Origin of the sequence: Bacillus sp. lyk4-R2A-2 (assembly GCF_030209735.1) — a bacterium.
Taxonomy (GTDB): Bacteria; Bacillota; Bacilli; order Bacillales; family Bacillaceae; genus Bacillus; species Bacillus pumilus.
Window position 1 is genome coordinate 1 of record NZ_JARVRK010000002.1, and the last position, 55,920, is coordinate 55,920.

At 41.9% G+C, this 55,920-nt stretch carries 61 protein-coding genes, 14 tRNA genes, 1 riboswitch and 1 other annotated feature (1 of these 77 only partly in view); of the genes, 52 read left to right on the forward strand and 23 right to left on the reverse strand.

What is annotated here, in order from left to right; genetic code table 11:
- Positions 1-62: 62 nt before the first annotated feature.
- The 14 genes from QRN39_RS01665 (at position 63) to QRN39_RS01730 (ending at position 1,351) form a co-directional block, all read left to right on the forward strand.
- A tRNA-Pro gene (locus tag QRN39_RS01665) sits at positions 63-139 on the forward strand.
- Between the two features lie 8 nt (positions 140-147).
- Positions 148-220, forward strand: a tRNA-Ala gene (locus QRN39_RS01670).
- A gap of 24 nt (positions 221-244) precedes the next feature.
- Positions 245-318: transfer RNA gene (locus QRN39_RS01675), tRNA-Met, on the forward strand.
- Positions 319-322: 4 nt separating this feature from the next.
- A tRNA-Ile gene (locus tag QRN39_RS01680) sits at positions 323-399 on the forward strand.
- Positions 400-406: 7 nt separating this feature from the next.
- Positions 407-499, forward strand: a tRNA-Ser gene (locus tag QRN39_RS01685).
- 23 nt (positions 500-522) lie between these two features.
- Positions 523-599, forward strand: a tRNA-Met gene (locus QRN39_RS01690).
- A 48-nt stretch (positions 600-647) separates the two neighbouring features.
- A tRNA-Asp gene (locus tag QRN39_RS01695) sits at positions 648-724 on the forward strand.
- Between the two features lie 18 nt (positions 725-742).
- A tRNA-Phe gene (locus QRN39_RS01700) sits at positions 743-815 on the forward strand.
- A 27-nt stretch (positions 816-842) separates the two neighbouring features.
- Positions 843-918, forward strand: a tRNA-His gene (locus QRN39_RS01705).
- Positions 919-929: 11 nt separating this feature from the next.
- Positions 930-1,003, forward strand: a tRNA-Gly gene (locus QRN39_RS01710).
- 17 nt (positions 1,004-1,020) lie between these two features.
- A tRNA-Ile gene (locus tag QRN39_RS01715) sits at positions 1,021-1,097 on the forward strand.
- Between the two features lie 6 nt (positions 1,098-1,103).
- A tRNA-Asn gene (locus QRN39_RS01720) sits at positions 1,104-1,178 on the forward strand.
- 3 nt (positions 1,179-1,181) lie between these two features.
- Positions 1,182-1,272, forward strand: a tRNA-Ser gene (locus QRN39_RS01725).
- A 7-nt stretch (positions 1,273-1,279) separates the two neighbouring features.
- A tRNA-Glu gene (locus QRN39_RS01730) sits at positions 1,280-1,351 on the forward strand.
- A gap of 79 nt (positions 1,352-1,430) precedes the next feature.
- Here the strand turns inward: QRN39_RS01730 and QRN39_RS01735 are convergent.
- The 3 genes from QRN39_RS01735 to QRN39_RS01745 all read right to left on the reverse strand — a co-directional run bounded on the left by QRN39_RS01735 (position 1,431) and on the right by QRN39_RS01745 (position 3,784).
- Entirely contained in the window at positions 1,431-1,907 is a 477-nt protein-coding gene (locus QRN39_RS01735) for a TspO/MBR family protein (protein WP_034620862.1), read from the reverse strand.
- An 86-nt stretch (positions 1,908-1,993) separates the two neighbouring features.
- The gene (locus QRN39_RS01740) at positions 1,994-2,728 is read right to left on the reverse strand and encodes a TraR/DksA C4-type zinc finger protein (protein WP_003217716.1); all 735 of its coding nucleotides are present in this window, start codon (positions 2,726-2,728) and stop codon (positions 1,994-1,996) included.
- A 117-nt stretch (positions 2,729-2,845) separates the two neighbouring features.
- On the reverse strand, positions 2,846-3,784 hold the full coding sequence (locus QRN39_RS01745; RefSeq protein WP_003217744.1) for a 1,4-dihydroxy-2-naphthoate polyprenyltransferase: 939 nt from the start codon (positions 3,782-3,784) through the stop codon (positions 2,846-2,848).
- 382 nt (positions 3,785-4,166) lie between these two features.
- On the opposite strand from QRN39_RS01745, the gene QRN39_RS01750 reads away from it, so the two are divergent.
- The 6 genes from QRN39_RS01750 (at position 4,167) to menC (ending at position 11,605) form a co-directional block, all read left to right on the forward strand.
- On the forward strand, positions 4,167-5,585 hold the full coding sequence (locus QRN39_RS01750; RefSeq protein ID WP_044142126.1) for an isochorismate synthase: 1,419 nt from the start codon (positions 4,167-4,169) through the stop codon (positions 5,583-5,585).
- Entirely contained in the window at positions 5,578-7,320 is a 1,743-nt protein-coding gene (menD, locus tag QRN39_RS01755; RefSeq protein ID WP_284905982.1) for a 2-succinyl-5-enolpyruvyl-6-hydroxy-3-cyclohexene-1-carboxylic-acid synthase, read from the forward strand. The genes QRN39_RS01750 and menD overlap by 8 nt, the downstream gene beginning before the upstream one ends.
- Positions 7,305-8,129, forward strand: a complete 825-nt coding sequence (gene menH / locus QRN39_RS01760; protein WP_212046438.1) for a 2-succinyl-6-hydroxy-2,4-cyclohexadiene-1-carboxylate synthase — start codon at positions 7,305-7,307, stop codon at positions 8,127-8,129. Before menD ends, menH begins: the two co-directional genes overlap by 16 nt.
- 14 nt (positions 8,130-8,143) lie before the next feature.
- The gene (menB, locus tag QRN39_RS01765; protein ID WP_284905984.1) at positions 8,144-8,962 is read left to right on the forward strand and encodes a 1,4-dihydroxy-2-naphthoyl-CoA synthase; all 819 of its coding nucleotides are present in this window, start codon (positions 8,144-8,146) and stop codon (positions 8,960-8,962) included.
- 71 nt (positions 8,963-9,033) lie between these two features.
- On the forward strand, positions 9,034-10,494 hold the full coding sequence (locus tag QRN39_RS01770; protein ID WP_284905986.1) for an o-succinylbenzoate--CoA ligase: 1,461 nt from the start codon (positions 9,034-9,036) through the stop codon (positions 10,492-10,494).
- A complete protein-coding gene (menC, locus tag QRN39_RS01775) occupies positions 10,481-11,605 on the forward strand; it encodes an o-succinylbenzoate synthase (protein WP_050943486.1) in 1,125 nt (374 codons plus the stop codon). The genes QRN39_RS01770 and menC overlap by 14 nt, the downstream gene beginning before the upstream one ends.
- Positions 11,606-11,711: 106 nt before the next feature.
- Here the strand turns inward: menC and QRN39_RS01780 are convergent, their stop codons facing one another.
- The 4 genes from QRN39_RS01780 to QRN39_RS01795 all read right to left on the reverse strand — a co-directional run bounded on the left by QRN39_RS01780 (position 11,712) and on the right by QRN39_RS01795 (position 14,555).
- Positions 11,712-11,903, reverse strand: coding sequence for a hypothetical protein (locus QRN39_RS01780; RefSeq protein WP_050943488.1), 192 nt, complete (start codon positions 11,901-11,903; stop codon positions 11,712-11,714).
- Positions 11,904-11,928: 25 nt separating this feature from the next.
- Positions 11,929-12,087 (reverse strand): DUF1540 domain-containing protein, encoded by a 159-nt coding sequence (locus tag QRN39_RS01785; RefSeq protein WP_008360682.1) that lies wholly within the window; start codon positions 12,085-12,087, stop codon positions 11,929-11,931.
- Positions 12,088-12,155: 68 nt separating this feature from the next.
- Positions 12,156-13,202 carry a cytochrome d ubiquinol oxidase subunit II gene (locus QRN39_RS01790; protein WP_284906120.1) on the reverse strand — a complete coding sequence of 349 codons (1,047 nt, stop codon included), beginning with the start codon at positions 13,200-13,202 and terminating at the stop codon, positions 12,156-12,158.
- Positions 13,203-13,223: 21 nt separating this feature from the next.
- Positions 13,224-14,555 (reverse strand): cytochrome ubiquinol oxidase subunit I, encoded by a 1,332-nt coding sequence (locus QRN39_RS01795; RefSeq protein ID WP_003217550.1) that lies wholly within the window; start codon positions 14,553-14,555, stop codon positions 13,224-13,226.
- A gap of 176 nt (positions 14,556-14,731) precedes the next feature.
- Here QRN39_RS01795 and QRN39_RS01800 point away from each other — a divergent pair, with 176 nt between their 5' ends.
- Positions 14,732-14,974, forward strand: a complete 243-nt coding sequence (locus QRN39_RS01800; protein ID WP_003217579.1) for a type B 50S ribosomal protein L31 — start codon at positions 14,732-14,734, stop codon at positions 14,972-14,974.
- A gap of 76 nt (positions 14,975-15,050) precedes the next feature.
- On the opposite strand, the gene QRN39_RS01805 is transcribed toward QRN39_RS01800, so the two are convergent.
- Positions 15,051-16,040 carry a metal ABC transporter solute-binding protein, Zn/Mn family gene (locus QRN39_RS01805; protein WP_003217657.1) on the reverse strand — a complete coding sequence of 330 codons (990 nt, stop codon included), beginning with the start codon at positions 16,038-16,040 and terminating at the stop codon, positions 15,051-15,053.
- Positions 16,041-16,254: 214 nt separating this feature from the next.
- Between QRN39_RS01805 and QRN39_RS01810 the strand changes: the two genes are divergently transcribed.
- A complete protein-coding gene (locus QRN39_RS01810; protein WP_050943492.1) occupies positions 16,255-16,821 on the forward strand; it encodes a beta-class carbonic anhydrase in 567 nt (188 codons plus the stop codon).
- Position 16,822: 1 nt separating this feature from the next.
- Here the strand turns inward: QRN39_RS01810 and yidD are convergent, their stop codons facing one another.
- Entirely contained in the window at positions 16,823-17,047 is a 225-nt protein-coding gene (gene yidD / locus QRN39_RS01815) for a membrane protein insertion efficiency factor YidD (RefSeq protein ID WP_003217666.1), read from the reverse strand.
- A gap of 126 nt (positions 17,048-17,173) precedes the next feature.
- Between yidD and QRN39_RS01820 the strand changes: the two genes are divergently transcribed.
- Together QRN39_RS01820 and QRN39_RS01825 are read left to right on the forward strand one after the other, a co-directional pair.
- Positions 17,174-17,647, forward strand: a complete 474-nt coding sequence (locus QRN39_RS01820) for an S-ribosylhomocysteine lyase (RefSeq protein ID WP_003217624.1) — start codon at positions 17,174-17,176, stop codon at positions 17,645-17,647.
- Positions 17,648-17,761: 114 nt separating this feature from the next.
- Positions 17,762-18,196, forward strand: coding sequence for a FixH family protein (locus QRN39_RS01825; RefSeq protein ID WP_003217735.1), 435 nt, complete (start codon positions 17,762-17,764; stop codon positions 18,194-18,196).
- 8 nt (positions 18,197-18,204) lie between these two features.
- On the opposite strand, the gene ytzI is transcribed toward QRN39_RS01825, so the two are convergent.
- A complete protein-coding gene (ytzI, locus tag QRN39_RS01830; RefSeq protein ID WP_003217544.1) occupies positions 18,205-18,351 on the reverse strand; it encodes a YtzI protein in 147 nt (48 codons plus the stop codon).
- Positions 18,352-18,482: 131 nt separating this feature from the next.
- Here ytzI and QRN39_RS01835 point away from each other — a divergent pair, with 131 nt between their 5' ends.
- The 4 genes from QRN39_RS01835 (at position 18,483) to QRN39_RS01850 (ending at position 20,150) form a co-directional block, all read left to right on the forward strand.
- Positions 18,483-18,920 carry a Dps family protein gene (locus QRN39_RS01835; protein ID WP_003217576.1) on the forward strand — a complete coding sequence of 146 codons (438 nt, stop codon included), beginning with the start codon at positions 18,483-18,485 and terminating at the stop codon, positions 18,918-18,920.
- A gap of 125 nt (positions 18,921-19,045) precedes the next feature.
- Positions 19,046-19,237: a hypothetical protein gene (locus QRN39_RS01840; protein WP_003217712.1), complete on the forward strand. Its 192-nt coding sequence runs from the start codon at positions 19,046-19,048 to the stop codon at positions 19,235-19,237.
- Positions 19,238-19,393: 156 nt separating this feature from the next.
- Positions 19,394-19,798, forward strand: coding sequence for a phage holin family protein (locus QRN39_RS01845; protein ID WP_003217754.1), 405 nt, complete (start codon positions 19,394-19,396; stop codon positions 19,796-19,798).
- Positions 19,799-19,841: 43 nt separating this feature from the next.
- Positions 19,842-20,150: a hypothetical protein gene (locus QRN39_RS01850; protein ID WP_003217683.1), complete on the forward strand. Its 309-nt coding sequence runs from the start codon at positions 19,842-19,844 to the stop codon at positions 20,148-20,150.
- 29 nt (positions 20,151-20,179) lie between these two features.
- Here QRN39_RS01850 and QRN39_RS01855 read toward each other — a convergent pair whose 3' ends face one another.
- Together QRN39_RS01855 and QRN39_RS01860 are read right to left on the reverse strand one after the other, a co-directional pair.
- A complete protein-coding gene (locus QRN39_RS01855) occupies positions 20,180-20,971 on the reverse strand; it encodes an AIM24 family protein (protein ID WP_003217675.1) in 792 nt (263 codons plus the stop codon).
- A 22-nt stretch (positions 20,972-20,993) separates the two neighbouring features.
- Positions 20,994-21,647, reverse strand: a complete 654-nt coding sequence (locus QRN39_RS01860) for a TerD family protein (RefSeq protein ID WP_284906010.1) — start codon at positions 21,645-21,647, stop codon at positions 20,994-20,996.
- Between the two features lie 248 nt (positions 21,648-21,895).
- Between QRN39_RS01860 and ytkD the strand changes: the two genes are divergently transcribed.
- Positions 21,896-22,372 (forward strand): RNA deprotection pyrophosphohydrolase, encoded by a 477-nt coding sequence (ytkD, locus tag QRN39_RS01865; RefSeq protein ID WP_034665337.1) that lies wholly within the window; start codon positions 21,896-21,898, stop codon positions 22,370-22,372.
- A gap of 30 nt (positions 22,373-22,402) precedes the next feature.
- On the opposite strand, the gene QRN39_RS01870 is transcribed toward ytkD, so the two are convergent.
- From QRN39_RS01870 to QRN39_RS01880, 3 genes are read right to left on the reverse strand one after another with little or no spacing between them, the layout of a single operon-like run.
- Positions 22,403-23,149, reverse strand: a complete 747-nt coding sequence (locus QRN39_RS01870; protein ID WP_371475125.1) for an ABC transporter permease — start codon at positions 23,147-23,149, stop codon at positions 22,403-22,405.
- 34 nt (positions 23,150-23,183) lie between these two features.
- Positions 23,184-23,954: an ABC transporter ATP-binding protein gene (locus tag QRN39_RS01875; RefSeq protein ID WP_106035199.1), complete on the reverse strand. Its 771-nt coding sequence runs from the start codon at positions 23,952-23,954 to the stop codon at positions 23,184-23,186.
- 15 nt (positions 23,955-23,969) lie between these two features.
- Positions 23,970-24,971: an ABC transporter substrate-binding protein gene (locus QRN39_RS01880; protein WP_003217688.1), complete on the reverse strand. Its 1,002-nt coding sequence runs from the start codon at positions 24,969-24,971 to the stop codon at positions 23,970-23,972.
- A 173-nt stretch (positions 24,972-25,144) separates the two neighbouring features.
- On the opposite strand from QRN39_RS01880, the gene QRN39_RS01885 reads away from it, so the two are divergent.
- From QRN39_RS01885 to QRN39_RS01910, 6 genes are read left to right on the forward strand one after another with little or no spacing between them, the layout of a single operon-like run.
- The gene (locus tag QRN39_RS01885) at positions 25,145-25,873 is read left to right on the forward strand and encodes a carotenoid biosynthesis protein (RefSeq protein ID WP_251190195.1); all 729 of its coding nucleotides are present in this window, start codon (positions 25,145-25,147) and stop codon (positions 25,871-25,873) included.
- A complete protein-coding gene (locus QRN39_RS01890) occupies positions 25,842-26,588 on the forward strand; it encodes a lysophospholipid acyltransferase family protein (RefSeq protein WP_106035200.1) in 747 nt (248 codons plus the stop codon). Before QRN39_RS01885 ends, QRN39_RS01890 begins: the two co-directional genes overlap by 32 nt.
- Positions 26,573-27,700, forward strand: a complete 1,128-nt coding sequence (locus tag QRN39_RS01895) for a glycosyltransferase family 2 protein (protein WP_284906024.1) — start codon at positions 26,573-26,575, stop codon at positions 27,698-27,700. Before QRN39_RS01890 ends, QRN39_RS01895 begins: the two co-directional genes overlap by 16 nt.
- Positions 27,697-29,178, forward strand: coding sequence for a phytoene desaturase family protein (locus QRN39_RS01900; protein ID WP_284906027.1), 1,482 nt, complete (start codon positions 27,697-27,699; stop codon positions 29,176-29,178). The genes QRN39_RS01895 and QRN39_RS01900 overlap by 4 nt, the downstream gene beginning before the upstream one ends.
- A gap of 26 nt (positions 29,179-29,204) precedes the next feature.
- The gene (locus QRN39_RS01905) at positions 29,205-29,999 is read left to right on the forward strand and encodes an alpha/beta hydrolase family protein (protein WP_137055392.1); all 795 of its coding nucleotides are present in this window, start codon (positions 29,205-29,207) and stop codon (positions 29,997-29,999) included.
- A gap of 39 nt (positions 30,000-30,038) precedes the next feature.
- The gene (locus tag QRN39_RS01910; RefSeq protein ID WP_003217584.1) at positions 30,039-30,281 is read left to right on the forward strand and encodes a DUF2584 domain-containing protein; all 243 of its coding nucleotides are present in this window, start codon (positions 30,039-30,041) and stop codon (positions 30,279-30,281) included.
- Positions 30,282-30,326: 45 nt separating this feature from the next.
- Here QRN39_RS01910 and pckA read toward each other — a convergent pair whose 3' ends face one another.
- The gene (gene pckA / locus QRN39_RS01915; RefSeq protein WP_003217554.1) at positions 30,327-31,913 is read right to left on the reverse strand and encodes a phosphoenolpyruvate carboxykinase (ATP); all 1,587 of its coding nucleotides are present in this window, start codon (positions 31,911-31,913) and stop codon (positions 30,327-30,329) included.
- A gap of 227 nt (positions 31,914-32,140) precedes the next feature.
- Positions 32,141-32,274, forward strand: a riboswitch (SAM riboswitch).
- Between the two features lie 195 nt (positions 32,275-32,469).
- Between pckA and metK the strand changes: the two genes are divergently transcribed.
- Together metK and asnB are read left to right on the forward strand one after the other, a co-directional pair.
- Positions 32,470-33,672: a methionine adenosyltransferase gene (gene metK / locus QRN39_RS01920; RefSeq protein WP_050943510.1), complete on the forward strand. Its 1,203-nt coding sequence runs from the start codon at positions 32,470-32,472 to the stop codon at positions 33,670-33,672.
- A gap of 148 nt (positions 33,673-33,820) precedes the next feature.
- Positions 33,821-35,719 (forward strand): asparagine synthase (glutamine-hydrolyzing), encoded by a 1,899-nt coding sequence (asnB, locus tag QRN39_RS01925; protein WP_106028996.1) that lies wholly within the window; start codon positions 33,821-33,823, stop codon positions 35,717-35,719.
- A gap of 143 nt (positions 35,720-35,862) precedes the next feature.
- Here asnB and QRN39_RS01930 read toward each other — a convergent pair whose 3' ends face one another.
- Complete coding sequence (locus QRN39_RS01930; RefSeq protein ID WP_212046427.1) at positions 35,863-36,378, reverse strand: gamma carbonic anhydrase; 516 nt, start codon at positions 36,376-36,378, stop codon at positions 35,863-35,865.
- A 45-nt stretch (positions 36,379-36,423) separates the two neighbouring features.
- Here QRN39_RS01930 and QRN39_RS01935 point away from each other — a divergent pair, with 45 nt between their 5' ends.
- Positions 36,424-37,203, forward strand: coding sequence for an alpha/beta hydrolase (locus tag QRN39_RS01935; RefSeq protein ID WP_003217757.1), 780 nt, complete (start codon positions 36,424-36,426; stop codon positions 37,201-37,203).
- Between the two features lie 30 nt (positions 37,204-37,233).
- Positions 37,234-38,313, forward strand: coding sequence for a tetraprenyl-beta-curcumene synthase family protein (locus QRN39_RS01940; RefSeq protein ID WP_050943513.1), 1,080 nt, complete (start codon positions 37,234-37,236; stop codon positions 38,311-38,313).
- Positions 38,314-38,328: 15 nt separating this feature from the next.
- On the opposite strand, the gene mnmM is transcribed toward QRN39_RS01940, so the two are convergent.
- Together mnmM and mnmL are read right to left on the reverse strand one after the other, a co-directional pair.
- Entirely contained in the window at positions 38,329-38,910 is a 582-nt protein-coding gene (mnmM, locus tag QRN39_RS01945; RefSeq protein ID WP_137055389.1) for a tRNA 5-(aminomethyl)-2-thiouridylate-methyltransferase MnmM, read from the reverse strand.
- Positions 38,907-39,872 (reverse strand): tRNA modification radical SAM protein MnmL/YtqA, encoded by a 966-nt coding sequence (gene mnmL / locus QRN39_RS01950; protein WP_012010971.1) that lies wholly within the window; start codon positions 39,870-39,872, stop codon positions 38,907-38,909. The genes mnmM and mnmL overlap by 4 nt, the downstream gene beginning before the upstream one ends.
- A gap of 152 nt (positions 39,873-40,024) precedes the next feature.
- On the opposite strand from mnmL, the gene QRN39_RS01955 reads away from it, so the two are divergent.
- The 7 genes from QRN39_RS01955 (at position 40,025) to QRN39_RS01985 (ending at position 44,912) form a co-directional block, all read left to right on the forward strand.
- Positions 40,025-40,300, forward strand: coding sequence for a YtzC family protein (locus QRN39_RS01955; RefSeq protein WP_003217632.1), 276 nt, complete (start codon positions 40,025-40,027; stop codon positions 40,298-40,300).
- Positions 40,301-40,442: 142 nt separating this feature from the next.
- Positions 40,443-40,622, forward strand: coding sequence for a hypothetical protein (locus QRN39_RS01960; RefSeq protein ID WP_003217546.1), 180 nt, complete (start codon positions 40,443-40,445; stop codon positions 40,620-40,622).
- A gap of 17 nt (positions 40,623-40,639) precedes the next feature.
- Positions 40,640-41,032, forward strand: coding sequence for a GntR family transcriptional regulator (locus tag QRN39_RS01965; RefSeq protein WP_003217551.1), 393 nt, complete (start codon positions 40,640-40,642; stop codon positions 41,030-41,032).
- On the forward strand, positions 41,025-41,903 hold the full coding sequence (locus QRN39_RS01970; RefSeq protein ID WP_050943515.1) for an ATP-binding cassette domain-containing protein: 879 nt from the start codon (positions 41,025-41,027) through the stop codon (positions 41,901-41,903). The genes QRN39_RS01965 and QRN39_RS01970 overlap by 8 nt, the downstream gene beginning before the upstream one ends.
- Positions 41,897-42,892 (forward strand): ABC-2 transporter permease, encoded by a 996-nt coding sequence (locus QRN39_RS01975; protein WP_284906049.1) that lies wholly within the window; start codon positions 41,897-41,899, stop codon positions 42,890-42,892. The genes QRN39_RS01970 and QRN39_RS01975 overlap by 7 nt, the downstream gene beginning before the upstream one ends.
- Before the next feature lie 21 nt (positions 42,893-42,913).
- On the forward strand, positions 42,914-43,612 hold the full coding sequence (locus QRN39_RS01980) for an ABC transporter ATP-binding protein (RefSeq protein ID WP_044142163.1): 699 nt from the start codon (positions 42,914-42,916) through the stop codon (positions 43,610-43,612).
- Entirely contained in the window at positions 43,602-44,912 is a 1,311-nt protein-coding gene (locus QRN39_RS01985) for an ABC transporter permease (protein ID WP_050943518.1), read from the forward strand. The genes QRN39_RS01980 and QRN39_RS01985 overlap by 11 nt, the downstream gene beginning before the upstream one ends.
- A gap of 57 nt (positions 44,913-44,969) precedes the next feature.
- On the opposite strand, the gene QRN39_RS01990 is transcribed toward QRN39_RS01985, so the two are convergent.
- Positions 44,970-45,671 carry a coiled-coil domain-containing protein gene (locus tag QRN39_RS01990; RefSeq protein ID WP_137055386.1) on the reverse strand — a complete coding sequence of 234 codons (702 nt, stop codon included), beginning with the start codon at positions 45,669-45,671 and terminating at the stop codon, positions 44,970-44,972.
- Positions 45,672-45,757: 86 nt separating this feature from the next.
- Positions 45,758-46,561 (reverse strand): YtvA family blue-light photoreceptor, encoded by an 804-nt coding sequence (gene ytvA, locus QRN39_RS01995; protein WP_003217570.1) that lies wholly within the window; start codon positions 46,559-46,561, stop codon positions 45,758-45,760.
- A 425-nt stretch (positions 46,562-46,986) separates the two neighbouring features.
- Here ytvA and QRN39_RS02000 point away from each other — a divergent pair, with 425 nt between their 5' ends.
- The 6 genes from QRN39_RS02000 to QRN39_RS02025 all read left to right on the forward strand — a co-directional run bounded on the left by QRN39_RS02000 (position 46,987) and on the right by QRN39_RS02025 (position 54,587).
- The gene (locus QRN39_RS02000; RefSeq protein WP_223250657.1) at positions 46,987-47,316 is read left to right on the forward strand and encodes a DUF4257 domain-containing protein; all 330 of its coding nucleotides are present in this window, start codon (positions 46,987-46,989) and stop codon (positions 47,314-47,316) included.
- A 103-nt stretch (positions 47,317-47,419) separates the two neighbouring features.
- Positions 47,420-47,641, forward strand: a binding site (T-box leader).
- Between the two features lie 97 nt (positions 47,642-47,738).
- Positions 47,739-50,153, forward strand: coding sequence for a leucine--tRNA ligase (leuS, locus tag QRN39_RS02005; protein WP_050943523.1), 2,415 nt, complete (start codon positions 47,739-47,741; stop codon positions 50,151-50,153).
- A gap of 130 nt (positions 50,154-50,283) precedes the next feature.
- On the forward strand, positions 50,284-51,186 hold the full coding sequence (locus tag QRN39_RS02010) for a dienelactone hydrolase family protein (protein WP_050943525.1): 903 nt from the start codon (positions 50,284-50,286) through the stop codon (positions 51,184-51,186).
- 46 nt (positions 51,187-51,232) lie between these two features.
- Positions 51,233-51,985: an NAD-dependent epimerase/dehydratase family protein gene (locus tag QRN39_RS02015; RefSeq protein WP_253622318.1), complete on the forward strand. Its 753-nt coding sequence runs from the start codon at positions 51,233-51,235 to the stop codon at positions 51,983-51,985.
- A 219-nt stretch (positions 51,986-52,204) separates the two neighbouring features.
- On the forward strand, positions 52,205-53,065 hold the full coding sequence (locus QRN39_RS02020) for a carbohydrate ABC transporter permease (RefSeq protein WP_087976618.1): 861 nt from the start codon (positions 52,205-52,207) through the stop codon (positions 53,063-53,065).
- Between the two features lie 25 nt (positions 53,066-53,090).
- Positions 53,091-54,587 carry an extracellular solute-binding protein gene (locus tag QRN39_RS02025; RefSeq protein WP_251190202.1) on the forward strand — a complete coding sequence of 499 codons (1,497 nt, stop codon included), beginning with the start codon at positions 53,091-53,093 and terminating at the stop codon, positions 54,585-54,587.
- Positions 54,588-54,632: 45 nt separating this feature from the next.
- On the opposite strand, the gene QRN39_RS02030 is transcribed toward QRN39_RS02025, so the two are convergent.
- Positions 54,633-55,472 carry an aldo/keto reductase gene (locus QRN39_RS02030; RefSeq protein ID WP_251190203.1) on the reverse strand — a complete coding sequence of 280 codons (840 nt, stop codon included), beginning with the start codon at positions 55,470-55,472 and terminating at the stop codon, positions 54,633-54,635.
- Positions 55,473-55,484: 12 nt separating this feature from the next.
- Positions 55,485-55,920: the end of an MFS transporter gene (locus QRN39_RS02035; protein ID WP_284906062.1), read on the reverse strand. It continues 752 nt past the right edge of the window; only the last 436 of its 1,188 coding nucleotides appear in the window; its start codon lies off the right edge, out of view; it ends in the stop codon at positions 55,485-55,487.

The following is a 55,920-nucleotide window of genomic DNA, read 5'->3' on the forward strand; positions in this document are numbered from 1 at the left end:
GAGCGTTTGACTACGGATCAAAAGGTTAGGGGTTCGACTCCTCTCGGGCGCGCCATTAAGATCGGGAAGTAGCTCAGCTTGGTAGAGCACTTGGTTTGGGACCAAGGGGTCGCAGGTTCGAATCCTGTCTTCCCGACCATCTTTTATGGGGCCTTAGCTCAGCTGGGAGAGCGCCTGCCTTGCACGCAGGAGGTCAGCGGTTCGATCCCGCTAGGCTCCACTTTTAAAAGATTATTTTGATCATGGCGGTGTAGCTCAGCTGGCTAGAGCGTACGGTTCATACCCGTGAGGTCGGGGGTTCGATCCCCTCCGCCGCTATAAAGGACCTTTAGCTCAGTTGGTTAGAGCAGACGGCTCATAACCGTCCGGTCGTAGGTTCGAGTCCTACAAGGTCCACCATCTATACGGAGGAATACCCAAGTCCGGCTGAAGGGATCGGTCTTGAAAACCGACAGGGGTGTCAAAGCCCGCGGGGGTTCGAATCCCTCTTCCTCCGCCATATTTTTTAAAAACTTATATCATCGCGGGGTGGAGCAGTTCGGTAGCTCGTCGGGCTCATAACCCGAAGGTCGCAGGTTCAAATCCTGCCCCCGCAACCAAATTATTTTATACACCAATAGGGAGTGCTCAATGAGTGCAACCAAAATGGTCCGGTAGTTCAGTTGGTTAGAATGCCTGCCTGTCACGCAGGAGGTCGCGGGTTCGAGTCCCGTCCGGACCGCCATTTTTAAAATGAATACTTGGCTCGGTAGCTCAGTTGGTAGAGCAACGGACTGAAAATCCGTGTGTCGGCGGTTCGATTCCGTCCCGAGCCACTTTTATAAAAAAATATTGATAGTATGGCGGTTGTGGCGAAGTGGTTAACGCACCAGATTGTGGCTCTGGCACTCGTGGGTTCGATTCCCATCAATCGCCCCATACATATATTTGCGGGTGTAGTTTAGTGGTAAAACCTCAGCCTTCCAAGCTGATGTCGTGGGTTCGATTCCCATCACCCGCTCCATTTGTATATCCATTCATGGGCCTGTAGCTCAGCTGGTTAGAGCGCACGCCTGATAAGCGTGAGGTCGGTGGTTCGAGTCCACTCAGGCCCACCATGATATTCCGCAGTAGCTCAGTGGTAGAGCTATCGGCTGTTAACCGATCGGTCGTAGGTTCGAGTCCTACCTGCGGAGCCAAATGGAGAAGTACTCAAGTGGCTGAAGAGGCGCCCCTGCTAAGGGTGTAGGTCGCGCGAGCGGCGCGAGGGTTCAAATCCCTCCTTCTCCGCCATTTATCTGGCCCGTTGGTCAAGCGGTTAAGACACCGCCCTTTCACGGCGGTAACACGGGTTCGAATCCCGTACGGGTCATGTTTAGAAAGAGGTCTTGTCAAAGATCTCTTTTTTATTTTCTTCAAAAAAGAAAGACCGCCATTATAGCGGTCTTTTTTTACATGTTCATGGAATAGATCGTATAAGACAAGTATGTTGCAAAGAAGCCCCATAAGACATAAGGAATTAGTAAAATTGGAACGACTTTGCTTAGTTTACGCGAGACGATAACAAGAGCAAGTGCTGTCAGCGCTACAAGCAGGCAGTCGATCGTAGCTGCGAATAAATCTTTTTGTGTAAATTGAAAAAAACTAAAGGCTTGATTAAATACGTAATTTAAAAGAAAAAGAATCCAAAAGGGTAAAGTGATTTTTTGAAATCCATATTTTCCATAAATGATCGCTGCGGACAACGAGATGAGAGCAAATAAGACAGCCCACACAGCGCCAATTACTCCACCACTCGGTGTCCATTCCGGTTTATTTAATGCATCATACCACTCTCTGTCAATCGGAAACAAGAATCCGGCAATAGAGAATAATGCGTATGTAATAAAGAAGACAACCACTGCCCAAATGATACTTTTTCTCGCCATTAAGAATCTCCTCCAATCAAATTCACTCTTAAAGTGATTTCCCAATCATTACATGATATAAACATTAAGCCCCCATTATGAGGGGACTAATGATTTTCTTCTGTATAAGGTTCTTCTTCGTACGGCTTCAAGTCACCAAATACGGTCATGACGCCTTCTTCGTCCAATGCCTCTTCATAGGCTTCGTGTGCTTTATTTGGATATACTTTACTTGCCTTGCCTTCAATATCAGCAGCTGCGAATCCTTCATAGTCTTCGACATAATCTTCATCTTCTGATTGTGTATACACATCATCGTATGTCAATGGAGGAAATTCCATATCAGACGGCGTATCAGAGTTTCCGTAGCGTTCTACGTCTTGATATGCATCCTCTCCATCATAGGCTGCACTTTCTTCATTTTCGAATTGCCCTGATGGCGGACTTAATAAATCCTCTTCAATCGGACGGTTTTGTGAAACGGTTTGTTCTTTTGAATGCTCTGTGCATGTGACGGCACTAGGTAAGGCCTCTAAGCGTTCCTTTGGGATAGGTGATTTACAGACCTTGCATAGGCCATAAGAGCCGTCTGTGATGGCTTGAAGTGCTTCATTAACGTCTAACAGATGTTCATGTTCCAAACTGTTTAACGCAATATCCTTCCCGCGTTCGAACAGCTCTGTCCCTTGATCACCTGGGTGATTATCATAGGCTGACAGGTCTCCGACCGAATCATAAGGAAATGATACTTTTTGTTCATCGTCATGGCTTTTGGCTTCGAGTTCGTGCTTTTCATCGAGAAGTCGCTGCTTCAAATGATGTAATTCGTCTTTAGACAACAAAGCGATCATCCTTTCATATCAAACATAATATTAGTATGAGCAATTTTGTCTGTAAGACTAGTTCCAAATTGAAGCAATTCCTCATGAAAAAACGCCTGCGGCTGCAGGCGTTCTTTGTTACGCGATATAGTATTGTAAGATCAAAGCGATTGTCAGCAGGAAACCGAAAAATGTATTGGTTTGAGCTGTAGATTTCATGGCATTCATTAATTCAATTGGTTTTTCTTTTTGCTTAAATTCTTTGATAGCTGTATATGCTTTTGGGACACTGAGTAAAACAAGAAGACTCCAAAGGCCGACAATATCTGTGAAGATATAAACAAAAATAAGTACATAAGAGATCAAAAACATGGAAAGTAAAATGTTCACAGCAGCCTTTCGCCCAGCAAGAATAGCAAGTGTTTTTCGTCCATTTTCTTTATCGCCGTCTAAATCGCGGATATTGTTCGATAGTAAGATGGCACCAACTAAAATAGAAATTGGTAATGAGACGAGAACAGCTTTAGACGTCAGTGTGCCTGTTTGAATATAGAAACTGATAAGGATGATTCCTAGTCCCATAAAAGCACCTGACACAACTTCTCCAAACGGTGTATATGCAATAGGAACAGGACCGCCTGTATAGAAATAGCCTGCTGCCATACATATGAGTCCTATCAGTGCAATCCACCAGCTAGACATCATGCAAATGTACACCCCTAGTAGTAAAGAAAGCGCAAATAGTGCATAAGCAAGGCTGAGAACGGTTTTAGGTTTCACACCATTTCTGACAATGGCGCCGCCGATGCCGACAGATTTCTCGTTGTCCAATCCGCGAACATAATCAAAGTACTCATTAAACATGTTCGTTGCGATTTGGATAAACATAGATGCAAACAGCATAGCTAAAAATAGCCCAACATGTATTTGACCACTTGGAAGTGCGAGAACAGTTCCTAAAGTAACGGGAATAAATGCTGCTGTTAATGTATGCGGTCGTAGTAAATTCCACCAAATCCGCCAGTTCTTATCAGGCTTAATCGGTGAAAGCTGATCTGATATCGATTGATGCTGCATAAAATATACTCCTTTAAATAAAAAAATACGTACACGTCCAAATTCCAGTTTAGCAAAGTTCAAAAAGGTGTCAATATATTGATGCGATGAAACCTGAAAAAGATGTTTGCTAATCGTTGCCATATCGAGAGAAAGCTTGATCTTAGAACAAGAATTTCCATTTTTCTTATAGATGCTCTCGTTTCAAGAAGCAGGAGCGAAAAAATCTAGAAAGCGTGATATAATAAGGATTCGAGGTTTAAAAAGCTGTTTTCTTTACTAAGTTCATCTGTTAAGGTTTATAATAGAAAAGCAGGTCATTCGACATACTCGAATGTTCACGTATTTTTTCATTATGGTTTTATTTTTTTATGTTATTTCATGGATTTTGGAGGAATGTATCATGGTGACAACAGTGCAAAGTACTTTCCGGCAGGAAGCGCTTGCGACATTAGAAGAAGCGAATAACGTCAACCATGCTGTTTTGATAAGCTACTCCAGAAGAGTTGACGATCTGGATCCTCTTGCCTTTTTCCAAAGCGGCGAAGCGGATTTTTTAGGCGAGCGGTTTTTTTGGTCTGATCCAGAAAGCCAAATGATATTTTCTGGACTTGGCAGAGCGGCCGTTATTAAATCATCTGAGCAAGGCAAGGAACGATTTGATACAGTCCATCAAGAATGGGAACAGCTGAAGCAGCACATGTTCCATTTTCATGATGAGAAGGAGTTAAGGCAAGCGGCTGTTGGTCCGCTTTTATTTGGAGGATTCTCATTTGATCCGTATGAAGAGAAGGCGCGTCACTGGGAAGCTTTTGGTGAGGCTCATTTTTTTGTGCCATCGATGATGCTCACTGTCTCGAAAGAAGGCACGTTTCTGACGATCAATGAATGGAAGCAGGTGGACGGGAATGTTCATCAGCTCATTCAAGAATTAGAACAAAAAGCCTCTCATTACGAAACATTACCCCTCAGACATGGTGGACAAGCTGAACTTGTTCATATGGAAGAACGAGATGTGAAGGAATGGATGAAGGCGATCCAAGAAGCGACAGACCACATTCGTGCAAACGAATATGAAAAGGTTGTTTTAGCAAGAGAAGTCTTGCTTCACTATAAAAATCAAATTGAACTCGCTCCACTGTTATCAGAATTATTAAAGCATCAAACAACGAGTTATGTATTTGCGGTTGAACAGGGGAGACAAGCATTTGTCGGAGCTACGCCGGAACGCTTAGTGAAAAAAAGCGGCGGAGAGGTCTTTTCATCTTGTTTAGCAGGTTCGATTGTTCGTGGAAAAGATGAAGCGGAAGATCGAGCATTAGGCGAGGAACTGCTGCATGATGAGAAGAATTTGATTGAACATCAAATTGTTGTCAATATGATTGAGCAAGCATTTGAGGCTAATTGCCTTCGCGTGCATAAACCAAATCAACCTAGTCTTTATAAAACAAAAAACATTCAGCATTTGTTTACACCGATTGTAGGAGAAATTAAAAGCAGCTGTTCTCTCTTTTCATTAATTGAACAGCTCCATCCGACGCCAGCATTAGGCGGATATCCGAAGGAAAAGGCGGTTGAGGTCATTCGTGAAATCGAACCGTTGAAACGTGGCTGGTACGCAGCGCCGGTAGGGTGGATTGACTCTCAGGATAATGGAGAATTTGCTGTTGCCATTCGGTCAGGTCTTATTGAGGAAGACCATGTTCGTTTGTTCGCTGGCTGCGGCATTGTAGAGGATTCCCTTGCAAAGCAGGAGTACGAGGAAACGCAAGTGAAATTAAGACCAATGCTATCTGCCCTTGGAGGTCGTCCTATTGAATAATCAAATCATGACAACATATATTGGCAGATTGATGGATGAATTTGTCCAAGGTGGCGTACAAGAGGCAGTTGTCTGTCCAGGTTCTCGTTCGACCCCGCTTGCAATGCTGGCTCTAGCCCACCAAGACATCACTGTCCATGTATTAGTGGATGAACGGTCTGCTGCTTTTTATGCGCTTGGTCTTGCAAAAGCAAGTCAAACACCAGTGCTGCTTATTTGTACGTCAGGTACAGCAGCAGCTAACTTTTACCCAGCCATTGTAGAGGCACATTATTCCCGTGTCCCACTTATTGTTTTAACTGCTGATCGGCCGCACGAATTGAGGGAAGTTGGAGCACCTCAAGCGATTGATCAGCAATTCTTATTCGGTAAGTTTGTTAAATGGTTCACAGACTTAGCATTGCCAGAAGAAAGTCAGACGATGTTACGCTATGTTCAGACGGCTGCGGCAAGAGCAAATCATATGTCGATGCAAGAGCCGAAGGGACCTGTACAAATCAATGTCCCTCTGAGAGAACCATTGCTTCCTGATTTGTCTATTGATCCTTTCGAGCGAGAAGAAACAGACCGGAAAAAAGTATTAGCTACAGGACAGGCTTTCCCAAATGAAGATGCGATATCTGAAATTGTGACGGTTATGAACCGTTCCAAAAAGGGACTGATTGTGTGTGGCGAGCTTCATACGGAGAAAGAGAAAGAGGCAGTATTACGTCTTTCAAAAGCCTTGCATATGCCGATTTTAGCGGACCCGCTTTCTCATTTGCGAAATGGTCATGAGCATACAGATCTTATTATTGATGCGTATGATTCTTTATTGAAAGATGAAGCATTGCAGCATCACCTATTGCCGGATATGGTCATTCGTTTTGGACCGATGCCTGTGTCTAAGCCTTTATTCAAGTGGCTGGAAAAACATGCGGAAGTGAATCAGATTGTTGTTGATGCTGCCGGAGGTTTTCGAGATCCTGGGCTGAGTGCTTCATATGTCTTTGAAAGTGATGTGGCAGCTTTTGTAGATGAAGTAGTCAATAGATCGGATCAACGTGAGGATACAAGTTTTCTAAAGCGCTGGCAGGATGCAAATTCATCATTCAGAACGCATGCTTCCCATTATTCTGATGAGGATCTGTCATTTGAGGGGAATGTGTACCGTCAGCTTCAGCATCTTTTGCCGAAGGAGAGTGTCCTTTTTATCGGGAATAGTATGCCGATTCGTGATGTGGATACATTTTTTGAAGCGCAATCGAAGCCTTTTCGAATGATGGCGAATCGAGGAGCAAATGGTATTGATGGTGTTGTGTCTACAGCACTTGGCACGTATGCAGCTTTGAAACAGCCGGTCACCTTAGTGATTGGAGATTTATCATTTTACCATGATATGAATGGTCTCCTTGCAGCGAAGTTGATGGACATTCCACTGACGGTTGTGTTGTTAAACAATGATGGAGGAGGCATCTTTTCTTTCCTTCCACAGGCGTCTGAGGAACCGTATTATGAAAAACTCTTTGGTACACCGACTGGACTGAATTTTGAGTATGCTTCGAAGTTGTATGGGGGAACCTATTCGAAACCGTCAACGAAACAAGAATTACATGATGTCTACAAGGCGCATATGGAAGAGCCTGGACTTCATTTAATTGAAATTGAAACAGATCGGCATTCTCGTGTAAGCAAGCATCGTCAAATGATGGATGACATATTGGAAGAAGTGAAAAAAGAATGTCTTCTTTCATAATACGGATGCGTGATGGTGTGGCGTACGAGGTGGTGGATCAGAATCCATCAGGTGAGAATGCCACGCTATGCTTACACGGCTTCACTGGAAGCGCGGCTTCTTGGACATTCTTGAATGCTTATATGGGAAATACAAGATTGATTCAAGTCAGCCTGCTTGGACATGGCCGCACGGACTCACCAGAAAGTATAAGAAGATATGCGATGTCGCATCAGCTAGCAGATCTTGCAGAGATTTTAAACCAATTAAAGCTTCACAAAGTGAATATTCTCGGATATTCTATGGGAGGACGTATTGCTTTATCATTTGCCTCTCGTTATTCAGAGCGAGTCAACAAGTTGATTCTAGAGAGTACCTCTCCAGGGCTTCGCACGTTTAAAGAGCGGATGGCAAGACTCAAACATGATCATCAGCTGGCTCAGAAAATGAGACATGAAGGTTTAGTGAAGTTTGTGGATTTTTGGGAGAGTATTCCACTGTTTGCTTCGCAGAAAACTTTATCAGCTGACACGCAGGCTCAACTACGAGAGGAAAGGCTAAAAGCCAATCCACTTGGACTGGCCCGCAGCTTAGAAGGCATAGGAACAGGTTCGCAGCCCTCTGTTTGGAAGGCTTTAAAGCATATGAATTTACCTGTTTTGTTGATGTGCGGAGCGCTTGATGAAAAGTTCTGCAAGATCGCCACACGTATGCAGCAGGAGCTTGAAGGCAGTCAATTCATATTGGCTGAGCAGGCTGGGCATACAGTTCATGTGGAACAACCACATTTTTTTGGTAAAATAGTAAGTGAGTTTATTACGCAAGATTAGAGGAGGAACTATTGATGGCTATTGAATGGCAAAATGAGCGTCAATATGACGAAATTTTATATGAAACATGCAATGGGATTGCAAAGATCACGATTAATCGTCCATATGTACATAACGCGTTTACACCAAAGACTGTGAGTGAATTGATTGATGCATTTTCACGTGCTCGTGATAATTCAAATGTTGGTGTGATCGTACTTGCAGGTGCTGGCGGCAAAGCATTCTGTTCTGGTGGAGATCAAAAAGTACGCGGTCATGGCGGTTATGTAGGAGACGATCAAATTCCGCGTCTAAATGTACTCGACCTACAGCGTTTAATTCGTGTGATTCCAAAACCTGTTGTTGCGATGGTTGCTGGTTATGCAATCGGCGGCGGACACGTTCTTCATATTGTATGTGACCTGACAATTGCAGCAGATAATGCGATTTTTGGACAAACTGGTCCAAAAGTAGGCAGCTTTGATGCTGGTTATGGCTCAGGCTACCTTGCACGTATTGTTGGTCATAAGAAAGCGAGAGAAATCTGGTACTTATGCCGTCAATACAATGCACAAGAAGCGCTTGATATGGGACTTGTTAATACTGTTGTACCATTAGAGCAGCTTGAAGAGGAAACAGTGAAGTGGTGCGAGGAGATGCTAGAAAAGAGCCCGACTGCTTTACGATTCTTGAAGGCTGCATTTAATGCAGATACGGATGGATTAGCTGGAATTCAACAATTTGCAGGAGATGCGACACTTCTTTATTACACAACAGATGAAGCAAAAGAAGGACGCGATTCCTTTAAGGAAAAACGCAAGCCGGACTTCGGTCAGTTCCCGCGTTTCCCTTGATTCAATCATAGCGATGAAAAACAGCTTAGTGCATCAGACTAAGCTGTTTTCTTTTACAAAAAGGAGGTGTCATGATGAAGCAACCGAATTGGCTGCTGCACCGTGCTTATTTAACACCAGAAAGAGTCGCACTCATTTATCAGGATAAACAGTGGACATTTCGCGATTTAGCTGATGAAGTCAATGAGCTTTCAAATAGACTTGCACAAGCATCATTAAAAAAAGGGGAAACGGTCGGGCTTTTGATGAACAACCAGCCTCAAATGGTGATGCTTGTTCATGCTTGTTTTTCATTAGGATTCAAAATCGTGCTATTGAACAATAAGTTAACAAAAGCTGAAAGGCGCTATCAACTTGAAGATGCAAAAGCAGCCGCTTTATTTACTGAACCTGTTTATGCAAGTGATCATAAGGGTGATCTACCCGTTTATACAATGGAGACTTTACCAGAAGCAGGTCACGACAATGGAAAGAAAATCGAAAGCGAATTTGATTTGAATGAAACAGCAACGATCATGTATACGTCTGGCACAACAGGACAACCAAAAGGGGTCGAGCAAACGTTTGGTAATCATTTTTATAGTGCTGTTTCCTCTGCACTCAATATGGGCCTCAGAGAGGATGACCGCTGGCTTATTGCACTGCCTCTTTTTCATATTAGCGGGTTATCCGCTTTATTTAAGTCTGTGATTTATGGGATGACTGTCGTACTTCATCAAAAGTTTGATGTCGATGAAGTAAAGGGTTCGATTGAACAGCATCGTGTGACGATGATATCTGTTGTTCAAACGATGTTATCCCGTTTATTAAGCAGGCTGGAAGAATGTCCGTCTTCTTTGCGCTGTCTGTTATTAGGCGGAGGACCTGCGCCTTTTGCGATGCTTCAAGAAAGCAAAGAGAAAGGCTTCCCTGTGTTTCAATCGTACGGCATGACAGAAACCTGTTCACAAATTGTGACCCTTGCGCCTGAATTTAGTGTAGAGAAGCTTGGATCAGCGGGAAAACCCCTTTTTGGATGTGAGCTGAAAATTCAAGATGGTACACGCATTTGTCGTCCTTTTGAGCATGGCGAAATTATGGTGAAAGGGGCAAATGTCATGAAAGGGTACCTTTACCGCGAAGAGGCGACCGCGGCTGCTTTTGATCAAGGCTGGCTGAAAACGGGTGATATCGGCTATGTGGATGAGGAAGGATTTTTATTTGTGCTTGACCGCCGTTCAGATTTAATTATTTCTGGCGGTGAGAATATTTATCCTGCTGAAATTGAAGCGATCCTGTTAACACATCCGCATGTAATGGAAGCCGGAGTGACGGGTATGTATGATGATAGATGGGGAGAGGTACCAGCTGCCTTTCTTGTCACAGACCATAAAATACCGGAGAACGAGCTCTATGCTTTATGTGAGTCGCATCTAGCAAAATATAAATGGCCTGCCGCTTTTCACTTTGTGGACGAGCTGCCAAGAAATGCGTCAAATAAATTGCAGAGGCACAGACTCAAGTCAAAGGGGTTTTTAGATGATTCAAATTGAACGAGTGATTTTATATCATGTCACGATGAAGCTCAAGCAGCCATTTACCACAAGTCTTGGGACCATCTCAGAGCGTGAGTTTATTATTGTCGAGGTAAAAGATCAAACGGGATTGACTGGATGGGGAGAGGTGTCAGCCTTTTCTTCTCCTTGGTATACAGAAGAAACCATTGAGACTTGTTACCATATGCTGAGAGCTTTTTTTATACCAAATGTGCTGACACGCACCTTTACACACCCTTCAGAAATACCAGACAGCCTGTACCAATTTAAAGGTAATAGGATGGCGAAAGCGGGAATTGAAGCGGCTGTTTGGGATATTTATGCGAAGCGTGAGAATAAGTCGTTACGAGATGTATTAGGCGGCACCAAGGATAGAATACCTTCTGGTGTTGTGGCGGGGTTAGGACCCATTGATGACATGCTGAAGCAAATACAGCAATTTGTGGACCAAGGCTATCAGCGGGTGAAGGTGAAAATTAAGCCGGGGCAGGATATCGGACTCCTGAAAAAAATTAGAGAGTCTTTCCCTCACCTTCCACTAATGGCGGATGCAAACTCTGCTTATGAATTAAAGGATATTAGCAAGCTCAAACAGCTCGATGACATTCGTTTATTAATGATTGAACAGCCATTAGCTGCAGATGATATCGTCGATCATCGCCATTTGCAAAAGCATTTAAAAACACCGATATGTTTGGATGAAAGTATTTGTTCCTTAGATGATGCTAGAAAAGCTGTAGAGCTTGGCAGCTGTCAAATTATTAATGTGAAGCCTTCACGAGTTGGAGGGCTGACAGAAGCCCTCAAAATCCATACATTCAGTAAGGAGCATCAAATTCCGTTATGGTGCGGAGGAATGATTGAAACAGGCATTTCTCGCGCACAGAACGTGGCACTTGCTTCGCTTCCGCAATTTACAATTCCAGGTGATATTTCCGCTTCGTCAAAATATTGGGAGCAGGATATCATTTATCCTGAAATCAAGGTTGAAAATGGTTTTATTGAGGTGCCTCGTTCCCCAGGAATGGGCGTAGAAGTGGATTATCAAGCGCTTCGTTCCTTTTCAGATAAAATTGACGTCTTTACAAAACATGATTTTGTGATGTGAAAATGAGGTATTCACCTTTTGCATATCCAATAAAATCTATATATAGTGAGAGAAAGTTTTTCCTTCCTGTCTCAACTAAAAAGAAAGAGCGGTGACCCGCTCTTTCTTACTCTTCTACCAGTTCGCTGTCATAAGCAAGCTGTCCAATATAGTGATTCATTTCACTGGGCATGTCTGCTGCATGGCCATATTCATAATCCCAAAGGTTTAAAAAGGAGTGAGCAGCCTGATAAAATGCGGCTTCGTCCGCGTCGTGAATTTCATAAAAAAACGTTTGAAGCAGCCGATCGTGTTTCAATGCGAAGCGCCTCCTTAAATGAGACTTAAAGATCTTGTGGTTTAAACGTTTTACAATCCGTTTCTTCACTTTTTTCAGCCGTATTTCCTGTGTGGCTGACGACATAGATTGCATCTGCCCCACAGCGGTTTCCAGCATTCCAATAGGAACAGTTATTGACTTCACAAAGGATTTTTTGACTCATACAGATGACCTCCTTTTGAGTATGTCTTTCTTCTATAATGTAACCGAAATGAACCTCATCCATTCACGTTAATCTTCCTGGCGAATATAGCGCTTATCCTTCATAAACAATTTCCAGAAGAAATAGAACCCAGGGAATAAGATGATAAAACCTACAATATACGTGATAAATAATGCTCTAAATGTCACAGGGTCTGTAAATCCAGACATGATTGTAATATCCGGATAGGCCATATAAGGCAAATGGGCACGTCCGTACACATAGCTTGCTAAAAAATATTGAATGGTAATCGCAATGACAGCTAAACGAGGCCGGCCTTTTCTATGCTTAAACCGACTATTTGGTAAAAATAGAGCCAGCCCTGCTAGCAAAAACATCAGGAGTGATACAAGAAGAATAGGGATGTTCTGCATCATTTTTGTGAACAGCCAATTTGCCTCGCTTCTTAATGTCAGCATGATGAAAAAGGCCATCATGAGTGAAAGCGGACCCGTAATGAGCGCTCCTCTTCTATAAATGCTGTAAGCTTCATCTTCATCAGCCACATTCGAGAAATCAGCTAAAAGCAATGACGAAAGAAAAAGGGTGCTGAAAATGGCAAAGCCGACAAAAGAATAGACATTTGCACTCGTAAAGACCAGTCCAAGATCTAATGAGTAGTTGTTGTTCTCCTCAAAGATAAATCCACCATGAGTAATCGGAAGAACCATGATCAGGATCGATGGAATGATAAAGCCGCTAATCCCTGAAATGTAAGTCACTGCTTTTCTGTATTTTTCAGGAAGAGAATGAGAAAACACGAGAAACCCGCTTCGCAGTGCAAGAAGCAATAATATAATGCTGCCGGGTATTAATAAAACAGTACCAAGGACAAAGGTCGCACCTGGAAACATACTAAACAATGCGACAACAATTGCCACAATGAATACGTTAGTTACTTCCCATGTTGGAGAAAGGTACTTATTTGCGATATTAGCGGCCTTTGTTTGTTCTTTATTCATATAAATCATGGACCAAAATCCTGCGCCGAAATCCATTGATGCCATCACTGCATAGATAAAAACGAACCCCCATAAGATGGTGATTGCAATGAGTGCATCAGTTGTCACATCCATTTGCATCTTGATCGCTCCTTTTTAAGATTCTGTTAACCGTAGGTCTTCTTCAATCGAATGTTTTCTAAAGTAGTACGTCAGCACAATCACAGTTGCTATGCCTAAGATGAGATAGACAATGGCAAAAAGGATAAAGAGCGTACCGATCGAGCCTGATGATGTGACGACCTCTGAGGTTTTGAGCATTCGATAAATGACCCATGGCTGACGGCCTGTACATGCAAAGATCCAGCCGAACTCAATGGCCAAAAGACTAAGGGGCCCGCCGAATAAGTAAAGAAAAAGGAGCCACTTCGGATAATGCTCGCGTTTTAAAATTTTACGGTAAAGCAGTGCTAACACCGCAAACAAAATGAGAACTGAGCCAATAATGACCATGCCGTTAAATAACGTGTGAATAAATAAAGGCGGCCACTCGTCACGAGGGAAATCATTTAATCCTTTGACCACCGTATCAAAGCTATTTCCTGCCAGAAAGCTAAGCGCCCAAGGGATTTCAATTGCTCCTTTAATTTCCTTTGAATCAGCATCGGTAAAACCACCTATTGCGAGCGGCGCATGTGATTGTGTTTCAAATAAACCTTCAGCACCAGCTAATTTTTCTGGCTGATATTCATACAGAAGCTGAGCAGACTCATGACCATTTATGGCCGTAAGAAATGAGAAGAGGCCGCCTACAATAAGTCCAAGAAAAAGGGCTTTTCGATGAAACGTATAGAGTTTCTCATTCTTTCTTGTTTTAAGCATTTTAAAAGCTGCCACTGATGCAATCACAAAAGCACCTGTTGTAAAAGCAGACAGCACGACATGTGTCGCAGTTACGACAAAGCTTGGATTGAAAAAGGCCTTCCAGGGCTCGATATTCGTAATTTCTCCATTGACCATTTGAAAGCCAGCAGGAGTACCTTCAAACGCATGTACGTTTGTGATCAGAATCGCTGAAGCGGCTGCACCAATCACGACAAAAATAACAGTAATGATGCGCATAGCAGGTGATAGGCGATCCGCTGCGTACACATAAATAGACATAAATAATGCTTCAATAAAGAACGCATAAATTTCAATCTGAAATGGCAGTGACATGACCTTTCCGATGACCTCCATAAAACCTGGCCATAGAAGAGCGAGCTGGGTACCAGCAATCGTGCCTGTTGGAATGGCGACACCTAACAAGACAGCCTGCGCTTTCGTCCACCGTTTCGCCATGACAGCATAGTGAGGGTCCTTCGTTTTTTGGAAGATGAGTTCAGCTAACAAAATCATTAGCGGGATGCCGACACCAAGCGAGGCATAAATAATGTGAAAGCCCATGGTTGTGCCGAACAGGCTTCTAGCTAAAACGAGATCAGTCAATTTTTTTCTCCGCCTTTCTTATCGCTTCTCTTTTTCATGATGTTATTATTCTCCACCATTTTTAGATTATTCTTCCTGACTAAGAAAGCTTGATTTTTGACAAGTTGTAAGAGAGGGAGTAGAATATAAATATAAAACGTAATAATTACGTTTTGGTAACGAAAGGAGTTTTGACATTGAAAAGAGATATTCATCCAACCTCACATGAAGTTGTATTTATGGACGTAAATAGCGGTTACCGCTTTTTGAGTAAATCGACAAAGTCATCCAATGAGACAGTAGAATGGGAAGATGGGAAAACGTATCCTGTCATTAAAGTAGAAACAAGCTCTGATACGCATCCTTTTTATACAGGACGCCAAAAGTTCGGAGAAAAAGGCGGAAGAGCCGAGTTGTTTAAGAAAAAGTATCAAATGTAATATAAAAAGCACACCCTACAATGGTGTGCTTTTTTTACAGCAAAAAACCCCGAATAATCATCCGGGATTTTAACAATTAATCATTTAAAGCGGTTTTTAAGGTCTTTAGATTTTGTTTCATTAAGCTGACGTAGCTTTCTCCATTTTTGGCATCATCTTCAGTAATAGATTCTAGATTTTTAAGTGTGAGGCTTTTTGCCCCAATTTCACTGCGGATCGTATCTGAGACTTTGCTGCTGACGTTGTTTTCAAAAATCACATATTGAATGTGATGCTTTTCAGCTTTTTGTACAATGCTTTCGAGCTGCTTTTGTGAAGGCTCTTCAGAAGCGGATAACCCTAATACACTGATTTGTTCAATGCCGTAGCGCTTTTCCCAATAACCGTAGGCTGCGTGGGAAACAAGGATTTCTTTATGTTTTGCTTTAGATAACGTTGTGTTGAACTCTTGATCTAGCGATTGCAAATCCTTTTTTAGTTTTTCATAGTTTTTTGTGTATTCGTCTTTATGATCTGGATCTAATGAAACGAGTGTATCTTTAATGTTTTTTGCCATTTGCTGTGCATAAACAGGGTCTAACCATGCATGAGGATCTTTATCTCCGTGATCGTGTCCATCATGGTCATGATCTTCCCCTTCATGATCGTGATCATGGTCTTCGCCTTCTTCATGTGAATGTTCTTCTTTTGTCGATAACAATTTGATGCCTTCGGCTGCTTTGACTGTTTTCACGCCTTGGTCTTTTAACGTAGAAGCGGTTTTGTCAGCGAATGCTTCAGCGCCTGTGCCGCTGTAGATGAAGGCGTCTCCTTCAGCCATTTCAACCATCGTTTTTGAACTTGGTTCAAAGCTGTGTGCATCTGCATTGGCAGGGTACACGCTTTGCGCATGAACATGAGAACCACCAATTTTTTCAGTGAAATCTTGAATCGGGAAAATTGTGGTGTAAACGGTTAGTTTTCCGTCTGCTTTCCCTTTTGAAGCATTTGTCCCCGCACTGCTTGAGCAAGCGGCAAGACCGATCGCAAATAAAGCAGCTGTTAACATATAAAAGATTTTTTTCATGTGGAAAATGTCTCCTCTCAATCTATTAGATAGAAATGATTACGATTTAATGTCCTGAGTTATTGTATCGTAATAATTACGATTTGAAAAGAGGAAAATAAAAAATTTTCAACAGCAGATGTTTCCTTTTAAAAAAATGCGCTGCAAAACGTGACGAAATTTCTCACATTGTGCTATATTTATTTTTAAAAAAAGATAAAGGAATGGACAACGTATGAAACTTTTAGAAGAAATCATCGAATATAATCAACAATTTATTGAAGAAAAGAAATACGAAGAATTTACAACAACGAAGTTTCCACAGAAAAAATCTGTCATTCTGTCATGTATGGATACAAGACTTGTCGAGTTGCTTCCACGTGCAATGAACATGAGAAATGGAGATATCAAGATCGTTAAAAGTGCTGGTGCTCTTGTGTCTCATCCATTTGGAAGTATTATGCGAAGCATTTTAGTGGCTGTTTATGAATTAAATGCTGACGAGGTTTATGTCATTGGGCATCATGATTGCGGTATGAGCAAAATAGACAGCCAAACACTTTTAAACAAAGCCATTGAGCGTGGTATCCCAGAAAAACGTATTGAAGTACTGGAATACTCAGGAATCGATTTTAAACAGTGGCTCAAAAGCTTTAGTTCGGTTGAAGAGAGCGTGAAGGACAGTGTGTCCGTTGTGAAAAATCACCCGCTTCTCCCATCAAATGTGCCTGTGCACGGTCTTGTCATTGATCCAGGAACTGGAAAGCTTGACGTAGTCGTCAACGGATATGAAGAAAAATAATTTATTTTTCCTTTTTCGGCGGGACAGGATCGATGCCGCCAGGATGGAGCGGATGACATTTTAAAATCCGTTTGATGGTGAGCCAGCCGCCTTTTAAAGCGCCATGCGTTTTGATCGCTTCTAGCCCGTAGTTTGAGCATGTTGGGTAAAACCGGCAGCTAGGCGGTGTAAGAGGGGAAATACACTTTTGATAAAAGCGTATGATGCCGATAAAAATTTGTTTCATAGAAGTTCCTCCTTGTCTGTCTTCCACAGTATAAGAAAAAAGGACAAGGAAGGAAAGTTTTATAAACTAAACTGGTCGGAGAAATATGTTATAATATAGGAAATTGCAATTATAGGAGTGGTGATTATGCCTTCAGTTGAAAGCTTTGAACTTGATCATAATGCTGTAAAAGCGCCATACGTTCGTCATTGTGGCGTTCATAAAGTGGGATCAGATGGAGAAGTCAATAAATTTGATATTCGTTTTTGTCAGCCAAACAAACAAGCAATGAAACCTGATACGATTCATACATTAGAGCATTTACTTGCGTTTAACATTAGAACACACTCAGAGAAATACGACCATTTTGATATCATTGATATTTCTCCAATGGGCTGCCAGACAGGCTACTATTTAGTGGTCAGTGGTGCACCAACTCCAAAAGAAATCGTTGAACTTCTTGATGCAACATTCAAGGATGCAGTTGAGGTAACAGAGATTCCTGCTGCAAACGAAGAGCAATGCGGTCAAGCGAAGCTTCATGACCTTGAAGGTGCAAAACGTTTGATGCGTTTCTGGCTTTCTCAAGATCAAGAAGAGCTTCTCAAAGTATTTGGTTAATCGATCATAAACCGGACATGATGATGTCCGGTTTTTTTGTATTCGATCATGAGATGTCAAAATAGGGGATATTTGTTAAAATGGACATGTCAGTAAAAGAAGGGGGAACTCGGGATGCGAAAAATGTTGGGAATGATATTGATGCTCTTGTTACTAAGTGCATGTGGGAACTCTGCAGCAAATAGTGGCGAAGGGGAGGTACCTGAGCTATTAGAAGTGAAGCTTACAGGACCTGAACAAGTGGAGAAAAATGAAAGCGTTATAGTAAAAGCAGCTGTCACATATGGTGATACGCCTGTTGATGATGCAGACGAAGTTCAATTTGAAGTGTGGAAAGATGGCGATAAGGATAACAGCAAGATGATTCAGCCAAAGAAAGAGAACAAAGGTGTATATGAATTGCATACAGCCTTTAAAAAAGATGGCCTTTATATCATACAAGTCCATGTGACAGCTAAACAGCAGCATAATATGCCAAAGACAAATATCCATGTAGGTGATGTGAAAAAAGAGAGTTCATCTACTGAAGAAGAAACCTCACATCATTAAGTGTCATTTTATTTCGGGTTAGGACGTTGGTTTGGTTCAGCATCCTGTGGTGAATCGACTTTATGCTTATATTCATAAGCCTTCGATGTTGTCCATAGTGATAAAAAGACAACGATTGAGATAATGATAAAGCTGATAATCCCAAGTAGCAGCATCTAACTCCCTCCTTATTTCCATATTAACATATATTTCATGCAGTCAAAATAGAAGAAATTCATGGCAGGTTTCAGTATAATAGGAAAAGGGTATTCTCATACTAAACGCAATTACATAAGGAGGAATAAACATGTCTGAAAAATTATTAAACGTCGTTAATAAACAAGTAGCTGATTGGACTGTGCTTTACGTAAAATTACATAACTATCACTGGTACGTAAAGGGAAAAGACTTCTTTACACTCCATGAGAAATTTGAGGAACTTTATACAGAAACAGCGACGTACATTGATGATTTGGCTGAGCGTATGCTTGCGTTAAATGGACAGCCTGTTGCGACAATGAAAGAATGCTTAGAAATTTCTAGCATTCAAGAAGCTGAAGGTAATGAATCAGCGGAGCAAATGGTGAAAAATCTATATGATGATTTCTCCAATATCGCTGAGGAATTAAAGCAAGGAATGGAGCTGGCTGGAGAAGTTGGCGATGAAACAACAGGTGATATGCTGCTTGCGATTCATCAATCTATTGAGAAACACAACTGGATGCTTAAAGCATTTTTAGGATAATACGTATGTGAAAGGAATGTCGATCATGAAGAGATCGACATTCCTTTTTTGTTGGAATCGGGACAGACAGCCCATTGAAATCATAGGGCTTTCAGCCGAAGAGAAAAGAGAAGGGAGGGGAGAAGATGTCTTCTATTGCAGGAATGATGAGTCAGCAAGTCGCGAGCATTCAAAAAACACTTAATATTAGTTTGTTGAATTCACAGCTTGCTACGAATACAGCACAAGCCATGGTCATGCTGGATCAAGTTCAGCAGCAGCCTCAAGCTGTTCAACCAAAGGATTCAGACGCTCGCTTTATTGATGTGAGAGTCTAAAGATGGAAGCCGCCGCACAAGGCGGCTTTTTTTCTTGTCATCACTCTCTCTGATTTAAAAGGCGACGCCTTTATTTTTTGTCGTCCAAGCTATTGCGAGGAGCTGGCATATACTATTGAGGTAAGGAGTTCCACTCTGAAAGGATGTTGATGCCAAGTGAGCAAAGATTTAGGCATCTTTTCGTTGTTTACAGTCAGTTTGTCAGCGATGGGCTTTCTGTTTGGTGGAGCAGGATATTTACTGATGATATTAGTAACACTCATGGCCATTGAATTAATTTGTTCAAGCCTAAGAGAATCTTTGACAGGACAGCTCACAATGAAACGTTTTTCTACACGGCTTGTTCGAAAGATTGTGACGGTCTCCTTAATATCCATGGCGCATTTCTTCGATGTCATGCTGAAGACAAATGGGATGATTAAGGATTTAGCGATCATCTTCTATATTATTTATGAATCTTACCAAATCGTCTCGACAGCCAATGCCCTCGGAATTCCCATTCCACAGTTGTTTATTGATGTGTTGGACATGTTAAAAAATAAATTGCGCAAAAAGCCGTAATTTCTTCATATCTGGTCATACTAAAGGAAAAAGGATGAATCAGATGACGAGACACACATATTATGTATCCGTACAGGATGGGTCGATATCTCAGCATAGAGATGCGGCGGCTTGGCAATTTCAAATAGAAGCAGACGATGATCAAATTTTGCAGCTGAGAGACTATTTCGATGAACAGTATATGACAGATTGGAAAGGCTTCTTTCGAGCGCATGTTCCGTATCTTGAATATCATTATGACAGTCCGAATGATGAAATGGATCGAAAAAGAAAAGAGATATACTCAATGATTTTCGAGCTCGGGAATGAAGAGACAAAGAACTTTATTGAAACAAATGGATTAATGAATTGAAAAAGCATGTAGAGATTTTCTACATGCTTTTATTTTCGCGGTTGTAAGATGCCTCCGATCAGATCACTAAGCCCGCCTCTATTCTCTTGCTGAGATGTCTGTGAATTAGTGAATTCATGAGAGGAGTTCTGGCTCTGAGGCTTATAACGGTTATCATCTAAACCAACCCGTAAGCCGGATGTACGCTCAGATGGCTGGATAATGACAATTTGGTCTTGTTCTTGGAACTCAAATAAGTAGGATTCACCAGATGTTTGTCCGATGAGGGTCTTCCAGTTCACATCTAATTTGACCTTCGGTGCTTTACCTGTCCAAGCGACGATGGCGTCAGGGTCTACACGGCAAGGGGCTTTTAAAATGAGCGGGTTTCCATTTGTTTTAATGGCGACCTGCGCCCCGTGGCCTTGATAGGAGAGCTTTGATGTAAACAGTCCTTTCTGTGATAAAATCCCTACGCCTACTGGTGTCACGCCGTAATGACATTCCTCAGTAAAGGCAAGTAAATCCTCACTTTCTACACTTACATGCTGCCAAGGACCGCTCGGCTCAAGGTTAATCACTGTCACGTGCTCGCTGGAATCAGCCAAATAACAAGTACCTTGTCCACTTACTTCCATCACCTCAAGGTTTTCACCTGTCAATTTTCTGCTGATATGGTTAAATACTTGACTGACCATATTTCCTTTGTTCGTACCGAGTAGTCGTTTGCGGTATTGAAACGTACCTTGATCGGCAATCATTGCGCCTTTTTTCGCAAAAAAGATTCCGCTGCCTTCTGCTTGTAAAGTGAGTTCTTCTATTGTGTTGAATTGAAATCCCATTGGTGCCGGCTCCTTTCCTGCGTCAAGATGTGAATCCATAGATGCGGCATAAATCATTTAAATCTAGCGTAGTTCCTTGTCCGGTGGCGATAATTTTCCATTCTTCCTCATCTCTTATGAGTTGGGCGCAAATGATGGAGGTGCAATACGAATAATCTTCTGTTAATTGAAAGGTACAAATCTCTTGTTGTGATATTTGATCAGTCAGATGCACATAAGCGTTCGTCACTTGTCCAAAATGATGCTTGTGCTCGTGTGCATCATGTATCGTGGCTGTTACAACGATTTTATGAATATCAGGAGAGACTCTGCTTAATTGCATAATGATCATTTCATTGTCTCGATTTCCGCCGCCAACTTGATGATCACCAAGATGGCGAACAGCTCCGTCTAAGCTCTGCTGCTGATGATAATAGATCAGATGGCTTGGAGACAACAGTTTGTCCTCTTCATTTAAGAGAAACACTTGCGTATCTAAATCAATTGGCTGGCCAGCCAAATCCCAGCCAAGCCCGATTTGAATTTGGTCGATATTTGGATTGTCTTTAGTTAAATCTAGCTTTTGCCCTTTGATGAGGTGTTTCTTGATCACCTCATGAGGGGCGTCATCTTTTTCAATTTTACTGGGCGTAAGCGATTGATCTTTTTCTTGTTTTGACCCATTTGTTATCCTCATGCTGTTTTCCTCCTTGTCGTAATAGGACAAACACTAATTGATTTACGTCATCAAGGGATAAAAGGTTTCATGATTAAAATAGGGTGAAGTTGGGGATGATAAAAAGGTTTTAGCAACAAGACCTCATTTTAAATACAGACGAAATGAAACCACTCGTTTGTTTCACTTTTGATAAAAATTCTTCAGAGAAATGTGATCTGTGGTATGATGTTTTACAAGAAGCAAGGACAGGATATGAGGGATTTCACATGCATGTATTTAAAGACTATTATCATAATACGGTCAAGCTCTCCTTTGAAGAGAAGCCTTTTTCAAGTCATCCAAAGCATGTTTGGGCTATCTGCCGTTACCAGGGGAAATGGCTGCTCACTGAACATGAGGATCGGGGCTATGAGTTTCCAGGAGGGAAAGTTGAGCCAAATGAAGAAGCAGACCAAGCCGCTATACGTGAGATTCAAGAAGAGACGGGTGCTGTTGTTCGTGAATTAACGTATATTGGTCAGTATCAGGTGCTAGGCAGAGAAAAGGTCATCGTAAAAAATATTTATTTCGCTGATATTGAAAGGCTAGTGAAGCAAGACACGTATTTTGAAACGAAAGGACCTGTTCTTTTCGCAGACTTGCCAAGATCCATCGCAAAAAATAAGAATTTCAGTTTTATTATGAAAGATGATGTGTTAAGACAAAGTCTTGCTTATTTAGAAAAGAACGGTTTGATTCGTTAAAAAAAGCGCAGGGAGATCTCCCTGTGCTTTTTATTTTTGGAGAAAACGGCGTTCGAGCCATTCCACAAGCTGGTACATGATGGTCGCAAACACAGCAATAATGAAAAGACTTAAGAACACGAGTGTAAAGTTGAAGACTTGAAAGCCGTAAATGATCATGTAGCCGAGCCCTTTTGAGGATACAAGAAATTCCCCTACAATGACCCCAACCCAAGAAAGACCAACATTCACTTTGATGGCAGAAATCATCGTTGGAATACTAGCTGGCAAAATGACCTCACGAAAGACGACGCTTTTTTTCGCGCCAAAGGTTTTCATCACCTTTAAATAATTCTCATCGACCTCTTGAAAGGCAGTGTAAATGACGATCGTCGTAATGATCACACTAATGATCGCACCCATGGCGACGATGCTGATCATACCAGGTCCAAGGGCAACAATTAAAATGGGGGCGAGGGCAACTTTCGGCATGGCATTTAAAATGACTAAATAAGGATCAAGAACGTTTGCTAATCGGGTGGACCACCATAAGGCGGCAGCTAGCAAAATGCCGCAAAAGGTACCAAGTAGAAAACCGAGCACCGTTTCAAATAATGTAATACTCATATGATTCATTAAAGAACCATCTTGAATTTTTTGCACAAACAATTGGCAGACCGCAGATGGTGAACTGAAAATAAGCGGATCAATGAACCTGAAATGACTGGCAAGCTCCCAAAGCGAAAAGAAGCTGGCAAATATGATGAGCTGATAGATACGTGTGATCCGTTTTTCCATTCGGTATTTTTTGCGATAGGCTTCATGTAAAAGGTCACTGTGTTTCAACTGTTTTCAGCTCCTTCCAAATCGTTTGAAAGAGCTCTTGGAAATGCGGGGTCTGTCTCGCTTCAAATGGAGAGAGAGCTCTTATGTCGTCTGGAACGGTAAAGATTCGCTGGATAGAGCCTGGGTGCTTTGAGAATAAGAAAATGCGGTCACTCATCGCAATGGCTTCGCCAATGTCATGTGTCACAAGAACCGCTGTTTTTTGATAGTCTTTTAATGTGTGAAAGACGAGATCTTCTAATGTGAGTTTGGTTTGGTAGTCTAGCGCTGAAAATGGCTCATCTAGTAAAAGCAGACCGGGATCAACTGCAAGCGTTCGGGCGAGAGCCGCACGCTGCCTCATTCCGCCAGACAGCTCCTTCGGATATTTTTCCTCGACTTCAGGCAGTCCAAGCTTTGGCAGTAAATCAAGGGCAGCTGAGACGGACTCATGTGAATCTTGTTTCGCAATTTTTAACCCGAGAATGACATTTTCCTTGATGGTCTTCCAAGGAAACAAATAATCTTGCTGGAGCATATAGCCGATTTGATGCTCCTGTTGATTTGGTTCTTTTCCTTCGATTAAAATTCGACCTTCAGAGGGCGGCGTAATTCCTGCGATGATAGACAGCAAGGTGGTTTTTCCGCAGCCGCTGGGACCAATAAATGAGATGAATTCACCTTGGTCTATCTCCATATTGATGTGCTGTATAGCTGTTGTTTTTTCTTTTAAAGAGAAGTACGTATGGGTCACATGGTCAATTTGAAGGAAAGACATGTGCTACCTCCTATTCTATTTGTGATCTGTGACCTTCTTTGCAATGGATGAATCGACAAGTTGTTTGTACGGAATAAATTCCGGCAATTCACCGCTCTCCTTCATGATTTCCTGCAATTTGTTCCATTCTTCTTCATTTAGAAGGGGATCTGTTGCATAGGAATCTTGCTGTTTGTAGCGTTTGATGGCAGTTGATAAGACATCAAGGTCTGTATCAGGAAAATGAGCTTGAATGGCCTTTGCAATCTCCTCAGGCTGCTTGGCTTCTACCCATTTCTGCGCTTTGTAAATGGCTCGGGTGAAGGCTTCAGCGGTCTCTTTGTTTTCCTCTAAGTAACTCTTCTTTGCCATGAAGGTGGTATATGGCACCTTGCCAGAAGCTTCTCCAAAGGAGGCGGTAATGTACCCTTTACCTTCTTTTTCGAGTAAGGAAGCGGTCGGTTCGAATAACTGTACAAAATCGCCAGTTCCAGAGGAGAACGCACCTGAAATGTTGGCAAAATCAATATTTTGAATCATACGAAGATCCTTTTTTACATCAATGCCTTCTTTTTTCAAGACATATTCACCGACCATTTGCGGCATGCCGCCTTTCCGCTGTCCTAAGAAATCTTTACCTTTTAATTGATCCCAAGAGAATTGGTTTACTTTCTCCCTTGAAACAAGAAATGTGCCGTCTGTTTGCGTCAGCTGTGCAAAGTTTATGACAGAATCCTTTGTGTCTTGAGCCTCTACATAGATAGAGGATTCAGACCCGGTCAGTGCGATATCAGCACCGCCTGATAAGAGAGCTGTCATCGTTTTATCGCCGCCCCAAGTGGTTTTTAGTTCAACCTCCAGGCCTTCTTCTTTGAAGAAATCCTCTGATAAGGCGACATATAGCGGAGCATAAAAGACCGAATGGGTCACCTCGGCTACTTGTACGGTCTGCTCCTGTTCTTTTTTACAGGCGACAAATGGAATAAAGAGCAGGACGACGACGATGAATGCCAGTCTGACTTTGATGGAACGATTCAAGAGTAATTCGCCTCCTTTGTTCTAGATCACTATTAAAGTATGTGAAAAGGGATTTTTGGTGAGTGCCTAGATGAAAATAAGAAGCGCATTGTTTATTTATAGAACGCGTCTTTTTTTCTATACTAGAGGCATGAAGGCTTTCTTGAATTTGGCAGAAATAAAGGAGCGGTTTCGTGTATAGATTGAGTTGGGTATTTATTGGATGGTATTTAGTAGGTCTGATCTTAATGGTCTTTTTTGAAGTGCCAGCATGGCTTCAGTTTGCAAACGGAATCTTTCTTGTGCTGTATGCTTGCTGCGTCATAGAGATTGGGCGACAGATTTATGGCTCCTGGGGATTTGTCATCAAAAGGGCAGTCATTGTCGGGGTGCTTACATTTACGGTGGAGTGGGTAGGGATCACAACGGGGTTCCCATTTGGGGCCTATGACTATTATCCGACGCTAGGTTTTCTAGTGGCGGGGGTGCCGTTAACCATTGCATTTGCTTGGGTTGGCGTGTTTTTAAACAGCCTTTTTTTATCCAATCAGCAGTCAAAGTGGAGACGAGCCGTCGAAACGGGGATATGGATTGTGTTGCTTGACCTCATATTAGATCCAGTAGCAGCTGAGCGGAAGTTTTGGGTGTGGTATGACGGCGGTGGGTTTTATGGTATTCCTTTTGAGAATTTTGTGAGCTGGGGTATGATTGGAGCAGGACTTTCATTTCTTTTCCCGCTTGTCTCAATTGATCAAAAGGCACTCAGCTGGACGAGTCGTATTTATCAGGCGATGGTGTTCTTTTTTGGTCTTTTGGCATTAAAGGGCGGACTCGATGTCATTTTTTATTTAGCATTGATCATTGTCATTTTGTGTGAAGGAAGGGTTCGATTTGAAAGAAAGCGACAAAAGCCGATCGTTTAGACGTCTATTTTCACTTTATCTAGAGCGATATTTGCTCCATAAGCATTTCCGCTGTGTGATGATGAAAGGCTCGGTGGACCCGAAGGAAAACCTGCCTGTTCTTTATCTCGCCAATCATAGCTCATGGTGGGATGGACTGATCATTTTTCTTTTAACAGAAAAAGCGTCTGAACTTGATCACTACATGATGATGGAAGAGAAGCAGCTGAAGCAATATGCTTTTTTCCGTAAGCTTGGGGCGTTTCCGGTTCATAAAGAGAACCTGAGAAGCGTGAAACAAGCTTTAATGACAGCAAAAGAGAACATGCAGGACGGCGGAGCGGTATGGCTTTTTCCACAGGGGAAAATTATGCATCAGGACGTGAGACCGCTTGAACTGGAAGGCGGGGCTTCTTTTTTAGTGAGGCAATTTGAGCAAGTCGTGGTGAAGCCTGTAACCTTGCAGTATACATTTAATCAATATCAAAAGCCGATAGTTTCTGTTGTGTTCGGTGATGATGCCATCGTATCTGGAAGCTCCCTGCGAAGCAAGGATATGACGCGTATGCTTGGCGATCTGCTTGAAACGCAGTTAAACAGGCATCAAGCACAGGTCATTGCGGATCCTGATTTTTCAATAAACGAAGAATTTAAACAGATCACAAGGACAAGTCAGTCAACAAGTGATGCGTTTGATTCTTTTAAAAAGTGGGTGAGAACATGGCGATCTTCTTAACCGTAATCAGTGTGCTGCTGCTTTGCCAGTTTCTATTCACCATATGGAATATGAAGCAGTTTCCCGTGTTAAAGCCCGCTTCCTTTTCATCAGATGAACCCATTTCGTTATCGATACTGATTCCGGCTAGAAATGAGGAGAAACGGATAGAAGCCTGTCTTCAGTCGATCGTTAATCAGCGTCTTTATCCGAAAGAGGTGATTGTACTTGATGATCATTCGACCGATCAGACAAGAGCGATTGTGGAGCGCTTCTCACAAACATATCCATGGATTCGTGTGCAGTCAGGTCAGGTATTAAAGCCAGGCTGGCTAGGAAAATCATATGCCTGTTCTCAGCTCGCTGAGGTGGCTGCTTCTGATTGGCTGCTTTTTTTAGATGCGGATGTCCGGTTGAAACGGGGAGCAACTGAAGCTGTGTACGAGCAGTTATGCGCGCAAAAAACGGGCATGCTGTCAGGCTTCCCAGAGCAAAAAACAGGCACTTTCTTTGAGCATCTTGTCGTTCCCATGATGATGTTTACCATTGGCTGTCATCTACCTGTGAAGTGGGTCAGAAAATCAAAGAATCCGGCTTTTGCCGCCGCGCATGGAGGCTTTATTGCCATTGAAAAGAGTTGCTATCACAATATCGGCGGGCATGAAGCGATTAAGGATTCGCTAGTGGATGATATGGCATTGGCTAGACGGGTGAAGGAACAAGGCTTACCGTTCACACTAGCAAGCATTCATCCATTTGTGTATATGAGAATGTATGAGAGTGGACAAGAGGTATGGGAAGGTTACCGGAAAAATTTGTTTCCAGGTGTCAATCGAAGCATTGCTTTGTTAAGCAGTGTCTTTTGTTTATACACCCTGCTTTATTTGGCTCCTGTCATTTGCTTGATGCTGGCTTTGCTGCAGCTGAATGTGCTCAGTATATGCTTAGCCATTCTTTGCTACGGACTGGGTGTGTCGATCAAAGCGGCAATTGATATTGAGAACGGAAGAACATCTGCAATGGCCTTTTTATTACCGATCAGCATTTTAAGTCTGATCGCCATTGGCCTTGCTTCTATGAAAATCGGGCTGAAAAAAGAAGGGTATGAATGGAAAGGGAGAAGGTACGAATGAAAAAAGTGATCATCATCGGCGGCGGTCTTGGCGGATTATCAGCAGCGATCCGCTTACAGTCACGCGGAGTTCAGGTCACCATATTAGAAAAAGAAGCGGCTTTAGGCGGGAAATTGCAGCGTCATCAGGGGGCTGGCTACTCTTTTGATCTAGGACCGAGTACCATTACAATGAAGTCATACTTTGAGGAAGTATTTGCTTCCTGTCATAGACGGATGGAGGATTACGTCACATTTTATCCGATTTCTCCTCTGACCAAAAATGTTTTTTCAGATGGACATACGGTCGAATTTACGCCGAATATTGAGCAGATGGAATCACAAATTGCAGCATTCAGTCCTGAAGATGCGAAGCAATACCGTGCATTTTTACAGGAATCAAAGATGCTTTTTCAAAAGGCTGAGGATCAGTTTTTAAATCGCTTGTTATTGACGTGGAAGGATAAGGCGGATGTAAAGCTCGTGAAAGCCCTTCTCTCTGTCAAACCGTTTACAACCGTTCAACGCTTGCTGCGTCAATATTTCTATCATCCGCATACATTGGCGATGTTTGGACGGTATGCTACTTACATCGGCTCTTCTCCCTATCAGGCTCCGGCTATTTTTAATATGATGGCGTATTTAGAAGGGGAGAAAGGGATATATGGAATAAAGGGCGGTACATATCGTTTAGTTGAAGCATTTGAGACTTTGGCAAAGGAATTAGGCGTACAGATTCACCTGAATGAACAAGTCAACAAGATTCATGTGAAGGACCGGCGAATCAAAGGAGTAGAAACGGCTCACCAGATGTATGAAGCAGATCAAGTCATTGCCGGAGCGGACGCGCTGACTGTCTACCGCCATCTGATTGATGAAAAAGACCGCCCAAGCTTTTTAAATCAAAAGCTTACTGCCATTGAACCGTCACTATCTGGCTTTGTTCTCTTATTAGGTGTACCTAAAGTCTATGAACAGCTGTCCCATCACAATGTGTTTTTCCCAGAGAATTATGAGCAAGAATTCAAGGATATTTTTCAGGAAAAACAACTGCCTCAGGATCCAACGCTTTACATCTGTTATTCAGGTCATTCAGAACCAGCTTTAAGCGGAGGACCGGGAAGAAGCAACTTGTTTGTACTGGCGAATGCGCCTTATGTGACAAATGAGCACGATTGGGACATGCTAAAGGAGACATACCCGCAGCATATGAAAACAAAATTAAAGAAAAAGGGTCTCTTTGATCTGGATAAGGTGGCCGAATATGAAGCGGTTCAAACTCCGCTTGATCTGCAGCAGAAAACGGGCGCATATCATGGAGCCATTTATGGTATGTCTTCCAACTCGTTCAAGCAGGCGTTCTTCCGCATCAATAATCAGTCAAAGGACATTGAAGGGCTATGGTTTGTTGGAGGAACGAGTCATCCAGGCGGCGGCACGCCGATGGTGACTAAATCAGGCCAGCTCGTTGCAGAAGCGATCATCAAGCATTTGACGTAAGAACAGATGAAAAGGAGAGAAATCAAGTGATTGTGGAAAAAAGAAGGTTTCCGTCCCCCCATCCGCATATTCACTTATTTACAGTGACCTATGAGGCAGATGGACTTCGGATCAAAGGGCTTCTCGCAGAACCGGCCGGAGAAGGTTTCTATGACGGCTTTTTGTATTTAAGAGGCGGCATAAAAAATGTGGGAATGGTCAGACCAGGCCGGATTGTGCAATTTGCCGCGCAGGGATTTGTTGTATTTGCGCCCTTTTACCGAGGAAATCAGGGAGGCGAAGGGAACGAAGACTTTGCCGGAGAGGACCGGAAAGATGCTTTTGCTGCCTTTCAATTGTTAAAGCATCATAAAAAGGTGAAGCAGGAGCGTATTCATATCTTTGGTTTTTCGCGCGGAGGTATTATGGGCATTTGGACCGCTGTTGAAATGAAACAGGAGGCCGCTTCCTTTGTGACATGGGGAGGCGTCAGTGATATGAAGCTCACCTATGAAGAGCGTGTGGATATGAGAAGGATGATGAAACGTGTGATTGGCGGTCCCCCGCACAAAGTGCCAGAGGCCTATGAGGATAGAACGCCTTTAAATGATGTAGACAAAATTGAAGCGCCTGTTCTCATCATCCACGGAGAAGAGGATCAGAATGTATCCATTGAGCATGCGTATTTATTAGAAGATGCGCTGCGCCAGCACGGAAAGTCAGTGGAGACTTGGTATTTCCATGGATACAACCATTATTTTCCGCCGCAGCATAATCGGGAAATTGTCAGAAGGCTGACGACGTGGATGCACAGCCGGAAAAGCGGAAATGTGGTAAAATAAGCAGTATAACGAAATTTAGAAAGTAGGGGGATTTTCAATATGGGAATGCCTGTTGAATTTAATACAATGATTGTCACGAAGGGAAAAGAGACAAGAATTGAAGAGAATGTATTTGAACTCATGAAGGAAGGGTACCGCATATATCCATTAAATATTCCGCTTGAGGTGCGTAAAACGAAAGACGGAGAAAAAACAGGGACAGCACACGTTGAAAAGCTAGAGCTTACAGACAATGTGACAAAGGTCACTTACCGTCTCGTCTCATTACATTCAACAAACTAACAAAAAAAGCTGAGGGAATGATTCCCCTCAGCTTTTGTCATTTGATTATACGAGTGGTCCGCCTTTGGCTTCAATGTCACTTGCTGCGTGGCTGAATTTTTGGAAGTTCTTTTTAAATTCATTGGCAAGGAAGTGTGCTTTTTCTTGATAAGCCTCTTGGTCATCCCATGTTTTAGAAGGTTGAAGCACTTCATCTGGAACGCCAGGAATATGAAGCGGGATGTGTAATCCAAAGATGTCATCAGTGATCATTTCGGCGTTGTCGAGGTCGCCTTCGATCGCTGCTTGCACCATTGCTCTTGTATGCGCTAGGTTCATACGTTTGCCTGTACCATAGCCTCCGCCAGTCCAACCTGTATTCACAAGGAATACTTTTGCGCCGTGCTCATCAATTTTCTTGCCAAGCATTTCAGCATAGACGTGAGCTGGAAGCGGCAAGAATGGTGAACCGAAGCAAGTAGAGAATGTCGTTTCTGGTGATGTGACACCGCGCTCAGTTCCTGCTAATTTACTTGTGTAACCGCTCAAGAAATGGTACATCGCCTGTTCTTTTGTTAAACGGCTGATTGGAGGTAAAACGCCAAATGCATCAGCTGTCAAGAAGACAATGGCAGATGGGTGTCCTGCGATACTTGGCGTCACGATGTTATCAATCATTTCGATTGGGTAAGCAGCGCGTGTGTTTTCAGTAAAGAACGTGTCATCATAATCCGCTTCACGTGTTTCTTCATCAAGCACAACATTTTCAAGAACTGATCCGAAGCTGATGGCTTTGTAGATTTGCGGTTCTTTTTCTTCGCTTAAGTTCACACATTTCGCATAGCATCCGCCCTCAATATTGAAGACTCCTGAGCCAGACCAGCCGTGTTCATCGTCACCGATTAGCTTGCGGCTTGCGCTTGCAGAAAGCGTCGTTTTCCCTGTACCTGAAAGGCCGAAGAATAGTGCGACATCGCCTTCTTGACCGACGTTTGCTGAGCAGTGCATGGATAAAATATCTTGCTCAGGAAGCAGGTAGTTCATGACAGAGAAGATGGACTTTTTCATCTCTCCTGCATACTCTGTTCCACCGATCAGAATGGTACGTTTTTCAAAAGAAACGATAATAAACGTTTCAGAGTTTGTGCCATCTGTTTCAGGATCTGCTTTAAAATGCGGTGCAGATAAGATGGTGAACGGTTTTTCGTTTGAAGAAGGTGTTGATCCGTCAGGTCTGATGAATAGCTGCTTTGCAAAGAGATTGTGCCATGCAAATTCGTTTACCACTGTAATTGGCATACGGTATCTTTCATCTGCACCGGCAAATCCTTCAAAGACGAATAGTTCATCACGTTCTTTTAAGTATGACACAACCTTTGTATATAAACGGTCAAATGCTTCTTTAGAAATCGGCTGGTTGACTTGACCCCAATCAATTTTATGTTCAGAGCTTTCTTCTTTCACGATAAATTTATCTTTAGGCGAACGTCCTGTGTAGGCACCCGTTGTAGCACGGACAGCTCCTGTTGATGTTAAAACGCCTTCATCACGTGCCAAAATCTTTTCAACAAGTTTCGGAACAGATAAATTTTGGTGCGTATTTTCTAATGAGAGCAATGACTGCAAATCTTCTTTTAAATCCACTGAGTTCATAAAAAAACCCTTCCTTTACCGTTGAATTTGTTTTGTTTCGATTAGTATAACACATTCGTAATAATAGTCTATACTATTTAAATATTTTTGTGTGTGTTTTTTCATTTCTGCTATGAAAATATGCTTTTTGGTGATGCTAATAACGTGGTGAAAAAAAGGAAAGATAATTCTGATGAAGCATTGACATGATGCAAGTATTTAAGATAAGATATCTTATTGAACGGATACTCTTATCCCGAGTTGGTGGAGGGACAGGCCCGATGAAGCCCAGCAACCGGTTTCTTATGAAAAGGCATGAATATGCTGAGAAACCAAGGTGCTAACCTGATGCAAGGTACAAGAACACCTTGAGCGATAAGAGTGAAAGGCATGCGATCTCAGACCCTTTCCTCGCAATGAAGGAAATGGTTTTTTTATTTTTGGGATATCATATGAACAAATTGCCAATAACATCTCTAATAGAAACGTTTTCAAATATAAGAGGGAACGAGTTCCGTATCATATTGGAGACCTCATCTTGGGATGATGTGGTCTTGTACAGGAGGAAATAGCCATTATGAGTCAAAATCGTCGTTTATTTACTTCAGAATCAGTGACGGAAGGACATCCGGATAAAATCTGTGATCAAATTTCAGACAGCATTTTGGATGAAATTTTAAAGAAAGATCCAAATGCACGTGTTGCCTGTGAAACTTCTGTTACAACGGGTCTCGTATTAGTAAGCGGAGAAATTACAACGTCTACTTATGTCGATATTCCAAAGACGGTGCGTGACACGATTAAGGAAATTGGCTACACGCGTGCGAAATATGGTTTTGATGCGGAAACATGTGCAGTGCTCACATCTATTGATGAACAGTCTGCTGATATTGCGCAAGGTGTAGACAAAGCGCTTGAAGCACGTGAAGGCACAATGACTGAAGAAGAACTTGATGCGATTGGTGCAGGTGACCAAGGATTGATGTTTGGTTTTGCCAACAACGAAACCGAAGAACTTATGCCGCTGCCGATTTCACTAGCGCATAAATTATCTCTCCGTTTAACTGAAGTACGCAAGGATCAAACACTTGCTTATCTACGTCCAGATGGAAAAACACAAGTAACAGTAGAATATGATGACCAAAATAAACCTGTTCGTATTGATACAGTGGTTATTTCAACGCAGCATGCACCAGAAGTAACGCTTGAACAAATTCAAAGCGACTTAAAAGAGCATGTCATCCGCCCTGTCGTTCCAAGTGAACTAATTGATGAACAGACAAAATACTTTATTAACCCAACTGGCCGTTTCGTGATCGGTGGACCTCAAGGGGATGCTGGTTTAACTGGACGTAAAATCATCGTTGATACGTATGGCGGATACGCTCGTCATGGCGGCGGTGCTTTCTCTGGGAAGGACGCAACAAAGGTTGACCGTTCTGCGGCATACGCTGCTCGTTACGTAGCGAAAAACATCGTAGCTGCTGGCCTTGCAGATTCTTGTGAAGTACAGCTTGCTTATGCAATTGGTGTTGCACAGCCTGTATCGATTTCAATTGATACTTTCGGAACAGGAAAAGCTTCTGAAGAAAAATTAATTGAAGTGGTTCGTGCGAACTTCGATCTTCGTCCAGCTGGCATTATTAAAATGCTTGACCTGCGTCGTCCGATCTACAAACAAACAGCTGCATACGGACATTTCGGCCGTCATGATTTAGATCTTCCGTGGGAAAAAACGGATAAAGCCGATACGCTTCGCAAGGAAGCATTAGGACAATAACAACATATAAAACCGCTTATTTTAAGCGGTTTTCCTTTTGATTAAAAAAAATTCTACAAAAAGCGAAAAAATGTGAAACAAAATCGGACAAATAACTGTCTAATTATAGGTCTACTTTTAAGAAATAACATAACGTGGAGGCAATAATATGTGTGGGTTTGTTGGTGTGTTTAATCACCGTCCATTGTCCGAAACTACTGAGCAGGAAGAATTAATTAAACAAATGAATCGTCTCATCGTTCACCGTGGTCCGGATGATGAGGGGTACTTTCATGATGAGCATGTAGGATTTGGATTTAGACGTTTAAGTATTATAGATGTTGAACACGGAAAGCAGCCGCTTTCTTATGAAGATGAAAAGTACTGGATTATTTTTAACGGGGAAATTTATAACTATGTGGAGCTGAAGGAAGAGCTTGTGAAAAAGGGCTATACGTTCAGCACAGATTCTGATACGGAAGTACTGCTTGCCACATACCGTCATTATAAAGAAGAAGCGGCTTCTAAGCTTCGCGGCATGTTTGCATTTTTAATTTGGGATAAAGAAGCGCAGCAATTATATGGCGCAAGAGATCCTTTTGGCATCAAACCGCTTTATTTCACACAAATGGATGAGCAAGTGTACTTTGCGTCTGAGCGCAAAAGCTTGATGGCTGTGAACGAGAACATTTTATTTGATGAGACTTCATTGCAGCAGTACATGTCATTCCAATTCGTTCCTGAGCCAAATACGCTTGATCAAAAGGTGCATAAAGTTGAGCCTGGTCATCAGTTTATTTTACGCCCAGGACAGGAGATCGAATTTAAGACATACTGGAAAGTTCAATTCAAGCCTGAGCAAACACAAGAACAGAAGTTAATTGAAGAAGTACGCGATGCGATCTATGATTCTGTGAAAGTTCACATGAGAAGTGATGTACCTGTTGGTTCATTCCTATCAGGTGGTATTGATTCTTCCTTCATCGTGTCTGTCGCAAAGGAATTACACCCTGAGCTAAAGACATTCTCTGTTGGCTTCCAGCAGGATGGCTTTAGTGAAGTCGATGTCGCGAAGGAAACAGCTGACAAGCTAGGCTTACAAAACTTCAGCGCCGTCATTTCTCCAGAAGAATATATGAACGAGCTTCCGAAGATTGTCTGGCATTTAGACGATCCTTTAGCTGATCCGGCAGCGATTCCATTGTATTTCGTGGCAAAAGAAGCGAAGAAACAAGTGACGGTTGTTCTTTCAGGTGAAGGAGCGGACGAGCTGTTCGGTGGATATAATATTTACCGTGAGCCTCTTTCTCTTAAACCATTTGAATCTGTACCATCTATGCTGAAAAAGCTTCTTCTTCGTCTGGCTCGTTTAATGCCAGAAGGAATGAAAGGGAAGAGCTTTATCGTTCGCGGCTGTACGCCATTAGAGGAACGTTATATCGGTAATGCGAAAATCTTTGAAGAGCCAGTGAAGAAAAATCTCCTCAAACATTATGATCCAAGCATCACATATCGTGACATAACGAAGACATACTTCGAGGAAAGCGCAGGCTACAGTGATATTAACAAAATGCAATATGTTGATATCCATACGTGGATGCGCGGAGACATCTTATTGAAAGCAGACAAGATGACGATGGCGAATTCTCTTGAGCTTCGTGTTCCATTCCTTGATAAGGTCGTTTTTGAAGCGGCTTCTAAAATTCCAGAAGAGCTGAAAACAAAAGATGGCACAACGAAATATTTATTGCGTAAAGCAGCAGAAGGCATTGTGCCTGACCATGTGTTAAACCGTAAAAAGCTTGGTTTCCCTGTGCCAATTCGTCATTGGTTGAAAAATGAGATGAATGCTTGGGCAAAAGACATCATCAAAAACAGTCAAACAGATGAATACATTAACAAAGAGTATGTGCTTGATTTATTAAATGAGCATTGTGCTGGTAAAGCAGATCATAGCCGTAAGATTTGGACCGTCCTTATCTTTATGATTTGGCACAGCATTTATGTGGAGCGCAGCATTGATCCAGAGCAGTTGAATCATCAACCGAAAGAAGTTATCTTTAGTTAATGAAAAAAGGTTTTCAGCACAAAGCTGAAAACCTTTTTTGTTATGATAGAAAGCGGCGGAAAAGGGTAAAATAACAAGCGGTTCATAGTTATTGCTTAATATCCTGAAAAAAACATGATAAAGTGAAGATAACGCGTATGATGTTAACGGGGTATAAGGGAACGATAGTATTGTCCTTTTTCTACATATTCTCTACGGATTCTGTCCATGTCTTGGATATCTTCATCTGTTAACTGCCGGACGACCTTGGCTGGACGGCCGAAAGCGAGTGATCCTTTTGGAATGATTTTTCCTTGAGGGACAAGACTACCTGCACCGATAAAGGCACCTTCTCCAATTTCTGCACCATCGAGAATGATAGACCCCATACCAATGAGGGCATTTTTTCGAATGATTGAGCTATGTAATGTGACTTGGTGTCCAATGGTAGCACCATCTTCTATTAGAAGTGTTTTTCCAGGACTTTGATGCAGACAGGATAAATCTTGAATATTGACGTTTTTTCCAATTCTCACAGGAGCGACATCGCCTCTGATGACGGTTTGGAACCACACGCTCGAATATTCTCCAATCGTGACATCTCCTGTAATGGTGGCGTTATCTGCGACAAAGACCGATTCATGAATCTCAGGTGTAAACTGCTGATATGGATAAATCACTTTTTCGACTTCCTTTCTTAATACAACATTTGTGAGGTGTTTACTTTGTGGACTTGGCATGCTGAAAGACCAGTTGGTACAATTGTGATAGTACATGGTGCGAGTGAATATCACGGCCGATATAAATGGCTGATCGAAATGTGGCGAAATGCCGGCTATCACGTCGTCATGGGTGACCTGCCTGGGCAAGGGACGTCGACACGTGCGCGCGGCCACATTCGTTCGTTTCAAGAATACATTGATACAGTAGATGAATGGATCGAACATGCGAAATCATTCAGGCTTCCTACTTTTTTACTTGGACACAGTATGGGCGGACTCATTTCAATTGAGTGGGTCAAGCAGTATACCCATACGAAGATTGATGGCCTTATTTTATCATCACCTTGTTTAGGTCTGCAATTTAAACCGAAGAAGCTAATGGATTTTGCATCAAAAGGTCTAAATGTGCTCGCACCGTCCTTTAAAGTCGAGTCAGGGCTGTCGATTGAACTAGCCACACGAAATCAGGCTGTGATTGAAGCAGACTCAAATGATTCCCTTTACGTAACAAAGGTGTCGGTTCGCTGGTACCGAGAGCTGATCAAAAATATTGATGCAGCCATGCAGCCTACGAATGTATTTAAATCGATTCCGCTCCTTTTAATGCAGGCGGGCGATGATAAGATCGTCGATAAAACGAGGGTGATCAAATGGTTCAATGGCATTGAATCAACCAATAAATCATATCGTGAATGGGAAGAACTGTATCACGAAATTTTTAATGAACCGGAAAGAGAAGATGTGTTTAAGGCAGCAAGAGCCTTTACAGATCAATATATTTGATGGTGAGCTTTAAGTTAGGGGTGGATTGATTTGTCAGTACCAGAGCGTCCTTTTGCACTGATGACAAAGGTGTATAAAGATATTTTTCCGCTTGTTCATCAGGAGCTAAAAAAGTGGCGGGCTCATGCAGAAATGATTGAAAATGAAGAACTGCGTACGCAGGCGTTAGCGAGCATATCGAGTAAAACCTTCCACTGCGAAGGTGGAGGTATCTTATCTCTTCTAGCAGGTGAGGCGAAAGAAACGTGTATTGAATTCATTGTGGCGTATCAAACCATCAGTGATTACTTAGATAACCTGTGTGACCGCAGTACGTCGCTTGATCCAAAAGATTTTCATATGTTGCATCAAGCGATGAGAGATGCGCTTGATATTCATGCTGAGCTCAAGCCATACTACCAATTCCGTGATGATCAAGAAGATCATGGATATTTACACGCGCTTGTCCGCACATGCCAAGACGTGCTGTCGCGTCTTAAGCATTATCCGATCATTCAGCCATATTTACACACGCTGTGCGATTACTACAGTGATTTGCAAGTACATAAACACGTCGTTCCTCATGAGCGGGTTCCGCGACTAGAGTCATGGTTCCGCCAATATGAAAAGGATTTGCCTAAGATGGAATGGTATGAATTTTCAGCTTGTGCAGGATCAACGTTAGGGATTTTCTGTCTTGTGGCGTACGCGCTGCAACCGGACTTTACAGAAAAGCAGGCGAAGCAAATTTATGAAAGTTATTTCCCTTATATTCAAGGTCTGCACATTTTACTTGATTATTTAATTGACCAAGAAGAAGACCGGCTTGGAGGAGATCTGAACTTTTGCTCCTACTATGCCTCTCATCATGAGATGATGGATAGACTTCAGCATTTTATTGAAAAAGCGGATGAGCAGCTGAAAGGCATTCCGCACGAAAACTTTCACAAATTAATTAACAGAGGATTATTGGCAGTCTATTTGTCCGATGAAAAAGTGACAGCCCAAAAAGAGATGAATAAGCTGGCAAAACGGCTGATCAAATCAAGCGGGAAAACATCGTTCTTTTTCTATATCAACGGAAGAGCCTACCGGACCTATCAGAAAATGCCTTGGATGAAATCCTCATAAAAAAGCTCAAATCCATTAGGATTTGAGCTTTAGCTTTTTTTCAATGGCGACCACAAAAGGCGGGTCGTTTTGAATATTCATGTATTGATATGATAAAACTTGTACCTCTTCATGAGGAAGTGATCTGCAATAGTCGAGAAGTACTTCTTTTTCTTTTTTCCCTTCGGGGTGTCCATGATAAATCACAAGGACGATCAGACCTCCGGGTTTAAGCCAGTCGAGGAGCTGCTCAATGGCTTTAATGGTTGTTTCGGCCTGAGTAGTGACGGCTTTATCGCCTCCGGGCAAGTACCCAAGGTTAAACACCGCGCCAGAGATATGTCCATAAACATCTCTTGGCAAGTGTTGAGCCAGTTTTTCATGACCATCGTGAATGAGATGAACATATGGATATCCCTCGCCAAGCCTTTTACGCGTCTGCTGTATGGCTTCTTCTTGTACGTCGAATGCGAAAACTTGTCCATCATGACCAACAAGATCAGCTAAATAGAGTGTATCGTGGCCATTTCCCATCGTTGCATCAATGACGATGTCGCCTTTTTGACAAGCCCGTTCTAACAGCTCTTTACTAAAAGGGAGCATGCGTTTCAAGATCATTTTGCGGCTTCTTCCAATCTGACGAAACGTTTTCCTTGGTAGCTGTTACGTCTTTCAAGCTCAGCATTAATGGCATTTAATACTTCCCATTTGTTTACACTCCACATTGGACCAACCATTAATTCAATCGGGCCATCGCCTGTAATACGATGAATAATCATTTCTGGCGGCAGGATCTCCAGCTGATCACAAACAAGCTGGACATATTCTTCCTGGCTTAGAAACTCCAATTTGCCTTTTTCATATTGCTTGACCATTGGGGTTCCTTTTAAAAGGTGAAGCAAATGAATTTTAATTCCTTGCACATCTAAATCAGCAACAGCTTTTGCTGTCTCCATCATCATGTCCCGGTTTTCAAGAGGCAAGCCGTTGATGATATGCGAGCAGACACGAATGCCGTGTTTTCGCAGTTTTTCTACACCTTCTACGTAGCATTCATAATCATGGGCACGGTTAATGAGCATCGCTGTCCGTTCATGAACCGTTTGAAGACCAAGCTCTACCCAGAGATAAGTGCGCTCATTTAATTCAGCTAAATACTCCACCACGTCATCTGGCAGGCAGTCAGGTCTTGTCGCAATAGATAAACCAACTACACCATCCAAATTCATCACGGTTTCAAATTTTTCCTTTAAAACAGGAAGCGGGGCGTGTGTGTTTGTATACGCCTGAAAATACGCCATATATTTTCCGTCTTTCCATTTTGTATGCATCCGGTCTTTGATTTCGTTAAATTGAGTGACGAGATCATCCGCCCGGTTTCCTGCAAAGTCACCAGATCCTGCGGCACTGCAAAATGTACAGCCTCCATGGGCTACAGTACCATCACGGTTTGGGCAGTCAAAGCCACCGTCTAAGGCCACTTTAAAAACTTTATGACCAAAGTGCTCTCGCAAATGATAGTTCCATGTGTGATAGCGTTTTTCGCTGTTTGAATATAAAAAAGGGTTATGCTGATCCAAGTCAGTAACCTCCTTGCGTAATAATAGGCATCCTTAAAGTTTAACAAAAATCATGAAGGAGGACAATTGAATCTGTCCAACATTTTCTTTAGTGAAAAAGCTTTACGTGGGCAAAATAGGCGGGAGCAATGATGAAATGGAGGGAATGCAAGATGGCAACAAGGCAGTCAATCGATGAATTTATCCAAAAAAGTACTGAAACCCTTGAGTTTGCAAATGAGCAATTTGATTTGAACTTACGCCAAGAGCATTATAATGAGGACGAATTTTCTAAGGCACAGCTTATGCTTGAAGATGCGGTGAACGAATTAGAAAAATTAAAAGATGTCGCCAATGACCAGCAAAGAGAGCGGTTAGACAGGGCACGTGTTCAAATGCAAAGCTTGCAAAATCAAATGATTTTAGGCATTTCTTACGACAACGAATGATGAACAGATCCTTTTTTAAAGGTTCTGTTTTTTATTTTTTGAAAGGCTATTGACTTTTTATTTAAGTGTCTATATTGTATTAAGTGTACTACATCAACTAATACACTAAAGACACTTAAAAAGTGAAGAAAGGTGTTTAACCATGAAAAAAGAAAAAAAACCAATCAATTTGAAGTGGATGGTGCTGGCTGTTGTGTTAGCATGTACATTTTTTTTCGTTCTCGTTTTCATTGGTTTTGAAGTTCAAAAAGATTTGATACTTAATTCAATCCCTTTAATGCAAGGGCATGAACAAGCAATAGGACTGCAAAAGCATGAATGAGGAAAGAGGGAGCCATCATGATTCAAATAGATCCACGAAGCGCTGCGCCAATATATGAACAAATCATTGAGCAACTCAAAATTTTATGTCTAAAAGGTGTAATGAAACCTGGTGACAAACTGCCCTCTGTCAGAGAGCTCGCCACTATTATCATCGCCAATCCGAACACCGTCAGTAAAGCATATAAGGAGCTTGAGCGGGAAGGGATTATTGAAACACTAAGAGGGCGCGGTACGTATGTAACAGAAGAGGCTCGGTTAAAGCTGAATGAAGGGAAGGTATTGGAGATGAAGGAGCAATTAAGACAACTCATTATAGAAGCTCATTATGCCGGTATTGATATTCAACAACTGAAGGAATGGATAGAAGAGATTGGCTCAAGTCTCGAGGGAGGAAATAAAGTTGATTGAGGTTAGAAATGTATCGAAGACATTAAATGGACGTGAAGTACTCAGTAACGTTTCCTTCAAAATAGGCGAAGGTGAGATCTTTGGTTTGCTTGGCAGGAATGGCTCTGGTAAAACAACACTTCTCCGCTTGATTCAGCAAATTCTTCTTCCAGATGAAGGAGAGATTTATTTTAAAGACGTGCTTGTGAAAGACCACCCGTTAGTAAAGCAAAATATTGTGTATATGCCAGTCGTCAATCCCTACTTTGACAGATACAATTACGGGCAGCTTGTCCAGCTGTTAAAGCATATTTACCCGAAGTTTGACGTGACATATGCCAATGAGCTTGTGAACCGCTATGAAATACCAGAAAAAGTAAAATACCGTGAACTATCGACAGGGTTAAAAAAGCAGCTCTCATTAATTTTAAGCTTTGCGATCAAGCCAGCCGTGATTCTGTTAGATGAACCAACAGATGGTATTGATGCCGTCACAAGAAATGATGTTCTTCAGCTCATGATCGACGAGGTAGCGGAACGTGAAACGTCGATTCTCATCACATCGCACCGATTAGAGGATATTGAGCGTATGTGCAACCGAATCGGGTTTTTAGAAGGAAATCAACTCACAAGTGTCATGGATCTAGATGAATTAAAGAATGATTATGTCAAAATCCAGATGGCTTTTGAAGAAGATATGAACTTGAGTATACGAAAAAATGGCGTTGCTATATTAGATCAAGCGGGCATTTTTTATACAGCACTTATTCTTAAAACCGATGTAGAGGCCAAAGAGTACTTGAAGTCGCTGCAGCCAAAAGTATGGCATGAACTGCCTGTGAATTTAGAAGAAGTATTCATTGCAAAGTTTGGAGGGAAACGGAGATGGTAAAGCGGCAATTATTATATAAGGAATGGAAGCAATCAGAGCTGACATTTATTTTAGTGATGCTGGTTGCGGTGTTTGCGACGCCATTATCCTTTTTACTGGGATACTCATCCTTTCAAACTTGTTTAAATGATACGACATGTACAACAGTAGATGATGGTTTTTATTATAATTTCAGTTCTGATATTTTTATCGCCCTTTCATGGCTTATGGGCTTGCTTTTTGCGATTATCCAGCTGGGATATGAAAGAAATAAAGGACAAATTGATTTTACTTTATCCTTGCCGTTTAGCAGAAGTACCATTTATCATACAAAGTTTTTCTTAGGTGCCGGAATCATAACGCTTGTTCATGTGTTGTCATATTTTCTCACTTACTTACTCATATTAGGCACTCAACCAAAAGAGACGTTTGACTTTAATAGTGGTTACTTCATTGCACTCGTATCAACCTTAATGATATATAGTCTGTGTCTTGCAGCAGGTGCGTTAACAGGAAGCGCAATTAGTCAAGCCATTGTTACATTCAGTACAGCGATATTGCCATATTTATTAATTTGGCTTCCGATGTTTCATTTGGATTTTATTGTAAGAACGAATAGGCATTGGGTCGATGTCAGTTATGACTACTTTATTATGCCTATCGCCCCAATTACTTATATAACAGACCGTTTTCAATTTCGAGATATAGATAAATATCCACTTTGGTTCACTGGTGAAGAATTCATCATACCTATTGTGATGATGATTGTATTCTATCTTATTGGTTTGTTTAGCTTTATGAAGCATCCTATTGAACGAAATGGCCGTTTCTTCCTTTACTCAAAAATGGATAGACCGATTCAGATTTTGGTCATTGTCTTCGGTGTTCTAGGATTTGGATGGGTTGGATTTTCTTCTGACACTTCCATATTGGGTTATATTGTTGGCATGATCATAGGCGGCGTTGTAGGTGCACTAACAAGTTATTTCTTAATATATCGAAAAAGATAAACAGAGAGTAGGGGAGTAGAGATGATTCAAGTTCAAGCGTTAGATCATGTGTTTACAATTGGTAAAAAAGGCAGAGAGAATGAGATTCCTGTGCTGAAAGGGATTGACCTATCCATCAAAAGAGGCGATATTGCTTGTATAGTGGGGCGAAGTGGTTCGGGGAAATCTACCCTATTGAACTTAATTTCAGGATATATTACGCCAACGAGCGGACAAATTGTCATTGATGGTACCGATGTGACTGGTTTTAATGAAAAAGAATGGGCGGACTTCCGCTTAGATCACTTTGGTTTTATCTTTCAAAGCTTTCAATTGATCGGGAGCTTAACGACGTATGAAAATGTTGAACTTCCGCTCACCTTAAAAGGTGTGAAGCCGTCTGAACGAAAGGCGAAAGTAGAAGAAATGCTGAAACGAGTAGGTTTAGAACATCATGCAGGGCATTACCCGAATGAGTTGTCAGGCGGGCAGCAGCAGCGTGTGAGTATTGCAAGAGCCTTGATTTTAAATCCATCTATTATTTTAGCGGATGAACCAACAGGCAGTCTAGATTCAGAAACCGAAGGAGAAATCTTAGCCTTTATCCAGCAGCTTAATCGTGAAAAAGGAATCACGTTTGTCATTATTACACATGACGATGAAGTCGCTTCAATCGCAGATACAACGTTCCAGCTTCATGATGGTGTATTAAAGAAAGGGGAACAATCCATTGAAATTTAGAGATCAGGTCAAATTTATTAGAAGAAACATGAAGAAAAATAGATTGCGTGTGTTTATGACCATTCTTGCGACGACAATGGCATGCTCTTTCTTAATCGTTTTAGCATCTGTCGGTTTTGGTCTGCAAAAATCGGCGCAAGATGAAATCATGAAACAGCAAATCATCACAGAAGTGAAAGTGTTAGGCAAGGAAAAAGGTGACGTCAAGACAGATGATTTAAAGAAATATGATCATGTGAAATCTGTCGTCTCAAGAACGGCGCTCATTCCATTGGTAAACGTCGAGCTCGATGATCGCTCAGGTGAAACGCAGGCTGCTCTAACCGATATGAAAGAAGAAAAAGAAGCAGGGCTTGAGCTAGACCGAGGAAAAGTCCCAACATCAGCGAACGAAATTGTGGTCGGGTATCATATGGCTGAACAACTGTGGACAAAAAAAGAACGCCAAGCCTATGAAAAAAAATTAAATCAGACATCAAATGGCGAAGAAACACCAAAAGAGCCTAAGGGCTACACGAAAGATATTTTAAATAAAGTGATTCAAGTCAAGGTACCAAAACTCAACGAAGAAAATGAAGTCGTCAAAGAAAAAACATTTGATTTCCGTGTAGTAGGTGTGTTGAAAAAGCCGAATCTGGAGTGGCAAGAGGATCATAAAATTTTTATTCCGAATGCGTATGAAAAGGAATTTGGTCAAGTACTCGATCTATCTCCTGAAGCAGGAAATGTCGAGAAAAAGACCTCTGTTTATGCAGATAAATTCGACAATGTCGGTGCACTCACGAATAAGCTGACAGATGAGGGCTATCAAGTCATCTCTGTGACGAATCAGCTCGAAGGAATGGATATGTTCTTTACAGTCTTCAAAATTGGACTTATTTTTGTTGGATGTATTGCGGTCATTATTTCTGCAATTGGTATTTTTAATACGATGACAATGGCAGTAACAGAGCGGACACAAGAAATTGGGATTATGAAAGCCATTGGCGCGAATCCATCGATTATCAAGCGAATGTTCCTCATGGAAAGTGCTTACATTGGGGTGATTGGGTCGATCATCGGTATTATCATCTCATATATCATTAGTTTCGCCGTCAATTTAATCATTCCAGCCATTTTGTCGTCCATGTCAGAGGGAGGGTCAAGCGATCAATTCTCGATCACCTTCTCCTATATTCCGCTCAGCCTTGTAATTACAGCAACAGTGATTAGCGCAGGGGTAGCAATCCTTTCAGGGCTTAACCCAGCACGTAAAGCAACAAAAACGAATGTATTAGCAGCATTAAGAAGAGAAATCTAAAAAAAGAACCTCCTAAGGCACCCAATTGGGCTGACAGGAGGTTCTTTTTTCGTATAGCTATTGCTTAGGTGCCCGGTACCCTGCACGCTCTGCCTCTTCTACAGAGCAGAATAGCTTGGTTACATTCTTTGTTCTAGAGTAGTATCTGCTGCTCGGTGTGTGATAAATACCGTTGACACTTCCTTTGATGTTACAGGCTGCAGATTCTTTTTTTGTTTCCTTCTGTGACTCATGACCGCCTGTGCTTTTTCCTTCATCTTTAGGAGCGGACCGCTGAACGGTAGAAGACTCCGTATCGCTGCTGCTTTTCTTGTTCTCTTTTTTGAGTGTTTCGTTGCTTGAGGCAAGCTTGTCTATTTTCTCTTCAAGCGCTTGAATGGTCTTTTCTTGCTTTTTGATTGTTTCTTTTTCTGAGGTGATGGTTTCTAGCTTTTTCGCTAGTTTTTCTTTATCCTTTGTTGCGTCCTCTAAAGAAGCGGTAAGCTCCTCTTTATCAGCTTTTAAGCGCGTTATGTCAGATGTGAGCTGCTTTTGATCCTTTAACAGCTGTTCTGAAGATGGATCTGCTTGTGCCTTCGGTGCATCTGTGGCAGCAAACGGTAATGACATAATGGAAAAGATGAGACCCAAGATCAAGAAAGGATAAAATAGTTTCTTTGAAAAGATCTGCGCATTCTGGTGTTTGAGTAATAAGAAATTGACGGCATATCCTATGGCAAAACAAACACATAAAAGACCTATGAAGAGTAACATCATCATCTAGTAGCCCCCCTACATCCTTTATTACACCTATCATACCTCATTTTTCCATTTTTAGGGGGCGTTTCAACTAAAAAAACCCTGTTTTACACAGGGTTTTCAGCTAATGGTAATCCTTTGATTGCTTCCTTAACCGTCAAATAAGTGATTGTATCCTGAAAATCTGTATCCAAGTCTTTCATTTTCATTGCAAGCTGAGGTTTGATCCCTGTGATGATCAGTTCGGTTCCGGTTAGATTAAGAAGACGATGCAGCTTGAAAATGCGTGCTGCAACGGAATCATCGACATCGATTAAACCAGAAAGATCGACAATTAAATAATCATCCTTTGAATCATCTAATATACAAGTTAACTTCGCGACAATGGCATCAAAGCGTTCTTCAGATAGTTTTCCAATGAGTGGCAGAGCAGATACACCATTTTTGATTGGGACGATTGGCGTCGAAAGAGAGGTGACTTCCTGTAAGGAATCTTCTAGGAGCTGTTCATATTCTTTCTGTTTCGTAATATCCTTTTGAAAGCCAATGAAAAATGTTTTATCATCTTGTTCAATGTATAGAGGATCTATATTGAGTTCATTCCAAAAAAAAGTACCGTCTTTTTTATAATTTTTTAGCTGTGTGGTAATAGGTGTTTTATTCTGTATTCCATGACGTATTAAATCAAGCTGCTTTTGATCTGTGTCTTTCCCTTGAAGGAATCGACAGTTACGCCCAAGAATCTCATCTGGTTTGTATCCAGTCATGTGTGTAAAGCCATGATTCACATAAACGATAGGGTTATCCTCTAAAGAAGGGTCTGTAATGACAACACCGATCCGCGCATGATCTAGCGCTTTTTTTATGAGTTCAAGCTGTTTTTGTAAGCCGAAGATGTTCGAGCTGACCATATTACCCTCCTTTGTTGCTGCTATCAGACATATCAAATGGTTGTCTTTTCAACCAAAGGTATTCCTTACTAACGTAACATAACATATGTTCTGTTTCAACGATTGCAATGGCTTTGTTAAATTTGTCATCATAGTTTGTCCTCCATTAGAATATAGTAAGTAAGGAGACTTTTCTTTAGAAAAAGAAGGAATCAATTGCTCATAATTCATAAAATGACAAAAATAGTCAATATGGATTAGGTAAAAATGATTCCAATGCATCAAGATTGTTTTGGGTCATTCACATATAATGGAAGAAACAAGCTTTTTTTCTTCGTTAGAGAGAATAGACCTTTTACATGGATTATGACGGAACAGCAGAATGGCATTACAGGGGGCTGGACAGCCTGAAGTCGCTTTACTATTCTAAGGGCTTTAGGAAGGTGATGAAAATGCTGCAACAAGTCATTATTGCTTGCGCCATTGGAGGGGTCATGGGCATTCTCGGTCACGTAAAGAAAAAAGGCAGGCTAGAGAAGCCCAGAATGACAAAAAAGTTTATTTATTTAGGGTTTATTGAAGATTGGCTCGTTGGGATGATTGCCGCTACACTGCTTGTCTTATCCTCAAATCCCGATTCTAGTCTGCACTTGGTCATCTTATCAATTATTTCAGGTTACGGAGGAGAAGCAGTTCTGCGAAGCTTTGATTTTGTAAGAGAACAGCATTCACAGAATGCAGACTCCAACCGTCATAACCGATCTCCACACGAATAATATCCTCTACTTTACCCTGATCTAGGGTACATTCCCATTGTATACAAACCTGCTTGCACTTATGATCATAATTCTATAAAATACTACTTAGATGACGGTTACGATAAGAACAGTGAAGAGGAGTAGTAGGAAAGCAGTATTTGTCTTTAGAGAATTGACGGCTGGTGAAAGTCAATCAAATCTGCTTCTGAACTCGCCTCAGAGTTGCAGTTGCGTTAAAGCTTCTGTCGCATGTCTGCGTTAAAGATATTAAGTGAGCGTACAAACAGAAAGTTACGCTAACAAGGGTGGTACCGCGGGAACCAAAAAATCTCTCGTCCCTTTCCAGGGATGAGGGTTTTTTGTTGATTTTAGAAAAATCTGAATTCTCGCAGTGGTCATCTGAGCAGATACAGCCGTACATATTAAAGGAGGTTTTCACATTGAGTTTTCAGCATCGGGAAATTGAAAAGAAGTGGCAGGATTATTGGCTGACACATAAAACATTCGCCACATCTGACTCGGAAGATAAACCAAAGTTCTATGCACTTGATATGTTTCCATATCCATCAGGAGCAGGACTTCATGTCGGGCACCCTGAGGGCTACACAGCAACGGATATTTTATCACGCATGAAACGTATGCAGGGATATGATGTTCTTCATCCAATGGGATGGGACGCATTTGGTCTTCCAGCAGAACAGTATGCGCTAGATACAGGGAATGATCCGGCGGTCTTTACAGAAGAGAACATCAATAACTTCCGCCGCCAAATTCAATCACTAGGGTTCTCATATGATTGGGATCGAGAAATCAACACGACTGATCCAAATTATTATAAATGGACACAATGGATTTTCTTGAAATTGTACGAAAAAGGATTGGCGTATATCGATGAAGTACCAGTGAACTGGTGCCCAGCGCTTGGCACAGTCCTTGCAAACGAAGAAGTCATTGATGGAAAAAGTGAACGCGGAGGGCATCCGGTTGAAAGACGTCCGATGAAGCAATGGATGCTAAAGATTACGGCATATGCGGACAGGCTGTTAGAAGATTTAGAAGACATTGATTGGCCTGAAAGCATTAAAGATATGCAGCGTAACTGGATCGGACGTTCAGAAGGTGCACATGTTCATTTCGAAGTAGAAGGACATGATGAACAGTTTACTGTTTTCACAACGCGTCCTGATACATTGTTTGGGGCAACCTATGCGGTACTTGCACCAGAACATGCACTTGTTGAAAAAATGACAACAGCTGCTCAAAAAGAAGCAGTCGAAGCATATATGAAAGAAATTCAATCTAAGAGCGACTTAGAGCGGACAGATCTTGCAAAAACGAAGACGGGTATTTTCACAGGCGCTTATGCCATCAATCCATTAAATGGTGAAAAGATGCCGATCTGGATTGCAGATTACGTGCTGGCTACTTATGGAACAGGCGCGATTATGGCGGTACCTGCCCATGATGAGCGTGACTATGAATTTGCCAAAACATTTGATCTTCCAATCAAGGAAGTTGTTGAAGGCGGAGACATTGAAAAAGAAGCTTACACAGGCGATGGAAAACACATTAACTCTGATTTCCTCGATGGATTAGGAAAAGAAGAAGCGATTGAAAAAGTCATTGCATGGCTGGAAGAACATCAAAAAGGCGAAAAGAAAGTCACTTACCGTTTAAGAGACTGGCTATTTAGCCGCCAGCGTTATTGGGGTGAGCCAATTCCAATTATTCATTGGGAGGACGGAACGTCTTCAGCTGTTTCAGAGGAAGAGCTTCCACTCATTTTGCCTAAAACGACTGAGATCAAGCCAAGTGGCACAGGTGAATCACCTTTAGCCAATATTAAAGATTGGGTTGAGGTTGTCGATCCTGTCACAGGTAAAAAAGGACGCCGTGAAACCAATACAATGCCGCAATGGGCAGGCAGCTGCTGGTATTTCTTACGTTATATTGACCCGCATAACTCAGAAGAGCTTGCATCTCCTGAAAAGCTGAAGAAATGGCTTCCTGTTGATGTATATATTGGCGGAGCAGAACATGCTGTACTTCATCTTCTATATGCGCGCTTCTGGCATAAGTTCTTGTATGATATCGGAGTTGTTCCGACAAAAGAACCTTTCATGAAATTGTTCAACCAAGGAATGATTCTTGGGGAAAATAATGAAAAAATGAGTAAATCAAAAGGAAATGTTGTCAATCCAGATGATATCGTAGAATCTCATGGTGCGGATACATTGCGCCTTTATGAAATGTTCATGGGACCTTTAGATGCATCAATCGCTTGGTCTGAAACAGGACTTGATGGTGCTCGCCGCTTCCTTGATCGTGTATGGCGTCTATTCACAAACGAAGATGGCACAATCAGTGATAAAATAACAGAGCAAACTGGAGGCGCATTAGAACGTAGCTATCATGAAACCGTGATGAAGGTAACAGACCATTATGAAGGTCTGCGCTTCAATACAGGGATTTCACAATTAATGGTGTTTATCAATGATGCCTACAAGGCTGATACACTGCCGAAAGAATATGCAGAAGGCTTTGTGAAACTACTTTCTCCAATTGCACCGCATGTAGCGGAAGAGCTTTGGAATAAACTTGGTCATGAAGGGTCTATCTCTTATGAAGCATGGCCGCAATATGACGAGTCAAAGCTTGTCGACGATGAAGTAGAAATTGTCGTACAATTGAATGGGAAAGTGAAAGCAAAATTAACTGTTCCTGCTGATGCAACTAAAGAACAGTTAGAAGAGCTTGCGAAAAATGATGCACGTGTAAAAGAACAGCTTGAAGGGAAAACCATTCGCAAAGTGATTGCGGTTCCTGGGAAGCTTGTCAATATTGTTGCGAATTAATGATGACACCCATCGGTATGAACCGGTGGGTGTTCTTTATTTCCCGGGACATAATTTTGTCGAAAACAAGGTGATTGCACGATCGATCTCGTATGTTAACAGATGATCAACAAAAGGAGGAGTGACGTCAATGGAAAAGGAAAGCAAACGTGAACAACTGCTCAGTCTGTTAGGAGAAATGCCAGAACGCCATCGCGTGGAGGCATATACGTTAAAGGTCGAGGATCGTGAATCGTACGTCATCGAAACACTCATTCTTTCAATCCATGGTGTGGAGGAAGTGCCCGCTTATTTTGTGAAGCCGAAGGATACGGTGAAAAAAAGACCCGTTGTGCTCTTTCAGCACTCTCATGGCGGGAACTACGTCGATGGGAAGGAAGAGCTCATCAAGGGTGCTCATTATTTGCAAGCGCCTTCATATGCGAAAGAGTTCACCTCAAAAGGCTATAGTGTTCTGGCTATTGATCATGCAGGATTTGGTGAGAGAAGAGGAAGAACCGAAAGTGAAATTTTTAAGGAAATGCTTTTAACAGGGAAAGTGATGTGGGGCATGATGCTGTATGAAAGCATGTGTGCAATTGATTATGTGCTGTCTCGACCTGATGTGCTGCCGGACCGGTTAGCTATTTTTGGAATGTCAATGGGCGGGCTTCTTTCCTGGTGGACGGCTGCGCTTGATGAGAGGGTCAGTGTGTGTATTGATCTTTGCGCACAGGTCGATCACCATACATTAATTGAAACGAACAATTTAGACAGGCATGGTTTTTATTACTATGTACCAAGCTTAGCAAAGCACTTTACGGCAGCTGATATTCAGGAAATGATTTTTCCAAGGCCGCATTTAAGCTTAGTTGGAAAACTTGATCCACTCACGCCTGCTGAAGGCGTCGCTCGCATTCAAAAGGGATTGAGCCAAACTTATCAAGCGGCTTCATTGAAAGAACGGTATCAGCTTGTTGGTCTTCATGCAGGTCATTTTGAAACAGCCGCTATGCGTCACGAGGCCACTCGATTCTTAAAAAAATGGCTGTAATCTATAAAGGCTTGGACATACTACGTCATTAGAAAGGAGGAGACACATGAAGAAGATCACGATCATTGGCGGGTGCGGTGTGATCGGCCGTATTTTAACAAAAACGCTCTCTTCTGAGTATGAGATCACCATTATTGATCAAACGGGCTGTGTAAAAGGAGTCATTTTAGCAGATGCAACGAATGAACAGGAATTATATGAGGCGATTCCGCGAGATACAGATGTCATCATACACCTTTTAAACATGGAGATGACGCATGATGTGATGAATCATGAGGAGTTTGAAAAAACGAATGATATTTTTTGGAGGAGCTCTTATTCTATGTTTCGATCAGCTGCAAGCCTCGGCATACGAAAAGTCATTTTTGCAAGCAGCAATCACGTGACCGATCGTTATGAAAAAGATGGACGCTCCTTACTAGGGAGACATATTACAACAAACGATGTACCTGCGACTCAAAATGTCTATGGCATTTTAAAATTTGCTTCTGAACAGCTAGGCCGTTTGTTCCACGATCAAACGGGAATGTCTGTTATCAATTTACGGATTGGAACGGTTGTGACAGATGAGATGGAGGCATTACACGAGAAAGAACGGACGAAACGAACACTTCTTTCACACGAGGATCTAGCACGGATGATAAAGGCAGCGATTGAAACGACCGTTCCCTTTGGGACATATTATGCCGTATCAGAAAACGAAGAAAAGCCTTGGTCTACGGAAAACACGAAGCAGGAGTTAGGCTATAGACCCGATGTGAATACGACGGAAATCCTTGAAGAAAACGATCAGGCATAGGGCATAATCATGTCATTAGCTGATGATCTTATTCTTTTGTTTCATGAGCATAAAAGCACGACTGACAGGATCGACCCAGTTGGACTGTCAAGATGATTATAGACGCTTTCTTCCCCCATTTGTTACATTTTAATCACGATATCGTCACAGGCTGCAGCTTATTTTCGGATAAAATGATAACGCTTACAAAGAAAGGGCGTGATGAACATAGATCGTTCTATTAAAGGCCGATTGTTCAACTTATTTAATTACTCTTTTCTACTCATGTTCGCATTAATATGTGTGCTTCCGTTCATCCATGTCATTGCAGCCTCTTTTGCTACAGTAGAAGAGGTCATCACGAAGAAGTTTATCTTGTTCCCGACCACGTTTTCTTTAGAGGCCTATCGGTATATTTTCTCTACGGATATTGTGTACCGCAGCCTTATCGTGTCCATTCTTGTGACACTCGTTGGAACAGCTGTCAGCATGTTTTTGTCCTCACTCATGGCATATGGGCTGTCTCGTCAGGAGTTAAAAGGCCGGAGAACATTGATGTTTCTCGTTGTCTTCACGATGCTATTTAGCGGAGGTATGATTCCGACGTTTATTGTGGTGAAAACACTTGGTCTACTTGATACCTATTGGTCACTAATTCTACCGGTTGCGATCAATGCGTTCAATTTGATCATCTTGAAAAACTTCTTTCAAAACATTCCCGCAAGCCTTGAGGAATCAGCGAAGATGGATGGCTGTAACGATTTAGGGATTTTCTTTAAAATTGTGCTGCCACTTTCTTTGCCAGCTATTGCGACCATTTCACTTTTTTATGCCGTGACGTATTGGAATACGTACATGACCGCCATCCTGTATTTAAATGATTCAGTGAAATGGCCGATTCAGGTACTTCTAAGGCAGATTGTCATTGTTTCGAGCGGAATGCAGGGAGATATGTCGGATATGGGATCATCCACACCACCGCCAGACCAAACGATTAAAATGGCTGTCATTGTGGTAGCCACCATTCCCGTTCTGCTTGTCTATCCATTTATTCAAAAGCATTTCAACAAAGGGGCATTACTAGGTTCTGTAAAAGGTTAAAAAGAAGGAACAACGGAGGGATCTTATGGGGAGAAAGAAATTATGGTTGATTGCGTTTGTTCTGTTATTTGCAGCAAGCGGTATTCTATCCGCATGTTCAAGCAAAGGAAGTTCATCGAATGAAAAGGTTGATTTAGACAAAAAAGTGAAGCTGACATGGATGGCGATTTTGTATCATCAGCAGCCGCCGAAAGATTCGGTTTTAAAAGAGATTGAGAAGCTCACAAATACAGAACTTGATATTACGTGGGTGCCTGATGCTGTGAAGGAAGACCGGTTAAATTCTGCCCTTGCCGCAGGGAATTTGCCGCAGATTGTGACAATTCAAGACATTAAGAATTCGTCTGCTATTAATGCATTCAGATCAGGTATGTTCTGGGAAGTCGGTCCGTATTTAAAGGATTATCCAAATTTAAGTAAGATGAACGAACTGATCAATAAAAACGCCTCTATAGACGGTAAGCTTTATGGCATTTATAGAGAGAGACCACTTTCAAGACAAGGAATTGTCATTCGAAAGGATTGGCTTGAAAATTTAAATTTGGATACACCAAAAACGTTGGATGATCTTTATGAGGTAGCGAAAGCCTTTACTGAAAAAGATCCGAATCAAAACGGAAAAGCGGATACAATGGGCTTTACGGATCGGAACGATTTGATTTATGGGGCATTTAAAACGCTGGGTTCATATGAGGGAATGCCAACAGACTGGAAAGAAGATAACGGCAAATTCACGCCAGACTTTATGACAGATGAGTACATGAATACGATGAAGTACATGAAGAAACTGCGTGATAATGGCTATATCAACAAAGACTTCCCTGTGACAAGCAAAACACAGCAGCAGGAATTATTCTCACAAGGAAAAGCAGGAATCTATGTTGGAAATATGGTAGATGCTGTGAACTTGAGAGATGATGCGACAGATAAAAACATGAAAGTCGATATCTTGAACCGAATCAAAGGTCCAGATGGCAAAGAACGGGTGTGGGCATCAGGTGGTCATAATGGCATCTTCGCATTTCCTAAAACAAGCGTGAAATCAGAGGCAGAATTAAAGCGAATTTTGGCCTTCTTTGATCGCATTGCAGAAGAAGATGTCTATGGTCTCATGACGTACGGTATAGATGGTGAGCATTATAAGAAAGAAGAAGGGAATACATTTGTCAGGGAAGAAAGCCAAGTGAAAAGCTGGCAGACAGATGTACAGCCGCTTGTCAGTCTAGTAGGCATTGATAAACGCTACTTGAAAAATAAAGGGGATGCGGTTCGTACAAAATATGAAGAGCTGGAAGAAGACAATCAAAAGATCATCGTCGCCAACCCTGCTGAAAGCCTGTATTCAGAAACAGCCTCAGAACGAGGAAATGAATTGAAAAAAATCATCGATGATGCGACCTATAAGTTCATTCTTGGAGACATCAGTGAAGATCAATTTAAGAAAGATGTAGAGAAGTGGAAATCAAATGGTGGCAATAAAATCATAGAAGAATATGAAGCTTCCTTTAAAAAATCAAAATGATCAACATCAACACCCCCGCCTAGTTAAAGAGCGGGGGTGTTTCTATTAAAAGTCAAAGTTGTCTGGGTCTGGACCGATCCGTTTGTTTTCATTTAAATCAGAAAGGCGTTTCATATCCTCATCAGATAAGGCAAAATCAAATATGTCTGCATTTTCTTTTAAACGATGCGCTTTCGTTGATTTTGGGATGGTGATGACGCCTTTTTGCACATCCCAGCGCAAAATAATTTGAGCAGGTGTTTTGCCGTATGTGTCCGAGAGTTCTTTGATCACCGGATGATGAAGCAGTTCCCCCTGCATGAGCGGTGACCAAGCTTCCATTTGAATGCCATGTGTGTTCAAATACGTATAGAGTGCTTCCTGCGTTAGTTTTGGGTGAAACTCGACTTGATTGATAGCTGGTATGATGTCTGCATCTTTTAATAGTTCGTCTAGATGATGCGGCTGGAAGTTGCTCACACCGATTGCTCTCACCTTTCCTTCACGATACAAGGTTTCCAGCGCACGCCAAGCGTCTTTATATTTGCCCTCAACCGGCCAATGGATTAAATATAGATCCAAATAGTCAAGCTGAAGTTTTTTCAAGCTTTCCTCATATGCTTGTAGAGTGGATTCATATCCTAAATCGGCATTCCACACTTTTGATGTCACAAAGAGGTCTTCGCGGCGCAGTCCTGTTTCTGCAAGACCAAGTTGTATGCCTCGTCCAACCCCTTCCTCATTGCCATAAATAGCCGCTGTATCAATACTGCGATAGCCTATTTGAATGGCTGTTTTGACGGCGTCTATTAATTCTGCACCATCTTCAACCTTGAATACACCGAGACCAAATCCTGGCATGTGGACTCCATTGTTTAATGTTTTTGTACTTTGTAAATGATTCATATTGAACACTCCTTAGATGGTTTGATTTTGTTCTTGTTGTTCGATTCGAAAACTAATCATTGTGAGAATCGCAGCGATGAGGACCATGATACCACCGATCCAGCCTGTATGCACAAGCCCAAGAGTATCTGTCACGATGCCGCCTAAAAATGAGCCGATGGCGATACCAGCATTAAAGGCAGCGATATTCATAGCGGAAGCGACGTCGACTGCTCCTGGTGTGTATCTTTCTGCAAAATCAACGACAGCTACTTGAAGCCCTGGGACATTCATGAAAGCAAACAGTCCCATCAGCATGACGGTTGCGATGCCTAGCACCGTAAATCCAGCAGTCAAGCTAAGGATAAACAAAATGATGCTTTGGATGATAAACATGTAAATGAGTGCTTTCATTGGCTTCTCATTTGCAGCCTTTCCGCCAATGACATTTCCAGCTGCGATCGTGATC

Bases quoted from the DNA above. Each gene is read 5' to 3' on its own strand.
- QRN39_RS01860 (WP_284906010.1), bottom strand. From the start codon at position 21,647: ATGAGGATAACAAATGGGTCAAAACAAGAAAAAGATCAATCGCTTACG.
- menC (WP_050943486.1), top strand. From the start codon at position 10,481: ATGATTCAAATTGAACGAGTGATTTTATATCATGTCACGATGAAGCTC.
- QRN39_RS01910 (WP_003217584.1), top strand. From the start codon at position 30,039: ATGGGAATGCCTGTTGAATTTAATACAATGATTGTCACGAAGGGAAAA.
- QRN39_RS01870 (WP_371475125.1), bottom strand. From the start codon at position 23,149: ATGGAAAAACGGATCACACGTATCTATCAGCTCATCATATTTGCCAGC.
- metK (WP_050943510.1), top strand. From the start codon at position 32,470: ATGAGTCAAAATCGTCGTTTATTTACTTCAGAATCAGTGACGGAAGGA.
- menB (WP_284905984.1), top strand. From the start codon at position 8,144: ATGGCTATTGAATGGCAAAATGAGCGTCAATATGACGAAATTTTATAT.
- QRN39_RS01810 (WP_050943492.1), top strand. From the start codon at position 16,255: ATGAAACTTTTAGAAGAAATCATCGAATATAATCAACAATTTATTGAA.
- QRN39_RS01790 (WP_284906120.1), bottom strand. From the start codon at position 13,202: ATGGATGTGACAACTGATGCACTCATTGCAATCACCATCTTATGGGGG.
- QRN39_RS02010 (WP_050943525.1), top strand. From the start codon at position 50,284: ATGGAAAAGGAAAGCAAACGTGAACAACTGCTCAGTCTGTTAGGAGAA.
- QRN39_RS02025 (WP_251190202.1), top strand. From the start codon at position 53,091: ATGGGGAGAAAGAAATTATGGTTGATTGCGTTTGTTCTGTTATTTGCA.
- QRN39_RS01770 (WP_284905986.1), top strand. From the start codon at position 9,034: ATGATGAAGCAACCGAATTGGCTGCTGCACCGTGCTTATTTAACACCA.
- QRN39_RS01965 (WP_003217551.1), top strand. From the start codon at position 40,640: ATGATTCAAATAGATCCACGAAGCGCTGCGCCAATATATGAACAAATC.
- QRN39_RS01955 (WP_003217632.1), top strand. From the start codon at position 40,025: ATGGCAACAAGGCAGTCAATCGATGAATTTATCCAAAAAAGTACTGAA.
- QRN39_RS01980 (WP_044142163.1), top strand. From the start codon at position 42,914: ATGATTCAAGTTCAAGCGTTAGATCATGTGTTTACAATTGGTAAAAAA.
- ytkD (WP_034665337.1), top strand. From the start codon at position 21,896: ATGCATGTATTTAAAGACTATTATCATAATACGGTCAAGCTCTCCTTT.
- QRN39_RS01745 (WP_003217744.1), bottom strand. From the start codon at position 3,784: ATGCAGCATCAATCGATATCAGATCAGCTTTCACCGATTAAGCCTGAT.
- QRN39_RS01840 (WP_003217712.1), top strand. From the start codon at position 19,046: ATGTCTTCTATTGCAGGAATGATGAGTCAGCAAGTCGCGAGCATTCAA.
- QRN39_RS02000 (WP_223250657.1), top strand. From the start codon at position 46,987: ATGAAAATGCTGCAACAAGTCATTATTGCTTGCGCCATTGGAGGGGTC.
- QRN39_RS01835 (WP_003217576.1), top strand. From the start codon at position 18,483: ATGTCTGAAAAATTATTAAACGTCGTTAATAAACAAGTAGCTGATTGG.
- ytvA (WP_003217570.1), bottom strand. From the start codon at position 46,561: ATGGTCAGCTCGAACATCTTCGGCTTACAAAAACAGCTTGAACTCATA.
- QRN39_RS01805 (WP_003217657.1), bottom strand. From the start codon at position 16,040: ATGAAAAAAATCTTTTATATGTTAACAGCTGCTTTATTTGCGATCGGT.
- QRN39_RS01975 (WP_284906049.1), top strand. From the start codon at position 41,897: ATGGTAAAGCGGCAATTATTATATAAGGAATGGAAGCAATCAGAGCTG.
- menH (WP_212046438.1), top strand. From the start codon at position 7,305: ATGTCTTCTTTCATAATACGGATGCGTGATGGTGTGGCGTACGAGGTG.
- QRN39_RS01990 (WP_137055386.1), bottom strand. From the start codon at position 45,671: ATGATGATGTTACTCTTCATAGGTCTTTTATGTGTTTGTTTTGCCATA.
- QRN39_RS02030 (WP_251190203.1), bottom strand. From the start codon at position 55,472: ATGAATCATTTACAAAGTACAAAAACATTAAACAATGGAGTCCACATG.
- mnmM (WP_137055389.1), bottom strand. From the start codon at position 38,910: ATGATCTTGAAACGCATGCTCCCTTTTAGTAAAGAGCTGTTAGAACGG.
- QRN39_RS01850 (WP_003217683.1), top strand. From the start codon at position 19,842: ATGACGAGACACACATATTATGTATCCGTACAGGATGGGTCGATATCT.
- QRN39_RS01750 (WP_044142126.1), top strand. From the start codon at position 4,167: ATGGTGACAACAGTGCAAAGTACTTTCCGGCAGGAAGCGCTTGCGACA.
- QRN39_RS01900 (WP_284906027.1), top strand. From the start codon at position 27,697: ATGAAAAAAGTGATCATCATCGGCGGCGGTCTTGGCGGATTATCAGCA.
- QRN39_RS01895 (WP_284906024.1), top strand. From the start codon at position 26,573: ATGGCGATCTTCTTAACCGTAATCAGTGTGCTGCTGCTTTGCCAGTTT.
- QRN39_RS01735 (WP_034620862.1), bottom strand. From the start codon at position 1,907: ATGGCGAGAAAAAGTATCATTTGGGCAGTGGTTGTCTTCTTTATTACA.
- asnB (WP_106028996.1), top strand. From the start codon at position 33,821: ATGTGTGGGTTTGTTGGTGTGTTTAATCACCGTCCATTGTCCGAAACT.
- QRN39_RS02015 (WP_253622318.1), top strand. From the start codon at position 51,233: ATGAAGAAGATCACGATCATTGGCGGGTGCGGTGTGATCGGCCGTATT.
- QRN39_RS01875 (WP_106035199.1), bottom strand. From the start codon at position 23,954: ATGTCTTTCCTTCAAATTGACCATGTGACCCATACGTACTTCTCTTTA.
- QRN39_RS01825 (WP_003217735.1), top strand. From the start codon at position 17,762: ATGCGAAAAATGTTGGGAATGATATTGATGCTCTTGTTACTAAGTGCA.
- QRN39_RS01820 (WP_003217624.1), top strand. From the start codon at position 17,174: ATGCCTTCAGTTGAAAGCTTTGAACTTGATCATAATGCTGTAAAAGCG.
- ytzI (WP_003217544.1), bottom strand. From the start codon at position 18,351: ATGCTGCTACTTGGGATTATCAGCTTTATCATTATCTCAATCGTTGTC.
- QRN39_RS01960 (WP_003217546.1), top strand. From the start codon at position 40,443: ATGAAAAAAGAAAAAAAACCAATCAATTTGAAGTGGATGGTGCTGGCT.
- QRN39_RS01855 (WP_003217675.1), bottom strand. From the start codon at position 20,971: ATGGGATTTCAATTCAACACAATAGAAGAACTCACTTTACAAGCAGAA.
- pckA (WP_003217554.1), bottom strand. From the start codon at position 31,913: ATGAACTCAGTGGATTTAAAAGAAGATTTGCAGTCATTGCTCTCATTA.
- QRN39_RS01785 (WP_008360682.1), bottom strand. From the start codon at position 12,087: ATGAGTCAAAAAATCCTTTGTGAAGTCAATAACTGTTCCTATTGGAAT.
- yidD (WP_003217666.1), bottom strand. From the start codon at position 17,047: ATGAAACAAATTTTTATCGGCATCATACGCTTTTATCAAAAGTGTATT.